Annotated in this window: 57 protein-coding genes (1 of these 57 only partly in view); 34 read left to right on the forward strand and 23 right to left on the reverse strand. The window is 64.6% G+C overall.

Annotation, left to right across the window (positions count from 1 at the left end; genetic code table 11):
* Window positions 1-37: 37 nt before the first annotated feature.
* Window positions 38-634 (forward strand): hypothetical protein, encoded by a 597-nt coding sequence (locus I3J27_RS04820; protein ID WP_270165840.1) that lies wholly within the window; start codon window positions 38-40, stop codon window positions 632-634.
* A 225-nt stretch (window positions 635-859) separates the two neighbouring features.
* Here I3J27_RS04820 and I3J27_RS04825 read toward each other — a convergent pair whose 3' ends face one another.
* From I3J27_RS04825 to I3J27_RS04845, 5 genes are all read right to left on the reverse strand, one after another.
* A complete protein-coding gene (locus I3J27_RS04825) occupies window positions 860-1,948 on the reverse strand; it encodes a TRAP transporter substrate-binding protein (RefSeq protein ID WP_270165842.1) in 1,089 nt (362 codons plus the stop codon).
* Between the two features lie 181 nt (window positions 1,949-2,129).
* Window positions 2,130-3,443, reverse strand: a complete 1,314-nt coding sequence (locus tag I3J27_RS04830) for an NAD(P)H-dependent oxidoreductase (RefSeq protein WP_270165844.1) — start codon at window positions 3,441-3,443, stop codon at window positions 2,130-2,132.
* Window positions 3,444-3,583: 140 nt separating this feature from the next.
* Window positions 3,584-4,384, reverse strand: coding sequence for a phytanoyl-CoA dioxygenase family protein (locus tag I3J27_RS04835; protein WP_270165849.1), 801 nt, complete (start codon window positions 4,382-4,384; stop codon window positions 3,584-3,586).
* A gap of 52 nt (window positions 4,385-4,436) precedes the next feature.
* Entirely contained in the window at window positions 4,437-5,114 is a 678-nt protein-coding gene (locus tag I3J27_RS04840) for a GntR family transcriptional regulator (RefSeq protein ID WP_270165852.1), read from the reverse strand.
* 180 nt (window positions 5,115-5,294) lie between these two features.
* On the reverse strand, window positions 5,295-6,152 hold the full coding sequence (locus tag I3J27_RS04845; protein ID WP_270165854.1) for a sigma-70 family RNA polymerase sigma factor: 858 nt from the start codon (window positions 6,150-6,152) through the stop codon (window positions 5,295-5,297).
* 98 nt (window positions 6,153-6,250) lie between these two features.
* Between I3J27_RS04845 and I3J27_RS04850 the strand changes: the two genes are divergently transcribed.
* A complete protein-coding gene (locus I3J27_RS04850) occupies window positions 6,251-6,706 on the forward strand; it encodes a carboxymuconolactone decarboxylase family protein (protein WP_270165857.1) in 456 nt (151 codons plus the stop codon).
* Between the two features lie 36 nt (window positions 6,707-6,742).
* On the opposite strand, the gene I3J27_RS04855 is transcribed toward I3J27_RS04850, so the two are convergent.
* Window positions 6,743-7,555, reverse strand: a complete 813-nt coding sequence (locus tag I3J27_RS04855) for an alpha/beta fold hydrolase (protein ID WP_270165859.1) — start codon at window positions 7,553-7,555, stop codon at window positions 6,743-6,745.
* 2 nt (window positions 7,556-7,557) lie between these two features.
* Window positions 7,558-8,373 carry an alpha/beta fold hydrolase gene (locus I3J27_RS04860; protein ID WP_270165861.1) on the reverse strand — a complete coding sequence of 272 codons (816 nt, stop codon included), beginning with the start codon at window positions 8,371-8,373 and terminating at the stop codon, window positions 7,558-7,560.
* Window positions 8,374-8,508: 135 nt separating this feature from the next.
* On the opposite strand from I3J27_RS04860, the gene I3J27_RS04865 reads away from it, so the two are divergent.
* Entirely contained in the window at window positions 8,509-9,051 is a 543-nt protein-coding gene (locus I3J27_RS04865) for a methylated-DNA--[protein]-cysteine S-methyltransferase (protein ID WP_270165863.1), read from the forward strand.
* A 116-nt stretch (window positions 9,052-9,167) separates the two neighbouring features.
* Here the strand turns inward: I3J27_RS04865 and I3J27_RS04870 are convergent, their stop codons facing one another.
* Window positions 9,168-10,712, reverse strand: a complete 1,545-nt coding sequence (locus I3J27_RS04870) for an acyl-CoA synthetase (protein ID WP_270165865.1) — start codon at window positions 10,710-10,712, stop codon at window positions 9,168-9,170.
* Window positions 10,713-10,827: 115 nt separating this feature from the next.
* Complete coding sequence (locus tag I3J27_RS04875; RefSeq protein ID WP_270165867.1) at window positions 10,828-12,000, reverse strand: acetyl-CoA C-acetyltransferase; 1,173 nt, start codon at window positions 11,998-12,000, stop codon at window positions 10,828-10,830.
* Between the two features lie 239 nt (window positions 12,001-12,239).
* Between I3J27_RS04875 and I3J27_RS04880 the strand changes: the two genes are divergently transcribed.
* The 8 genes from I3J27_RS04880 to I3J27_RS04915 all read left to right on the forward strand — a co-directional run bounded on the left by I3J27_RS04880 (window position 12,240) and on the right by I3J27_RS04915 (window position 21,251).
* A complete protein-coding gene (locus I3J27_RS04880; RefSeq protein WP_270165869.1) occupies window positions 12,240-12,818 on the forward strand; it encodes a TetR family transcriptional regulator in 579 nt (192 codons plus the stop codon).
* A 55-nt stretch (window positions 12,819-12,873) separates the two neighbouring features.
* Window positions 12,874-13,632, forward strand: coding sequence for an SDR family NAD(P)-dependent oxidoreductase (locus tag I3J27_RS04885; protein WP_094973236.1), 759 nt, complete (start codon window positions 12,874-12,876; stop codon window positions 13,630-13,632).
* A gap of 190 nt (window positions 13,633-13,822) precedes the next feature.
* On the forward strand, window positions 13,823-14,629 hold the full coding sequence (locus I3J27_RS04890; protein WP_270165874.1) for an enoyl-CoA hydratase/isomerase family protein: 807 nt from the start codon (window positions 13,823-13,825) through the stop codon (window positions 14,627-14,629).
* Between the two features lie 43 nt (window positions 14,630-14,672).
* Entirely contained in the window at window positions 14,673-16,544 is a 1,872-nt protein-coding gene (locus tag I3J27_RS04895; protein WP_270165876.1) for an AMP-binding protein, read from the forward strand.
* 111 nt (window positions 16,545-16,655) lie between these two features.
* The gene (locus I3J27_RS04900; protein ID WP_270165879.1) at window positions 16,656-17,783 is read left to right on the forward strand and encodes an acyl-CoA dehydrogenase family protein; all 1,128 of its coding nucleotides are present in this window, start codon (window positions 16,656-16,658) and stop codon (window positions 17,781-17,783) included.
* A 130-nt stretch (window positions 17,784-17,913) separates the two neighbouring features.
* Window positions 17,914-19,158, forward strand: coding sequence for an acyl-CoA dehydrogenase (locus tag I3J27_RS04905; RefSeq protein ID WP_270165881.1), 1,245 nt, complete (start codon window positions 17,914-17,916; stop codon window positions 19,156-19,158).
* A 9-nt stretch (window positions 19,159-19,167) separates the two neighbouring features.
* Window positions 19,168-20,412 (forward strand): acyl-CoA dehydrogenase, encoded by a 1,245-nt coding sequence (locus I3J27_RS04910; protein WP_270165883.1) that lies wholly within the window; start codon window positions 19,168-19,170, stop codon window positions 20,410-20,412.
* Between the two features lie 140 nt (window positions 20,413-20,552).
* Window positions 20,553-21,251 carry a nitroreductase gene (locus I3J27_RS04915; RefSeq protein WP_270165885.1) on the forward strand — a complete coding sequence of 233 codons (699 nt, stop codon included), beginning with the start codon at window positions 20,553-20,555 and terminating at the stop codon, window positions 21,249-21,251.
* A gap of 73 nt (window positions 21,252-21,324) precedes the next feature.
* Here the strand turns inward: I3J27_RS04915 and I3J27_RS04920 are convergent, their stop codons facing one another.
* Both I3J27_RS04920 and I3J27_RS04925 read right to left on the reverse strand, forming a co-directional pair.
* A complete protein-coding gene (locus I3J27_RS04920) occupies window positions 21,325-21,873 on the reverse strand; it encodes a sigma-70 family RNA polymerase sigma factor (RefSeq protein ID WP_014491704.1) in 549 nt (182 codons plus the stop codon).
* Window positions 21,873-22,106 (reverse strand): NepR family anti-sigma factor, encoded by a 234-nt coding sequence (locus I3J27_RS04925; RefSeq protein WP_270165890.1) that lies wholly within the window; start codon window positions 22,104-22,106, stop codon window positions 21,873-21,875. Before I3J27_RS04925 ends, I3J27_RS04920 begins: the two co-directional genes overlap by 1 nt.
* 221 nt (window positions 22,107-22,327) lie before the next feature.
* Between I3J27_RS04925 and I3J27_RS04930 the strand changes: the two genes are divergently transcribed.
* The 5 genes from I3J27_RS04930 (at window position 22,328) to I3J27_RS04950 (ending at window position 27,048) form a co-directional block, all read left to right on the forward strand.
* Window positions 22,328-23,134 carry a response regulator gene (locus I3J27_RS04930; protein WP_270165892.1) on the forward strand — a complete coding sequence of 269 codons (807 nt, stop codon included), beginning with the start codon at window positions 22,328-22,330 and terminating at the stop codon, window positions 23,132-23,134.
* 139 nt (window positions 23,135-23,273) lie between these two features.
* A complete protein-coding gene (locus tag I3J27_RS04935; RefSeq protein ID WP_270165894.1) occupies window positions 23,274-23,888 on the forward strand; it encodes a nuclear transport factor 2 family protein in 615 nt (204 codons plus the stop codon).
* 251 nt (window positions 23,889-24,139) lie between these two features.
* Complete coding sequence (locus tag I3J27_RS04940) at window positions 24,140-24,565, forward strand: hypothetical protein (protein WP_270165896.1); 426 nt, start codon at window positions 24,140-24,142, stop codon at window positions 24,563-24,565.
* Window positions 24,566-24,693: 128 nt separating this feature from the next.
* Entirely contained in the window at window positions 24,694-26,568 is a 1,875-nt protein-coding gene (gene htpG, locus I3J27_RS04945; RefSeq protein WP_270165898.1) for a molecular chaperone HtpG, read from the forward strand.
* 195 nt (window positions 26,569-26,763) lie between these two features.
* Window positions 26,764-27,048, forward strand: a complete 285-nt coding sequence (locus tag I3J27_RS04950; protein ID WP_270165900.1) for a DUF3551 domain-containing protein — start codon at window positions 26,764-26,766, stop codon at window positions 27,046-27,048.
* Window positions 27,049-27,083: 35 nt separating this feature from the next.
* Here the strand turns inward: I3J27_RS04950 and I3J27_RS04955 are convergent, their stop codons facing one another.
* Entirely contained in the window at window positions 27,084-27,788 is a 705-nt protein-coding gene (locus I3J27_RS04955; RefSeq protein ID WP_270165902.1) for an SGNH/GDSL hydrolase family protein, read from the reverse strand.
* A gap of 52 nt (window positions 27,789-27,840) precedes the next feature.
* Window positions 27,841-28,857, reverse strand: coding sequence for a tripartite tricarboxylate transporter substrate binding protein (locus I3J27_RS04960; RefSeq protein WP_270165904.1), 1,017 nt, complete (start codon window positions 28,855-28,857; stop codon window positions 27,841-27,843).
* Window positions 28,858-29,041: 184 nt separating this feature from the next.
* Between I3J27_RS04960 and I3J27_RS04965 the strand changes: the two genes are divergently transcribed.
* The 5 genes from I3J27_RS04965 to I3J27_RS04985 all read left to right on the forward strand — a co-directional run bounded on the left by I3J27_RS04965 (window position 29,042) and on the right by I3J27_RS04985 (window position 33,668).
* Complete coding sequence (locus I3J27_RS04965) at window positions 29,042-30,856, forward strand: long-chain-acyl-CoA synthetase (protein WP_270165906.1); 1,815 nt, start codon at window positions 29,042-29,044, stop codon at window positions 30,854-30,856.
* Between the two features lie 145 nt (window positions 30,857-31,001).
* Window positions 31,002-31,247 carry an acyl carrier protein gene (locus tag I3J27_RS04970; protein WP_014491754.1) on the forward strand — a complete coding sequence of 82 codons (246 nt, stop codon included), beginning with the start codon at window positions 31,002-31,004 and terminating at the stop codon, window positions 31,245-31,247.
* Window positions 31,234-32,616, forward strand: a complete 1,383-nt coding sequence (locus I3J27_RS04975) for a class I adenylate-forming enzyme family protein (RefSeq protein ID WP_270165910.1) — start codon at window positions 31,234-31,236, stop codon at window positions 32,614-32,616. Before I3J27_RS04970 ends, I3J27_RS04975 begins: the two co-directional genes overlap by 14 nt.
* On the forward strand, window positions 32,609-33,331 hold the full coding sequence (locus I3J27_RS04980) for an SDR family NAD(P)-dependent oxidoreductase (RefSeq protein WP_270165912.1): 723 nt from the start codon (window positions 32,609-32,611) through the stop codon (window positions 33,329-33,331). Before I3J27_RS04975 ends, I3J27_RS04980 begins: the two co-directional genes overlap by 8 nt.
* Window positions 33,332-33,458: 127 nt before the next feature.
* The gene (locus I3J27_RS04985) at window positions 33,459-33,668 is read left to right on the forward strand and encodes a hypothetical protein (protein WP_270165915.1); all 210 of its coding nucleotides are present in this window, start codon (window positions 33,459-33,461) and stop codon (window positions 33,666-33,668) included.
* 4 nt (window positions 33,669-33,672) lie between these two features.
* Here the strand turns inward: I3J27_RS04985 and I3J27_RS04990 are convergent, their stop codons facing one another.
* On the reverse strand, window positions 33,673-34,071 hold the full coding sequence (locus I3J27_RS04990) for a hypothetical protein (RefSeq protein WP_270172561.1): 399 nt from the start codon (window positions 34,069-34,071) through the stop codon (window positions 33,673-33,675).
* A gap of 207 nt (window positions 34,072-34,278) precedes the next feature.
* Between I3J27_RS04990 and I3J27_RS04995 the strand changes: the two genes are divergently transcribed.
* On the forward strand, window positions 34,279-35,424 hold the full coding sequence (locus tag I3J27_RS04995; protein WP_270165917.1) for a DUF3095 domain-containing protein: 1,146 nt from the start codon (window positions 34,279-34,281) through the stop codon (window positions 35,422-35,424).
* A 4-nt stretch (window positions 35,425-35,428) separates the two neighbouring features.
* Here I3J27_RS04995 and I3J27_RS05000 read toward each other — a convergent pair whose 3' ends face one another.
* From I3J27_RS05000 to I3J27_RS05010, 3 genes are all read right to left on the reverse strand, one after another.
* Window positions 35,429-35,863: a DUF2147 domain-containing protein gene (locus I3J27_RS05000; protein WP_270165919.1), complete on the reverse strand. Its 435-nt coding sequence runs from the start codon at window positions 35,861-35,863 to the stop codon at window positions 35,429-35,431.
* A gap of 95 nt (window positions 35,864-35,958) precedes the next feature.
* A complete protein-coding gene (locus I3J27_RS05005; RefSeq protein WP_270165921.1) occupies window positions 35,959-37,344 on the reverse strand; it encodes an MATE family efflux transporter in 1,386 nt (461 codons plus the stop codon).
* 82 nt (window positions 37,345-37,426) lie between these two features.
* Window positions 37,427-37,954, reverse strand: a complete 528-nt coding sequence (locus tag I3J27_RS05010) for a GNAT family N-acetyltransferase (protein ID WP_270165923.1) — start codon at window positions 37,952-37,954, stop codon at window positions 37,427-37,429.
* 241 nt (window positions 37,955-38,195) lie between these two features.
* On the opposite strand from I3J27_RS05010, the gene I3J27_RS05015 reads away from it, so the two are divergent.
* From I3J27_RS05015 to I3J27_RS05065, 11 genes are all read left to right on the forward strand, one after another.
* Window positions 38,196-38,792 (forward strand): superoxide dismutase, encoded by a 597-nt coding sequence (locus I3J27_RS05015; protein ID WP_014491764.1) that lies wholly within the window; start codon window positions 38,196-38,198, stop codon window positions 38,790-38,792.
* A gap of 197 nt (window positions 38,793-38,989) precedes the next feature.
* Entirely contained in the window at window positions 38,990-39,601 is a 612-nt protein-coding gene (locus I3J27_RS05020) for a permease (RefSeq protein WP_270165938.1), read from the forward strand.
* Window positions 39,598-40,098, forward strand: coding sequence for a hypothetical protein (locus I3J27_RS05025; protein WP_270165940.1), 501 nt, complete (start codon window positions 39,598-39,600; stop codon window positions 40,096-40,098). The genes I3J27_RS05020 and I3J27_RS05025 overlap by 4 nt, the downstream gene beginning before the upstream one ends.
* Before the next feature lie 44 nt (window positions 40,099-40,142).
* Window positions 40,143-40,391 carry a hypothetical protein gene (locus I3J27_RS05030; protein ID WP_270165942.1) on the forward strand — a complete coding sequence of 83 codons (249 nt, stop codon included), beginning with the start codon at window positions 40,143-40,145 and terminating at the stop codon, window positions 40,389-40,391.
* Window positions 40,392-40,393: 2 nt separating this feature from the next.
* Window positions 40,394-41,149, forward strand: coding sequence for a metal ABC transporter ATP-binding protein (locus tag I3J27_RS05035; protein WP_270165944.1), 756 nt, complete (start codon window positions 40,394-40,396; stop codon window positions 41,147-41,149).
* A 6-nt stretch (window positions 41,150-41,155) separates the two neighbouring features.
* A complete protein-coding gene (locus I3J27_RS05040) occupies window positions 41,156-42,025 on the forward strand; it encodes a metal ABC transporter permease (protein ID WP_270165946.1) in 870 nt (289 codons plus the stop codon).
* A gap of 6 nt (window positions 42,026-42,031) precedes the next feature.
* Window positions 42,032-42,895 carry a metal ABC transporter substrate-binding protein gene (locus I3J27_RS05045; protein ID WP_270165952.1) on the forward strand — a complete coding sequence of 288 codons (864 nt, stop codon included), beginning with the start codon at window positions 42,032-42,034 and terminating at the stop codon, window positions 42,893-42,895.
* 54 nt (window positions 42,896-42,949) lie between these two features.
* Window positions 42,950-43,993, forward strand: a complete 1,044-nt coding sequence (locus I3J27_RS05050) for a CobW family GTP-binding protein (protein ID WP_270165954.1) — start codon at window positions 42,950-42,952, stop codon at window positions 43,991-43,993.
* Window positions 43,993-45,012 (forward strand): WD40 repeat domain-containing protein, encoded by a 1,020-nt coding sequence (locus I3J27_RS05055; RefSeq protein WP_270172564.1) that lies wholly within the window; start codon window positions 43,993-43,995, stop codon window positions 45,010-45,012. Before I3J27_RS05050 ends, I3J27_RS05055 begins: the two co-directional genes overlap by 1 nt.
* Window positions 45,013-45,133: 121 nt before the next feature.
* The gene (locus I3J27_RS05060; RefSeq protein WP_270165957.1) at window positions 45,134-45,850 is read left to right on the forward strand and encodes an MgtC/SapB family protein; all 717 of its coding nucleotides are present in this window, start codon (window positions 45,134-45,136) and stop codon (window positions 45,848-45,850) included.
* 61 nt (window positions 45,851-45,911) lie between these two features.
* A complete protein-coding gene (locus tag I3J27_RS05065) occupies window positions 45,912-46,286 on the forward strand; it encodes a hypothetical protein (RefSeq protein ID WP_370691938.1) in 375 nt (124 codons plus the stop codon).
* 102 nt (window positions 46,287-46,388) lie between these two features.
* Here the strand turns inward: I3J27_RS05065 and I3J27_RS05070 are convergent, their stop codons facing one another.
* The 6 genes from I3J27_RS05070 to I3J27_RS05095 all read right to left on the reverse strand — a co-directional run bounded on the left by I3J27_RS05070 (window position 46,389) and on the right by I3J27_RS05095 (window position 52,687).
* The gene (locus tag I3J27_RS05070) at window positions 46,389-47,756 is read right to left on the reverse strand and encodes an IS30 family transposase (protein WP_270160737.1); all 1,368 of its coding nucleotides are present in this window, start codon (window positions 47,754-47,756) and stop codon (window positions 46,389-46,391) included.
* A 100-nt stretch (window positions 47,757-47,856) separates the two neighbouring features.
* Window positions 47,857-49,299, reverse strand: a complete 1,443-nt coding sequence (locus I3J27_RS05075; RefSeq protein ID WP_270165963.1) for a homospermidine synthase — start codon at window positions 49,297-49,299, stop codon at window positions 47,857-47,859.
* 67 nt (window positions 49,300-49,366) lie between these two features.
* A complete protein-coding gene (locus tag I3J27_RS05080; RefSeq protein ID WP_270165965.1) occupies window positions 49,367-49,756 on the reverse strand; it encodes a RidA family protein in 390 nt (129 codons plus the stop codon).
* Window positions 49,757-49,903: 147 nt separating this feature from the next.
* Window positions 49,904-50,491, reverse strand: a complete 588-nt coding sequence (locus I3J27_RS05085; RefSeq protein ID WP_270165967.1) for a GNAT family N-acetyltransferase — start codon at window positions 50,489-50,491, stop codon at window positions 49,904-49,906.
* Window positions 50,492-50,622: 131 nt separating this feature from the next.
* Complete coding sequence (locus I3J27_RS05090) at window positions 50,623-51,765, reverse strand: type III PLP-dependent enzyme (protein ID WP_270165969.1); 1,143 nt, start codon at window positions 51,763-51,765, stop codon at window positions 50,623-50,625.
* Between the two features lie 667 nt (window positions 51,766-52,432).
* Complete coding sequence (locus I3J27_RS05095; RefSeq protein ID WP_270165971.1) at window positions 52,433-52,687, reverse strand: hypothetical protein; 255 nt, start codon at window positions 52,685-52,687, stop codon at window positions 52,433-52,435.
* A gap of 137 nt (window positions 52,688-52,824) precedes the next feature.
* Here I3J27_RS05095 and I3J27_RS05100 point away from each other — a divergent pair, with 137 nt between their 5' ends.
* Window positions 52,825-54,529, forward strand: the 5' portion of a protein-coding gene (locus I3J27_RS05100) for a M3 family metallopeptidase (protein ID WP_270165973.1). Its footprint extends 377 nt past the window's final position; 1,705 of the gene's 2,082 nt are visible here — the first part of the coding sequence; its start codon is at window positions 52,825-52,827; the stop codon falls past the right edge of the window.

A 54,529-nucleotide genomic window follows, 5' to 3' on the forward strand; every position in this document is an offset into this window, starting at 1 on the left:
TTCGAAACCTGCCCGCCAAAGATCCGAGGAGACCTCCATGCCAGCATCGCTTCGTCCCGCCCTCACCGCGCTCGGCGTCGCGTGCCTTCTGTCCGCAGCATCGATCGGCTCCTCTGATTCAGCGTTCGCGCAAGCCAAGCAGCAGTCGGCCCCGGCCCCGCAGGCCGCGCCGGCGCAGCAGCAAGCTCCGGCGCTCAAGCAGATCGCGCTGACTGACAAGCAGCTCGAGGGCGTGCTTGCCGCACAGAAGGACATTGACGTGGTCACCGAGAAGCTTCCGGAGAACACTGCGCCCGACCAGAAGGTGATTGCCCAGCTCGACGGCGTCGCCAAGAAGAACGGCTTTGCCGGCTATGACGACTACAACAACGTCGTCGACAACATCAGCCTGGTGCTCGGCGGCTTCGATCCCGCGACCAAGAAATATGTCGGCCCCGAAGCCGTTATCAAGGCGCAGATCGCGCAGATCCAGGCCGACAAGAAGATGCCCGCCAAGGACAAGAAGGAAGTGCTCGACGAGCTCAATGAAGCGCTGAAGACGCCGGCGCCGCAGCTCGAGAACAAAGGCAATATCGATCTGGTCGGCAAGTACTACGACAAGCTCGTCGCGGCGCTCGGGGATGACGAGAATTGAGAATGTGTGTGGCGCGGTTGCTCGCGCCACGCATTTGCAGCCGTAGGGTGGGCAAAGGCGCGCCAGGCGCGCCGTGCCCACGTCCTCTCGGCTGGGAAAGACGCGTGGGCACGCTTCGCTTTGCCCACCCTACGGACCTTCATTGACGTAAAAGCGAGAGCTTCATCGACGCAAAAAGCCCCGGAGATATCTCCGGGGCTTTCGTCGTTTTCAGACGCTACGCCGTCACGTTCTCGTCCGCATCCGCATCATGAAGCTGTCGTAGCTGAGTTCGGCGACCTGCATCCAGGCCAGCGACTCATTCCGGAACGCCGACAGGCTCGTGTACATCTTGTTGAAGTGCGGATTGGTCTTGCTGAGATCGGCGTAGATCTCGCCCGCGGCGTTGTAGCAGGCCTCGAGCACCTCCTGCGGGAACGGCTTCAGAATCGCGCCGGCAGCCAGCAGGCGCTTCAGGGCCGGCGGGTTCACCGCATCGTATTTGCCCGTCACCCAGGTGAACGTGTCGAGCGAGGCGGCCGACACGGCTGCCTGATAATGCTTCGGCAGCGCATTCCACTTCTCGAGGTTCATGATGTTGTGGCCCTGGCCGGTGCCCTCCCACCAACCCGGATAGTAATAGTACTTCGCGACCTTCACGAAGCCGAGCTTCTCGTCGTCATACGGACCCACCCACTCGGCCGCGTCGATCGTGCCTTTTTCCAGCGCCGGGTAGATGTCGCCGGCCGCGATCTGCTGCGGCACGCCGCCGAGCTTGCCGATGATGTTGCCGGCAAAACCGCCAACACGGAATTTCAGGCCCTTGAGATCGTCGACGGTCTTGATCTCCTTGCGGAACCAGCCGCCCATCTGGGCACCGGTCGAGCCGGTCGGCACACCGACGGCACCATATTCCTTCAGAAGATCGTTCAGCATGTCCTGACCGCCGCCCCACAACAGCCAGGAGATGTGCTGGCGCGTGTTGAGTCCGAACGGCAGCGCGGTGCCGAAGGTGAAGGCGGGGTTCTTGCCCCAGTAATAGTACAGCGCGGTATTGCCCATCTCGACCGTGCCGTTCGAGACGGCGTCGAGCACTTGCAGGCCCGGCACGATTTCGCCGGCGGCGAAGGACTGGATCTGGAAGCGGTTGTCGGTGATCTCGGCGACGCGCTTGCAGAAATATTCGCAGCCGCCGTAGAGCGTATCGAGCGATTTCGGCCAGCTCGCCGCCAGCCGCCATTTCACCTCGGGCATCGATTGCGCGATAGCCGGCGCAGCGACTGCGCTCGCGGCAAGGCCCAATCCGCCTGCCGTCAGGAATTTACGACGTTCCATGCGTCTCCCCTCTCTGTGATGTCGAGTCCTCGACGAGGGATCGCGATCTTGCGTCGCTTTGGTCTTCGTCGCTGGCCGACGTTTCCTGGTGTCCGAATTCAAGCTTTCCGGATCGTGGTCAGGATGACCAAGGGGGGTGCGCAAATCAAGCGGACTTTGGTTGCGCTACCGGCGGCATCAGTCAATGCTGCACTGCGAATGCGGATTCCATCGCCTTGCGCGTCTTCACCGTCTCGTTGTCCGCGTCGAACTCGACGTCGCTCCAGCGCACGATCTCGCCATGGGCGACGTCGTGCTTCAGCTTGAGACGATGCGCCAGACCAATCGGCAGGGCGCCCGCCTTCAGGCTCGCGGCCGCCGGCACCAGCTTGCCCCACACCGTGTAGCCGCCTTCGCCGTCCAGCATCTCGCCGGCGCGCAAATCGCGCTTGGCCACGGATGCGACGTCGCCGCGGAAGCCGAAGGGCTGTCCGGTCGGCTCACTCCGCAGCGCGGCCGACAGCACCGAGATGTTCAGCTCCAGCCCGATCAGATGATAGGGCTTGTACATCGCGGCAAAACGTCCGCTGGCGTCGGTCTTGAGGCCGTATTGCCTGAAGCAGTCGGCAGCATAGTCGTTCGGCGCCTCCAGCACGACATAGACGCCCCAGCGCAGGTCGCGGAACACCGGCCGTCCGTCGCGCTCGAGCGAGGAGACGACCTCGACCACGCCGGATCGTTCCAGCACGCCGCCTCTGTCGCGCGGCCGCATCACATGCGGCAGGTCGTCGACGCCGCAGGGCGGAAACAGCAAGCCGCCTGCGGGCACATCTAGGCCGCAGGCGTTCGCAATCGCGGCCATCTCGATCGCCGATTTGGTGCCGTCGAGGAAGGAGTTGAACATCTGCGGATTCATCCCGGCCGATTGCGCTTCGCCCGCGGTCAGGCCGTAATGCTGCCAGACGCCCTCGGGCGTCACGTCGTGATAGGCCGGCAGATATTTTGTCCCTTTGCCGGCCGCCACGACGCGAAAGCCGGTGGCGCGCGCCCAATCCACCATCTCCGCCGTCAACGCCGGCTGGTCGCCATAGGCCAGCGAATAAACGACGCCGGCCTTGCGCGCTTCCTCGGCGAGCAGCGGGCCCGCCAGCACGTCGGCCTCGACGTTCACCATCACGATATGCTTGCCCGCAGCGATTGCCGCGCGCGCATGCTTGATGCCGACGGCGGGATTGCCGGTCGCCTCCACCACCACATCCATCGCGCCGCCGGCAATGGCGCGCGCGCCGTCGTCGGTGAAGACGGTGGCGGCGATCCGCTCGGCGCCCCAGCCGACGGTGCGGCAGGCCTCGCGCGCGCGGTCGCGGTCGATGTCGACGATGATGGGCACCTCCAGCCCCGGCGTGTGCGGCACCTGCGCCAGGAACATCGAGCCGAATTTGCCGGCGCCGATCAGCGCGACACGGACGGGCTTGCCGGCGGCCGCGCGGGCCTGGAGGAGGCGGAAGAGGTTCATGGGGGATGTCCTGCGAAACTATCGTGTCCCGGACGCGGTGCGGCGCGAAGTGCCGCTCCGCAGAAACTGACCGTATCGTGGGCCCCGGCTCAGCAGCGCATCACTGACGTGCTGCGCTGCGCCCGGGGCACGAGACCATCCTACTCCGCCGCCTGCCGCGGCGCCCTTGCAAGCCGCACCAGCGCGTCGTCGTCCACCGTCTTGATCGGCGCGAAATCGCGGTGCGCGATATATTCCGGCCTTGTCGGGGTGCGGATGTAATTCGAGACCGCGTTCAGTGTCAGGTACACGATCTTGCGCGGGTAGGGTGTGATGTTGCCGGCCGATCCATGCACGAGATTGCCATGGAACATCAGCATGCCGCCGGGCTTGCCGGTCGGCGCCACGATGCCGCCCTGCTTGACGAGGCGCGTCACGGTCTCCTCGTCCAGCGTCCACAGCGGGTAGGATGTCGTCGCAAGGTCATGCGAGGCCTGGAGGTCGCCGGCATTCTGGCTCTGCGGTACCAGCATCAGGGGGCCGTTGATCGGCATCACCTCGTCCAGGAAGATCGCGATGTTCATCGCGCGCGGTTCCGGCATGCCGTCGTCGCGCTTCCAGGTGCCGTAATCCTGGTGCCACTGCCAGACATCGCCGGTGAAGGCCGATTTCGCGTTGATCTTGAACTGGTGCATGTAGACCGGCTCGCCGAACAATTGCTCGACCGGGTCGATCATGCGCGGATGCGCGCCGAGGATCCGGAACGCCTCGTTGTAGAGATGCGCGGCAAACGCCGTGCGCGGCGCGCCGCTCTTCTCGCGCCAGACTTCCGGCCTGTTGGCGTCGTAAATGCCGACCGCCTCGCGCGCGAGCAGATCGACCTCCTCCTGGCTGAACAATTCGGGCAGGAACAGCCAGCCCTCGCGGTGGAAGAACTCCAATTGCTCCTGGGACAGTTTCATGGGTCGTCCTCCTGTTTTGGTTTTTATTGTCTTTCGTCGTGACAGCGCTTCGCTACGCCGCCGCCTCGTTCGTCGCCCTCAATCTCTCCTCGGTCATCCGTCCCGCCGTCTGCGCATGCGCCAGCGCCGCATGCTCGGCCGCTTTCGCGTCCCCTGCGAGAATGTGTTTGGCGATATCGGCATGCTCGGCCCAGGCGCTGCCGCGATAGTCGAGCTCGGATAGCACCGTCGCCATCGAGCGGCGCATATGCGGCCATTGCGGCGCGATCGTCTCTTCGATCACGGGATTGCCGGCGAGCTGATAGATCGAGCGGTGAAAATCGACATCGAGCACGATCAGCTCGGTGAGCGATGTGTTGCGGTCGATGCGGCGTCCGGCGGCGAGCGCTGCGTCGAGCCGTGCGCGTCCGGCCGCGTCGGAGCCAGCGCGCATCGCGGCGAGCCGCGCGGCCAGCGCATCGATCGCGCCGCGCACCTCGTAGAGCTGGCGGATGCGCGAGGGGTCGAGCTGGGTGACTTCAAAACCGCGCTTGCCGCTCTCGGCGACGAGGCCCTGCCGGTGCAAGAGATGCAGCGCATGCGACACCGGCTGGCGCGACACGCCGAGCTTGTCGGCGAGATCGTTCTGCCGGATCCGCTGGCCTGGCTGCAGCGTGCGGTCGGAGATCGCCTCCAGGATCCGCGCATAGACCTGGTCGATCAGGTTCGGAAGCGGGTCGAGAGGGATCACGCCGGCGGCTCCAAAGATAGATGGAATACGGAATTCCGTATTCGAAGCTACAGCGCGACGGAGGCGACGTCAATGGCCCCGACCTTGCGCCAGCGGTCGTTTATGGAGCCCTCTAAGCTATTGATATGACTGGGGCCGGCTACTGTGCATGGGGTTGTTTCGAGAAAAAGCGTTTCCGCCTCAGCGCTCCAGCACCTCCACCTCGAGTGCGGCGATCGCTTCGGCATCGGCCACGGCCTCGATCCCGGCGATACGGTCGTCCTTGAACGTGACGCGCAATGCGATGCGGAGATCTCCACCGAGGATGACCGCAACGCCGATCTCGCCATCGACCAGCGCCGTCCGGGCAGCCTGCGCACGGCCTTTGTAGAGCTGTGCGACAGCATCCGCGCCGCGGATCTCCGGCAGCGTGCCGAGCCGCACCGCGGCCCGGTCGGCACGGAACACGACGTCGGGATCGAGCACGGCCAACAGGCCTTCGAAATTGCCCTCGCGCGAAGCCGCCAGGAAGGCATCGACGATCTTGCGCTGGCGCGACAGGTCCGTCTCAGGCACCGGTGCGCCCTGCACGCGCCGCCGCGCGCGGCTCGCTAGCTGGCGCGAGGCGTCGACAGAGCGGCCGACGATCGGCGCGATCTCCTCGAAGGGGACGGCGAACATGTCGTGCAGCACGAAGGCGAGCCGCTCCGCCGGTTGCAATGTCTCCAGCACCACCAGCAGCGCCGCGCCGACGGAATCGGCCAAATCCGCCTCGCGCTCCCGCGTCTCGTCGACCGGCTCGGGCACGTGCGGGCCCATCGGGTCTTCCTTGCGCGATTTTCGTGCGCGCAGCATGTCGAGGCAGATGCGCGCGACGACCATCGTCAGCCAGCCCCTCAAATTCGCGACGTCGGACGTATCGCTGCGGCTGAGCCGCAGCCAGGCCTCCTGCACGGCATCGTCGACCTCGCCGCTCGCGCCCAGCATCCGGTAGGCGACGGCGCGCAGATGGTCCCGGTTGGCCTCGAACTGCCGGGAGAGAAAATTTTCGTCGGTCATCGGTCACATTCCCTCATCGCGATCCGTCATGCCCATGACGAAGCCATTCCGGCTGATGTGACCGGAACCTTCGAAATTCGTGAGATGGAGACAGAACGATGCACGCACGTATGAATCACCCGGTCATGGTCCTGCCTGAGGCCATGAATGTCCTTCAGTCCCTGGGCAACCTGACCAAGCAGGGCCTGCCGGAAAAGCTCCTGGAACTGGTGCACCTGCGCGCCAGCCAGATCAATGGCTGCAGCGTCTGTGTCGACATGCATCCCAAGATCGCCCGCAAGCTGGGTGAGACCGACGAGCGCCTGTTCGCCGTCGCCGCTTGGCGCGATGCACCCTATTTCACGGACGCCGAGCGCGCCGCGTTGGCGCTCGCTGAGGCGGTGACGCGCCTTGCCGACCGCGAGGACCCGGTGCCTGATGCGGTCTGGAACGAGGCTGCCAAGCATTTCGACGAGCGCGAGCTTGCGACTCTCATCCTCTCGATCGCGACGATCAACGTCTGGAACCGCCTCAACGCGACGATCAAGATGCCGGTCGGCGTTTGGAAGGTGTGAAGCGAGCGCTCTTCCCCTTTCCCACAAGGGGAAGAGCTACTCCGCCAGAAACCTGCTCACGACCTCGCCGAACTCCAGCGGCGCCTGCTCGAACATCCAGTGTCCGGCATTGGGGATCACCGCCGTCTGCGCGCCCGCAATGTGCTCGGCGAGCACGCGCCACATCACCGACAGGCTGCCGGTGGTGGCGCCGCCGCCGATCAGCAGAGTCGGCGTCCTGATCGCCTGCGCGTCCGCGAGGGTGTACGGCCTGCGCTGCTCGTTGATCTGGCCAAGGAAGGTCAGCGCATTATCGCGCAGCTGCTGCTTCGCCGCCGCCGGCACGCGCCGCCACGAGCCGTCGCCCTCGATGCCCTCGTAGAAATTCTGAAGTGCGCCCTCGATATCGCCCGAGCGGATCATCTCGACCGAGCGCGCCGTGCGCGCGGCCAGCGGCGGGTGCGCGGGCGTGCCTTCCGGCACCGGCAGGTTCGCGTCGAGATCGCCGCCGGGCTCGGCCAGCACCAGCTTGCGCAAAAGGTCAGGCCGCGCCTGCGCGACCCGAAAGGCGATGTGGCCGCCGCGCGAATGGCCCATCAGATCGACCGGGCCGGACTGGACCTGCTCGATGAAGGCGATGGTATCGGCCACATGCTGCGCCATCTTGTAGTCCTTGCCGATGGCGTCCCAATGCTCGGGAAAGAAATGCCGCAGGCTGACCGAAATCACGCGGTGACGCTTCGACAGCGGACCGAGCACCGAATACCAGGTGCGGAAGTCGCCGAGCGTGCCATGCACGCAGACCAGCGGCGGGCCCTCTCCGACTTCGAGATAGGCCATGTCGTAACCGTTGACGTGAAAGCTCTGCATGATCAGCTCGCCAGAAAGTCGAGAACCAGTTCGGAGTATCTCTGCGGCGCCTGCTCGAACATCGGGTGCGTCGCGTTCGGGATGATCGCGGTCTTCGAATAGGGCACATGCGCGGCAAGCGCGTGCAGCACCTTCGGCAGCAGGCCCTTGGTCCGCGCGCCCAGGATGAACAGCGTCGGCATCAAAATCGATTCCGCATCCGCCTTCGAGAAGGGCGGGCGATTGTCGCGTACCTGGCCGATCAGGGTGGTGGCGTTGTCGCGAAGGTTCTGCTTCACCATCGCCGGCAGCCGCGGCCAGGTGCCGGCGCCCTCCAGCGTGTCCACGAATACGGCAAGGCCGCCGTCGACATCGCCCGCCGCGATCTTCTCGGCCGAGGCCGTGAACCGCGCCAAGAGCGGCGAGGGACCGCCGACATAATCCGGATCGAGAGTTGCATCGAGCTCTCCGCCGGGCTCGGCCAGGATCAACCTTCGCAGCAGGTCGGGCCGCCGCTGTGCCACGCGGAAGCAGATGTGGCCGCCGCGCGAATGGCCCATCAGATCGACCGGCCCATGCAGCTGCTCGATGAAGGCGATGACGTCATCGACATGTTGCGCGATCGAATAGGTGTCACTGAGGCCGTCCCAGCGCTCGGGGAAGAAGTGCCGCAAGCTGACGGCGATCACCCGGTGCCGCTGCGACAGCGGCCCGAGCACGCAGCCCCAGACACGGAAGTCGTTAAGCGAGCCGTGCACGCAGACCAGCGGCGGCCGGCCCCTGTCCTCGCCCACGTCGAGATAGGGCATGTCGTATCCGTTGACGTGGAGGCTTTGCATTCGGGACTCGCGAGGCAGGCGGAACTCCTGTGCAAGATTCCCGGAAACCGGGTGGATCGCAACTATTTCCAAGCCTAGATTTAGGCCGAGATGACAATGGGGGCATGCGACAAGGACGCAGCCAGGAACCAAGCCATGACCGACCAGCATTTTGCCCTGTTCGACACCAAGATCGGCCTCTGCGCCATCGCCTGGGGCCCGCGCGGCATCAACGGCACGCAATTGCCGATGGGCGGCGAGCAGAAGATCCGCAGCCGCATCAGCCAGCGCCACGCCGATGCCACCGAGGCCGAGCCGACGGCCGAGGTGCAGCAGGCGATCGACCGCATCGTCAAGCTGCTCGCGGGCGAGCCTGATGACCTCACGGACATCCCGCTCGACCTCGACGGCGTTCCCGATTTCAACCGCGGCGTCTACGAGATCGCCCGCGCCATTCCGCCCGGCAAGACCATCACCTATGGCGACATCGCCAAGCAGCTCGGCGGTGTCGAGTTGTCGCGCGACGTCGGCCAGGCGCTCGGCCGCAACCCGTGCCCGATCGTCGTGCCCTGCCATCGCGTGCTGGCGGCCGGCAACAAGCCCGGCGGCTTCTCGGCGAACGGCGGCGTGGTGACGAAGCTGAAGATGCTCGAGATCGAAGGCGCGCTGGTGAACCACACGCCGAGTTTGTTTGATTGAGACGGCTTGCGACGGCGCCGTAGGGTGGGCAAAGCGAAGCGTCCCCACCATCTCGTCGTAACCTGGAAAAGTGGTGGGCAGGGCGCTTCGCGCTTTTGCCCACCCTACGAGATCCCCTAAATCTTCGCTGCTGACTTCGGCCAATATTTATCGCGAAGGTGCCGCTTCACCAGCTTGCCGGTCGGCGTGCGCGGCAGCTCGGCTTCGAAATCGATCGAACGCGGGCATTTGATGGCGGAGAGACGCGTCTTGCAATAGGCGATCAGGTCGGCTTCGAGCGCCTTGCCGGCACGCTTCATGTCGTGCGGCTGCACCACAGCCTTGACCTCTTCGCCCATCTCCTCGTTCGGCACGCCGAACACCGCGACGTCGGCGATCTCCGGGTGGGTGATCAGCACGTCCTCGGTTTCCTGCGGGTAGATGTTCACCCCGCCCGAGATGATCATGTAGGACTTGCGGTCGGTGAGGAAGAGGAAGCCGTCCTTGTCGAGATAGCCGACGTCGCCAAGTGTCGACCAGCCCTTGGCGTTGTAGGCCTTCTTCGTCTTTTCAGGGTCGTTGTGATAGGTGAACGCCGGCGCATCGGCGAAATAGACCGTGCCGATTTCGCCCACCGGCTGTTCCTCGTCGTTCTCGTCCAGAATCTTGATCTTGCCGACCACGGCGCGGCCGACGCTGCCGCGATGCGCCAGCCATTCTTTCGAGCTGCAGACGGTGACCCCGTTGCCTTCCGAGCCTGCGTAATACTCGATCAGGATCGGTCCCCACCATTCGATCATTTTTGCCTTGACGTCGACCGGGCAGGGCGCCGCGGCGTGGATCGCGCCCTTCAGTGTCGAGACGTCGTATTTGCTGCGCACCTCGTCCGGCAGCTTCAGCATGCGCACGAACATGGTCGGCACGAGCTGTGATTGCGTGACCTTGCATTTCTCGACCAGCTTCAGGAAGTCCTCGGCATCGAAGTGCTCCATGATGATGGAGGTGCCGCCGAGCACGATCGCCATCATGTTGAAGCGCAAGGGAGCTGCGTGATAGAGCGGTGCCGGAGAAAGGTAGATTGTGTCGGCGTTCATGCCGCACATGTTGGCGCAGAGCACGCGCAGGAATGCGTTCGGCTCGTCGATCGGTTTGCCCTCGAACGCTTTCTTGATGCCCTTCGGTCGGCCCGTCGTGCCCGACGAGTACAGCATGTCGTAGCCGGCGACCTCGTCGGCGACCGGCGTGGTCGGCTGCGCTGCGGCTTCCTTGTCATAGGAGCGGAAGCCGGGCAAAGGCTCGTCCATCATGTAGAAGATCGGCTCGCCCGGCGCGCCTTTGACCAGATCCTTGATCTGGTCGGCGCATTTCGGCGTCGTGATCACGATCTTGGCGCCGCAATCGGCGATGATGTAGTCGATCTCGTCCTGCTTCAGATAGCGGCTGATCGCAGTGTAATACAGCCCGCTGCGTTGCGCCGCCCAGCAGATCTCCATGAAGGCGAGGCGGTTTTCCATCAGCAGCGCGATGTGGTCGCCGGCCTTGAGGCCGAGCGAGCGGAACAGGTTTGCGCCCTGGTTGGAGAGCTCGTCGAGCTCGCGGTAGGTGATCGCCTTGCCGGTGGCGGCCATCTGGTAGGCGATCTTGTCGGGCCTGGCGCGGGCGTGGATGGAGGGATGGGTCATGGCGTTTCCTCAAAACGCGAATGGCGAGTAGCAAAGGGCGAATAGGGAAGAAGGGCGGACCGCTCTTCGCCTACTCACCATTCGCTACTCGCCACTCACTATTCGCGTTTGTTTTTTACAGCCGTTCCACGATCGTCACGTTGGCCATGCCGCCGCCTTCGCACATGGTCTGGAGGCCATAGCGCTTGCCGCGCTGGTGCAGCGCGTGGACCAGCGTCGTCATCAGCTTGGTGCCGGAGCCGCCGAGCGGATGGCCGAGCGCGATCGCGCCGCCATTGACGTTGAGCCTGCTGGGATCGGCGCCGGTGGTCTTCAGCCAGCCGGTCGGCACCGAGGCGAAGGCCTCGTTGACCTCGAACAGGTCGATGTCGTCGATCTTCATCCCGGCCTTCTCCAGCGCGCGCTTGGTGGCGTGCAGGGGAGCGTCGAGCATGATCACGGGATCGCCGCCGGTCATGGTCATGTGATGGATGCGCGCGAGCGGCTTGACGCCGAGCTGCTTGAGGCCGCGCTCGTTCACCACCATCACGCCGGAGGCGCCGTCGCAGATCTGGCTGGCGCTGGCTGCGGTGAGCTTGCCGTTCTCGGCGATCAGCTTGACACCCTTGATGCCGTCGAGGGTGGCATCGAAGCGGATGCCTTCGTCGATGTGATGGGTGTCCCTGGAGCCGTCCGCGCGGGTGATCTCGAGCGGCACGATCTCCTTCTTGAAGTGGCCGGCTTGCGTCGCCGCGATCGCGCGCTGATGGCTCTGGTAGGAATATTCGTCGAGATCATCCTTCGACAGGCCGTACTTCTCGGCCATCATCTCGGCGCCGGTGAACTGGCTGAACACGATGTTCGGATACTTCGCCTCGATGCCCGGGCTCTTGTAATTGCCAAAACCGTTCTTGGCCGGAAGCTGCGACGACAGGCCCATCGGCACGCGCGTCATCGATTCCACGCCGGCGGCGATCACCACGTCCATCGCACCGGACATCACGGCCTGCGCCGCGAAGTGCAGCGCCTGCTGCGACGAGCCGCACTGACGGTCGATCGAGGTGCCCGGCACGCTCTCCGGCAGTTTCGAGGCCATGATCGCGTTGCGCGCGACGTTGTTGGACTGCTCGCCGACCTGCATCACGCAGCCCATGATCACGTCCTCGACCAGGGCCGGATCGACCTTGGTGCGATCGACCAGCTCGTCCAGCACCTTGGCGGCGAGATCGGCCGGATGCCAGCCGGCGAGGCGGCCCCCCTTGCGCCCGCCGGCGGTACGCGCAGCGGCGACGATGTAAGCCTCGGCCATTTCGGTCTCTCCCATGATTGTTCTTGATAGGGGTTGGTTTGTCAGGGGCGGATTTAAGGGGCGGGATATCGTTTAGTCAATCGATCAATTAACTCTTGTGATGAGGCGCTGCTTCGGCTTATCTGCGGCCCGTTCATGCGGCAAGAACAGGGATCTCCGTGGCGACCAGCGTACCGAACAGGCTCCCCAGCGGGAAAAATTCCACGGCAGAGAAATTGCTCGTGGCCGCGAGCGAGCTGATGATCGAACGCTCCTCGATCGAGATCTCGCTGTCCGACATCGCCCAGAAGTCGGGCGCCAACGCCGCGCTGGTCAAATATCATTTCGGCAACAAGGACGGCCTGCTGCTGGCGCTGCTCGCGCGGGATGCCGCGACCGAGATGTCCAACCTCGAATATCTGCTGGCGCAGCCGATCACATCGACGGCGAAGCTGAAGCTGCACATTGCGGGCATCATCCGCGCCTATCACCGGTTCCCCTACATGAACCGGCTGATCCATTATCTGCTGCATGAGAGCGTCGCGGGCTCCGCCGACGAAGTCTCAAAGTTCTTCGTCGCGCCGCTGCTGGACTTTCACCGCCGTCTGCTTGCCGAGGGCGTCAGCCGCGGTGAGTTCCGCGCCACCGATCCGGTGCTGTTCTACACCAGCCTGATCGGTGCCTGCGATCACCTGTTCTTCGGCCGGCACGCGATGTCTCGCGCGACCGGCGTCGGTCCGGTCACCGATGACGTCTGCCGGCAATATATCAAGCACATGGAAACGCTGATCTGCGGCGGCATCCTCACGCAAGCCGGGGAAGCTGCCGCGGCCGGATAATCCGGCCCAACACTCTCAAGTCTAGAGAAGAAACGCCCAAGGAAAGGTACTTGTCATGGAATTGAAAGACGTAGCCGTTCTCATCACCGGTGGTGGTTCGGGCCTCGGCGAAGCGACCGCGCGCGCCATGGCGGCCAAGGGCGCCAGGATCGGCGTCATCGACCAGAACAAGGATAACGCCGAGAAGGTCGCCGCCGAGGTGAAGGGCGTTGCGCTCCATGCCGACGTCACCAGCGAAGAGCAGATCAAGGCGGCGATCGCGAAGGCGGAAGCCGCGCATGGCGTTGCCCGCGTGCTGATGAACTGCGCCGGCATCGGCGGCTCGCAGCGCATCGTCGGCCGCGACGGCGTCTACCCGCTCGAAAAGTTCGCGCGCATCATCAACGTCAATCTGATCGGCACGTTCAACTGCCTGCGGCTGTTCGCCGAGCGCCTCGTCACGATCGAGCCCGTCGGCGAGGAGCGCGGCGTCATCATCAATACGGCCTCGGTTGCCGCCTACGAAGGCCAGATCGGTCAGATCGCCTATTCGGCGTCGAAGGGCGGCGTCGTCGGCCTCACGCTTCCGGCCGCGCGCGACCTCGCCAGCCAGAAGATCCGCGTCAACACCATCGCGCCCGGCCTGTTCTTCACGCCGCTGCTGATGGGGCTGAACGAAGAGGCCCGCAAGAGCCTGGGCGCCCAGGTGCCCCATCCCTCGCGTCTCGGCGATGCCAAGGAATACGGTTCGCTCGCGGTGCATATCGTCGAGAACCCGATGCTCAACGGCGAGACCATCCGTCTCGACGGCGCCATCCGCATGGCCCCGCGGTAGGCGGCGTGCGCTTCCCTCCTCCCCCTGTGGGAGAAGGTGGCGCGCTCTTGAGCGCGCCGGATGAGGGATTCTCTCCGCGGAGACAGACCCCTCACCCAAGCGAGTATGTGGCTAGCGACGTACATGCCCTCCCCCACGAGGGGAGAGGGCGCAATAACCGCCAGTCAAAGAGCGGATGCAGGAGCGCCCCATGTCCCAACCGCTGCTGATCGAGCATGACGACGGCGTCGACCGGGTGACGCTCAATCGGCCCGAAAACCTCAACGCACTCGATCCCGCGCTGATCGACGCGCTCAACGTTTACTTCCAGGGCCTCCAGCGTAATCGCGACACACGCGTCGTCGTGCTGAAGGGCGCCGGCAAGAACTTTTGCGCAGGCCTTGATCTCAAGGCGGCGATGTCCCGCCGGGCCGGGCAGCAGGAGCCGCCCGGCGTGACGGAGTCGCTCGACTCGCAACGGCGCATCGCCGACATCGTGATGCTGATGCGGCGCTGTCCGCAGCCGATCCTGGCGCTGGTGCAGGGCGCGGCGGCTGGCGGCGGTTTCGCGCTGGCGCTCGCCTCCGACATCCGCATCGCGACGAAATCGGCGCGGATGAACTGCGCCTTCATCAAGCTTGGCCTCGGCGGCTGCGACATTGGCACCAGCTACTTTCTGCCGCGGCTCGTCGGTGTGTCGGTGGCATCGGAGCTGATCTTGACCGGCCGCTTCATCGGCGCCGAGCGCGCGCTGGCGGTCGGGCTGGTCTCCGAAGTCGTCGACGAGGACACGCTCGATGAAGCGGCCGAGCCTTATGTCGATGCGATGATGACGGCTTCGCCCGTGGGGCTGCGGCTGTCAAAAGAATGCCTCAACATGAGCGTCGATGCCGGATCGCTGGAAGCCGCGATCGCGATGGAGGATCGCAACCAGGTCCTGTGCAGCCGCTCCGAAGAATTTTCGGAAGGCATCAGGGCCTTCCTTGAAAAGCGAAAGCCTGTCTATATCAAGCGCTGAACGAGAATGATCCGTAAAGGACAGTAATTCCGGGAGACGCAAAATGAGTGGAAGCGCGGCGGCGGTGATGTCAAAGCCCGCCTTTCGCAAGGTCGAGTGGCTCGCGCGCGACATCGATGTCGAGCGCCGCGCTGATGGCACGGTGGTGCTGAAGTCGCGCATTCCGCTGCAAGCCTACGAAAAGCACATTCCGGCCTCGCTGGCGAAATGGGCGCGAGAGGCGCCCGAGCGCATCTGGCTCGCGCAGCGCGGCGGCCCCAATCGCGAATGGCGCAAGGTCTCCTACGGCGAAGCCAAGCGCACCGTGGATGCGCTGACGCAAGGTCTGCTCAATCTCGGACTTGATGGCCGTCCCGTTGCGATCCTCTCCGGCAATTCGATCGAGCATGCGCTGATGACGCAGGCCGCGATGCAGGCCCGCTCACCGGCAGCACCGGTGTCGCCGGCCTACTCGTTGATGAGCCACGACCACGTCAAGCTGAAGTATCTGTTCGACCTGATCAAGCCGGCCGTGGTGATGGTGCAGGACGGCCCCACTTTCGAGAAGGCGCTGAAAGCACTCGATCTCACCGGCGTCACCGTCGTTCATGTCATGCGGCCCTGCGAGGGCATCAAGAGCGTCAGCTTCGCGGAGCTTGCGGCGACGCCAGTGACCACCGATGTCGAGGCGTCGATCGCAAAAATCACGCCCGACACCGTCGGCAAGCTGCTGTTCACGTCCGGCTCGACCGGCATGCCCAAGGCCGTCATCAACACGCAAGCGATGATGTGCGCCAATGCTGCCATGATGATGCAGGTGCGCCCGCGCTCGCCTGATGGCCCGATCTCGACCATGCTGGACTGGATGCCGTGGAACCACACCATGGGTGGCAATGCGGCGTTTCATCCTGTGCTGGTCGACGGCGGCACGCTCTATATCGACGACGGCCGGCCGATGCCGGGCCAGTTCGACGAGACGCTGCGCAATCTGCGCGAGATCTCGCCGACCTATTACGCCAACGTGCCCGCCGGCTATGCCGCGCTCGCGGCCGCGATGGAGAAGGACGACGCGCTGTGCCGCTCGTTCTTCAAGAACCTGTCGATCATGGCTTATGGCGGCGCGCGGCTGCCGGATGATCTCTACGACCGTATGCAGGCCCTCGCCGTGAAGACGACCGGCAAGCGCATCGTGTTCTATACCGGCTGGGGCTCGACCGAGACCGCGCCGACCTCGACCGGCACCTATTGGGACACCGAGCGCGTCGGCCTGATCGGCCTGCCGTTCCCCGGCGTCGAATTGAAGATGGTGCCGTGCGGCTCGAAATACGAACTGCGCCTGCGCGGCGTCAACGTCACGCCTGGCTATTTCGGTCAGCCGGATCTGACGAAGAAGATGTTCGATGAGGAAGGTTTTTACTGCATCGGCGATGCCGGAGTCTTCGTCGACGATTCCGATCCGGTGAAGGGCATCATCTTTGCCGGGCGCGTGGTCGAGGATTTCAAGCTCACCACCGGCACCTTCGTGCACGTCGGCTCGCTTCGCACCGACGCGATCGCGGCTGCGACGCCTGTCGTGCATGACGCGCTGGTCGCAGGGCAGGATCGCGCCTTCATCGGCTTGCTGGCCTGGCCCAATTTGCACGCCTGCCGCCAGCTCGTCGGCAATGCCGATCTCAGCTTCGAGGACGCAGTGAAGCATCCCGAGGTGATCGCCTGCTTCAAGCGCGGGCTCGAAGCTCACAACAAGGAATGCGAAGGCGCCAGCAGCCGCATCATCGCGCGCGCGATGCTGATGGCCGAGCCGCCCTCGATCGACGGCAACGAGCTCACCGACAAGGGCTACATCAACCAGCGCGCCGGCCTCGAACGCCGCGCTACGCTGGTGGAGCGGCTGTATGCCGACAAGCCGGATCAAGACGTGATCGTGCTGCGATGAACGCCGTAGGATGGGTAGAGCGCAGCGAAACCCATCGCCTTTCGCCAGATAATTGATGGGTATCGCTTCGCTCCACCCATCCTACAGAACAGCAATAACAGGGTAGCCGCCATGAACTTCGATTTCTCCGACGACCAGAAACAGCTCCGCGATCAGGCGCGCAAGTTCCTCACCGAAAAATGCTCGCCGAAGGCGGTGCGCATCGTGCTGGACGGCAAGGCGTCCTATGACAAGGAGCTGTGGAAGGGCCTCGCCGAGATGGGCTTTCTCGGCGTCGCGATCCCGGAAGAATTCGGCGGTGCCGGCGCCGGCCATCTCGAGCTTTGCGTGATCGCGGAGGAGATGGGCCGGGCCAATGCGCCGGTGCCGTTCTCCTCGACAGTTTATCTCGCCGCCGAAGCGCTGCTGATTGCAGGCAGCGATGCGCAGAAGAAGAAATGGTTGCCGGCGATTGCCTCGGGCGAGGCGATCGGTACGCTGGCGCTGTTCGAGGGCAACGGCAATCCGTCCCCGAAAAACGTCAAGCTCACTGCTGCGAATGGTGTGCTCAACGGCATCAAGAAGCCGGTCGCCGATGGCGTGATTGCCGACTTCGCGGTGGTCGCTGCGCGTACGGGATCGAGCGGCCGCGACGGCGACATCTCGCTGTTCCTGGTTGACCTGAAGGCTGGCGGCGTCCAGGTCAAGAGCCTCACCAATCTCGATCCGACCCGCGGGCAGGCTGAGATCAACTTCAAAGACTGTAAGGCGGAGCCGCTCGGCGCCGCCGGTGACGGCTGGAGCATTCTCACCCAGGTGCTCGACCGCGCCGCGGTGCTGTGTGCGTTCGAGCAGGTTGGCGGCTCCGACCGCGCACTGGAGATGGGCCGCGACTACGCGCTCGACCGCATCGCCTTCGGTCGCCAGATCGGCTCGTTCCAGGCGGTCAAGCACATGCTCGCCGACATGTATGTCTCGGCGACGCTGGCGCGCTCCAACAGCTATTACGGCGCCTGGGCGCTCTCGACCAATGCCGCCGAACTGCCGGAAGCGGCAGCCGCCGCGCGCATCAGCGCGACGCAGGCGTTCCAGCATTGCGCCAAGAACAACATCCAGGTTCACGGCGGCATGGGTTTCACCTGGGAGTTCGACTGCCACATGTATTACCGCCGCGCCAACGCCATGGCGCTCGGGCTCGGCAGCCTCACTTATTGGGAAGACCAGTTGATCGACCGCATGCGGAAGAAGAACGCGGCGTGACGACAGCTGCGTGGTGCGTAGGATGGGTAGAGCGTAGCGAAACCCATCACCACACGAAGATTGAAAGAGATGGGTTTCGCTGCGCTCTACCCATCCTACGAGATGAATGGCGCGGCCAAGGACTGACACCATGAATTTCGACGACACCCCGCAGGAAGCCGAATTCCGCAGCCTGGCCCGCGCCTGGATCGGCGCCAACGCGCCCAAGCAATACGAGGAAGAGCTGCGCAAATCCTCGCTCGGCCGTACCGTGCTCAAGAACGCTGACATTCTCGAGGTCGCAAAGGCCTGGCAGAAGAAGAAGGCCGATGCCGGCTGGGCTTGCCTGCACTGGCCGAAGGAATATGGCGGCCGCGGATCGTCGCCGATCGAGCGCGTGATCTGGCAGCAGGAAGAGGGGCCGTTCGGCCTGCTGTCCCGCATGTTCATCATCGGCCACGGCATGTGCGGGCCGACCATGATGGCGTTCGCGCGCGAGGAGCATAAGCGCAGCTATCTGCCGCCGCTCGCCTCCGGCGAGAAAGTCTGGTGCCAGCTGTTCTCCGAACCGGCCGGCGGCTCGGATGTCGCAGGGCTGCGCACGCGCGCCGAGAAGGACGGGGACGACTGGGTGATCAACGGCCAGAAGATCTGGACCTCGGGCGCGCATTATTCCGACTACGGCATTTTGCTCACGCGAACCGATCCCACCGTGCCCAAGCACAAGGGTCTCACCATGTTCTTCCTGGACATGAAGAGCCCCGGCGTCGAGGTGCGGCCGATCAAGCAGGCGAGCGGCGCCTCCGACTTCAACGAGGTCTATTTCACCAATGTCCGGATTCCCGATCACCAGCGCCTCGGTGAGGTCGGCGACGGCTGGAACGTCTCGCTGACCACGCTGATGAACGAGCGCAGCGCGATCGGCGCGGCCGTCTCGACCGGTTTCCCCGAGCTGTTCGAATATTGCTCCGGCCTGATGCTCGACGACGGTCCGGCGATAGAGGATCGCGCAGTGCGCTCGAAGCTCGCCAACTGGGCGGTGAAGGCGAGCGGGTTGAAATACACTAGCATGCGTGCGATCTCGGCGCTGTCGAAGGGCGAGCGGCCGGGTCCGGAAAACTCCATCGGCAAGTTGGTGGCGGGCTCGATGATCCAGGATGTCGCGACCTACGCGCTGGACTTGCAGGGTGCGAGCGGCGTGGTCAGCGGCGAGGATGCCGAGCTCGCCGGCCGTTTCCAGGCGATGCTGCTGCGTGCGCCGGGTACGCGCGTCGAAGGCGGCACCGACGAGATCATGCGCAACATCATCGCCGAGCGGGTGCTCGGCCTGCCCGGTGATATCCGTGTCGACAAGGACGTGCCGTTCAACAAGATCCCGACCAAGGGAAGAGGGTAGAGGTCCGCCATGAATTTCGACGACACCCCGCAGGAAGCCGCCTTCCGCGAGACCGCGCGCAAATGGGTCGAGGCCAACGCGCCGAAAGAGCTGCACGCCGAGCTGTCGAAATCCTCGCTCGGCCGCATCCGGCTCGCCAATCATGACATCGTCGATGTCGGCAAGGCCTGGCAGAAGAAGAAATTCGAAGCTGGCTGGGCCTGCCTGCATTGGCCGAAGGAATATGGCGGCCGCGACGCGACGCCGATCGAGAAGGTGATCTGGCAGCAGGAAGAGGGCGTCTATGGCAAGTTGACGCAACCGTTCCAGATCGGGGAGGGCATGTGTGGCCCGACCGTGATGGCCTGGGGCAGCGAAGATGCCAAGCGCCGGCATCTGCCAAAACTCGCTGCGGGCGAGGAGATCTGGTGCCAGCTCTTCTCCGAGCCGTCGGCCGGTTCTGACGTCGCGGGCCTGCGCACGCGCGCGGAGAAGAAGGGCGACAATTGGGTCGTCAACGGCCAGAAGATCTGGACCTCGGGCGCGCATTATTCCGACTTCGGCCTGTTGATCGCGCGCACCGATCCCAATGTGCCCAAGCACAAGGGCCTCACCATGTTCTTCCTGGACATGAAGAGTCCTGGCGTCGAAGTCCTCCCGATCAAGCAGGCCAACGGCATGCAGGAGTTCAACGAGGTCTATTTCACCGATGTGGTGATTCCGGACAGCCAGCGTCTCGGCGCCGTTGGCGAAGGCTGGAGCGTCTCGCTGACCACGCTGATGAATGAGCGCATGTCGATCGGCGCGCGGCTTGCGACGGGCGTGCCTGAGATGTTCGAGTTCTGCTCGAACCTGATGCTGGAGGATGGCCTCGCCATCGACGACCCCGCCGTGCGCTCAAAACTGGCGAGCTGGGCGGTGAAATCGAGCGGCTTGAAATACACCAGCTACCGCGCGATCTCGGCGCTGTCGAAAGGCGAACGGCCGGGGCCGGAGAATTCGATCGGCAAGCTGGTCTCCGGCATGATGCTGCAGGACATCGCGACCTGTGCCATGGATCTCCAGGGGGCGGCCGGTGTTCTCACCGGTAGCGACGAGGAGACGGTGCAGGGCCAGTTCCAGCAGATGCTGCTGTCCTCGCCCTCGATGCGCATCGCAGGGGGCACCGACGAGATCCTGCGCAACATCATCGCCGAGCGCGTGCTGGGATTGCCGGGCGATATCCGGGTCGACAAGGATGTGCCGTATAACAAGATCCCGACCAAGGGGCGATGATATTGCCTCTCGCTGCATCTCATAGGGTGGGCAAAGCGAAGCGCGCCCACCTTATGCGGATGCTCGGAGGCAAGTCTGTCGGAGGGCACGGCGCTGTGCGGCTTTGCCCACCCTACGAAGAGAAGAGTGCGAGCTGATCCATGGACGCTAAAGTCAACCAGAACGACCGCATCGGCGTGCTCGAAGAGCTCCTCAACGAGCGCTATTCCGTCCGCGCCTTCCTCCCCAGGGAGGTCGACCGCGCCACCATCGAGCATGTGCTGACCACGGCGCAGCGCACGGCATCATGGTGCAACAGCCAGCCCTGGCAGGTGCTGATCGCCAGCGGCGAGGCCAAGGAACGCTTTCGCAAGGCGATCTACGCGGAGGCGGCATCCGGCGCCGGCGACGATCACGATTTCACCCCGCCGCGCGAATATGTCGGGGTTTATCTGGAACGCCGCCGCGAGAGCGGCTTTCAGCTCTACAACACGCTCGGCATCGCCCGCGGCGACAGAAGCGCCTACGCCAAGCAGGCGCTTGAGAACTACAATTTCTTTGGCGCACCGCATGTCGCGATCATCCACACCAACGAGCCGCTCGGCATCTACGGCGCGATTGATTGCGGCGCCTATGTCAGCAATTTCATGCTGGCTGCGCAGGCGCTCGGGCTCGGCACCATTCCGCAGGCGGCGCTCGCGCGCCACTCCGGCCTGATCCGCCGACACTTCAACCTGCCCGACGACCGCCGCGTCGTGTGCGGCATCTCGTTCGGCTATGCCGACAACGCGCATAAGGTCAACAGCTACCGCACCTCGCGCGCGAGCGTGGCGGACACCGCGACCTTCCTGGACGAGTGATTTTGACACAGTAAAGGCGGCCGCAGAAGCCGCCGCCTTCACACTGTGCCCAGGATCCGATTGACGCCTGCCGCTATCCGCCGCTGCCGCCGATCACGGCGCGCACGGTCTCGTCGGGCCCGAAGTCCTCGGCGCCGTCGACATAGAGCAGCGCGGCCAACTTCGAGCGCGCGCGGTTGACGCGGCTCTTGATCGTGCCGACCGCACAGCCGCAGATCGAGGCCGCATCCTCATAGGAGAAGCCGGAGGCGCCGACCAGGATCAAGGCCTCGCGCTGGTCCTGCGGAAGCTTCTCCAGCGCGCCGCGAAACTCCTCGAACTCGAGATGCGCGTTCTGCGACGGCTGCGTCTTCAGCGTCTTGGCGTAGTTGCCCTCGGCATCCTCCACCTCCCGCCGCCGCTTGCGATAGTCGGAGCGGAACAGGTTGCGCAGGATCGTGAACAGCCACGCTGGCAGGTTGGAGCCGGGCTGGAACGAGTCGATGTTGGCGAGCGCACGCAGAAGCGTTTCCTGCACCAGATCGTCGGCGCGGTCCGCATTGCCGCTGAGCGAGATCGCGAACGCGCGCAGACTGGGCACGGCCGCGAGGATGTCGTCTCGAAGGGAGTCGGTGAGAGGCATTAATCCCTCCCAGTATTGTTGTCGTTGGAGCCCCCGTCCGTTTCCACTTGGGGTGCGCCTCCCGGCGCATCAAGCTTCTTGATCAGTTCCGCGAACCGGTCTGGAACCCCCTGCCGCACCACGTCATCATACATGGCGCGCAGCTGGTGCCCGATCCGGGACTGGATCTCCGGAGTGAGGCCTCCCTTGCCGGGGGTCGTGCTTTTGCTGGCTTGAGACTTGAGATCTTTCATGACCTGTTCCACGTTTCCCCGAGTTAAGTTACTGTAAAATCGAGAAGTTTTCTCAACCGGGAGCCGTTCCCTGGACAGGTTCAATTCCACGTTCGACAAAAAGTTCCGGCATCTGGGGAACTTTTATTGAGCTGAGGCGTCTTCAGCCACAGTAGGGGAACCCGGGCCTCCCCTCGTGTTGCCTGTTCTTCAAGGTCGGCCCGAAGATGAATGGAGTGGGGATGTCCCGTTCACAGCTCGTTGCTGAACACTTGCCGTTGTTGCGCCGGTATGCGCGCGCCCTGACGGGCAGCCAGGCGTCCGGCGACGCCTATGTCGCAGCCATGTTGGAAGCCATGCTGGGGGATCCGTCCGTGCTCGACGAGGCCCATGGGCCCCGCGCCGGCCTCTTCAGGCTTTTCACCCAGATCTGGAATTCGGTCTCCGTCAATGACGATGCCGAGGTGACGACCTTGCCGATGCCGCCGGAGCGGCGGCTGTCGAACATCACGCCGTTGCCGCGGCAGGCGTTCCTGCTGCTCTCGCTCGAAGGCTTCTCGGAGGAGGAAGTCGGCTACATCCTCGGCACCGACGTCGCCGAGACGCGCCGGCTTGCGGATGCGGCCGGACGCGAGATGGCGGCCGAGATTGCCACCGACGTGCTGATCATCGAGGACGAGACCTTCATCGCCATGGACCTCGAGAGCCTGGTGAAGAATCTCGGCCACAACGTCGTCGGTGTCGCGCGCACCCATGCCGATGCGGTGGCGCTGGCCAAGAACAAGCGGCCGGGCCTGATCCTCGCCGACATCCAGCTCGCCGACGGCTCCTCGGGCCTCGACGCCGTCAATGAGCTGCTGCGCACCTTCGAGGTGCCGGTGGTCTTCATCACCGCCTATCCGGAGCGCTTCCTCACCGGCGAGCGCCCCGAGCCGGCGTTCCTGATCTCGAAGCCGTTCCAGCCCGCAATGGTCTCGGCGGTGGCGAGCCAGGCGCTGTTCTTCCAGCGCAACTCCCGCAATCGCACGCCGAAGGCGCCTGCGGCCTGAGAAGGCGCCGTTTGGCGCAGTGAATTAATCCGGCGTGCTGCGAGGCGCGCCGGATTTTTTCGTGCCCGGCTGTCGCGCTTGACGGCCATCGAATTCGCCGCCCATACCTTGTGCATTGATCTCAATCGGAGACGTGCCCATGGATCAGCAACTCCTCGATCGCCTCGCCATTCGCGACCTCGTCGAGAACTGGGCCGTCTGGCGCGACGCCGGTGACTGGGAGCGTTTTGCCACGGTCTGGCACGAGGAGGGCTGGATGTCCGCCACCTGGTTTCAGGGGCCGGCCCGGGACTTCATGCGCGTCAGCCAGGAGGGGTTTGCCAAGGGTGTGCGCATCCTGCATTTCCTCGGCGGCACCAGCATCGATCTTTCGGGCGCGCGGGCTATCGCGCAGACCAAGATGACGATCTCGCAGCGCGCCTTGGTGCACGACGTGCTCTGCGACGTCGTCTGCACCGGCCGCTTCTACGATTTCCTGGAGAAGCGGCATGACCAATCAGGTCTTGGAAAATGGGGCATCGTCCGCCGCCAGCCGATCTACGAGAAGGACCGGATCGATCCGGTCGATCCCGCAGCAGACCTCCGTCTCGACCAGAAAGCGCTCGCCGCGCTGCCCGAAGGCTACCGCCACCTCGCCTATATGCAGGAGCTGATCGGCTACAAGGTCAAGCGCGACATGCCGGGCCTGACCGGGCCCGAGGTCGAGAAGCTCTATCGCGAAGGGCGGGACTGGCTGGCGGGGAAGGCGAAGTGACCCCCAGACAAAAGTAAGGCGCGACTGGCATCACCACAGTCGCGCCCTACGTCGCCGGCTTATGGGGCAGGGGGGAATAGCCGGCTGTTGAGACGACTCCCAAGGGCTGGAGTCGTTCCAGGTGGCTGCGAATTTTTTTGTGGGGCCTGCGGTGATTTGCGGACACGGTTAAGTGATCTTAACCGCTGAGAACTCCTTCTCCTCTCCTCGCGTTGTTCCCGCGATCGCCATGGGGCGAGGGATCGACAGCCATGTCACAGATTCAAAAGGTATTTTTGGGCGCCGTCGCGATTGCCGCGACGATCGGTGCCGTTCAGGTTGGTGCCGTGCAACTGGCCGCCGGCCACGATCTGGCCGACCGCTGGCAGGCGGTTGCCGATGTATCAGGCAAGAATGTGGGTCATAACGTTAACCGCGCCAGCAAGGCCGATCGGTTCGCCGACATCAAGCAAGCCCCGGTTCCCACCCGCACCGTGTCGATGCGGCTGAACGACCTCGCCGATACCTCGGTGCTGCTGCGGGTTCCCGCTGTGATCGAGACCGGCAACGCCAAGCCGCCGGCGCTGCTCCAGAACCAGAAGCAGGGCCGCAACAGGCCGACGATTGCCTGCGAACCGATGGTCAGCTCCCTGACCGAGGTCGCAAAGCTGCTCCAGCCCGGCCGCTGCGTGACCTGATCCGCCTGGCGATCCCCGGACCGATCGCCCTCCTTCCGGGGGGGGCGATGTTTCGTGTCCACTTGATCCCTTATCCCATCGCGTTATATCCCGGCTTTCTTCCCCCTTCTGATTGACCGGGTAAACGCATGACGACGTCAGACACGGCCGCGCATACGCAGCCATTCCAGGCCGAGGTTTCCGAACTGCTGCACCTCATGGTGCACTCGGTCTATTCCGAAACCGACATTTTCCTGCGCGAGCTGGTCTCCAACGCCTCGGATGCCTGCGACAAGCTGCGCTATGAGGCGATCGCCAGTCCCGCCCTGCTGGGCGAGGGCGACGCGCTCAAGATCCGGATCATCCCGAACAAGACGGCGGGCACCCTCACGATCGCCGACAACGGCATCGGCATGGAGCGGCAGGAGCTGATCGACCATCTCGGCACCATCGCCCGCTCCGGCACCAAGGCCTTCGTCTCGAAGTTGAAGGAGGCCAAGGACGGTCTCGGCCTGATCGGCCAGTTCGGCGTCGGCTTCTATTCCGCCTTCATGGTCGCCGACAAGATCGTCGTCGTCAGCCGACGCGCCGGCGAGAGCGATGTCTGGACCTGGACGTCCTCCGGCGGCTCCGGATTCGAGATCGCACGCGCCGGCGACGAGGAAGCGGCGCGTATCCATCGCGGCACCGAGATCGTCCTCCACCTGAAGGACGACGCCAAGAAATATCTCGAAGCCTACGAGATCGAGCGCATCGTCAGCGCCTATTCCGACAACATCCTGTTCCCGATCGAGCTCGTGCCCGAAGAGGGCGAGCCGCGCCAGATCAATTCGGCGAGCGCGCTGTGGCAGCGCTCCAAATCCGAGCTGACGCCGGAGGACTACAAGAAGGCCTATCAGCAGATCGCCTCCGCCTTCGACGATCCCGCGATGACGCTGCATTACCGTGCGGAGGGCCGTTATTCCTACGCCGTACTGCTGTTTGCGCCGTCGACAAAACCGTTCGACCTGTTCGAGCCGAACCGCAAGGGCCGCGTCAAGCTCTACGTCCGCCGCGTCTTCATCACCGACGATGCGGATTTGCTGCCGGGCTATCTCCGGTTCATCCGGGGTGTCGTCGACAGCGAGGATCTCCCGCTCAATATCTCCCGCGAGATGCTCCAGAACAATCCGCAGCTCGCGCAGATCCGCAAGGCCGTGGCGACGCGCGTCGTATCCGAGCTCGAAAGCCTTGCGGAGAAGGATCCGGAGAACTTTGCCAAGATCTGGGACGCCTTCGGCGCGGCGCTGAAGGAGGGCATCTACGAGGATTTCGAGCGGCGCGAAAAGCTGCTCGCGCTGTCGCGCTTCACCACGACGTCGGGCGAGAAGCGGTCGTTGAAGCAGGTCATCGCCGATTTCAAGCCGAACCAGACCGAAATCTATTATCTCGTCGGCGACAGCATCGAGCGGCTGAAGTCCAATCCGCGGCTGGAAGCTGCGACGGCCCGCGGCATCGAGGTGCTGCTGCTGTCCGATCCGGTCGATGCGTTCTGGACCTCGATGCCGACGGAGTTCGACGGCAAGCCGCTGAAGTCGCTGAGCCAGGGCGACCTCAATCTCGACCTGATCCCGCGCGTCGACGAAAACGACGAGGCGAGGAAGGACGAGCCGGAAGCCGACGAGGCCGCCACCATCGCGGTGATCAAGGCCGCGCTCGGCGAACGCGTCAGCGACGTCAAGGTCTCGACGCGCCTCACCAGCTCCGCCTCCTGCCTCGTTGCCGACAGCCAGGGCCCGAGTCGCGAGCTCGAGCGCATCCTGTCGCAGCAGAATCGCGGCATGAAGACCAAGCCGATCCTGGAGATCAACCTGCGCCATCCCATGGTGGGCGCGATCACCAGGGCTCAGGCCGGCTCGAAGGCGGTCGACGATCTCAGCCTGCTCCTGCTCGAGCAGGCGCAAATCCTGGATGGCGAGCTGCCGGAGGATCCGGCTGCGTTTGCGGCGAGGTTGAACCGGCTGGTGTTGCAGGGGCTCGGCTAGGCGCCAGGCCGGGCCATGCCCGGCCCGACGCCTGCGGGCTTGTGTGAGACAAGCGGCGAAACGGTCGCGTCTGTGCCGCGCGCCATCTTCACCTTGCTGTCATATGTCCCCAGGAACAGTCGCCTCCGCCGCGGTGTTATGCCATACGAGGTCGTCGGCATCAGAGTCGCCGGCGCCACCGCTACGAGGTTCTCCATGCGCTTGCCCTTCTTGACCCTCACCGCGATCTTCACGCTACTGGGCGCAGCGGATGCTAGCGCGCAGAGATACGATCCGGCCTATCCCGTTTGCATGCATCGCTACACCGGCGGCGGCCTCGGCGGCGGGGGTGGTGACTATTTCGACTGCTCCTTCACCTCGTTGCCGCAATGCCGCGCCACGGCATCGGGCCTCGCCGCGACCTGCGACCTCAACCCCTATTACGCCTTCAATGAATCGCCGCCGCCGCGCCGGCGTTACAAGAAGGTGCACCAGCACTAAAGCGGGATGACGATTCATCCAAAATTCATCGCGCCTTAGGCGCCGTGAGGCACATTGTTGACCGCGGCGGCGATCGCGTCGGTCAACTCCCAGGTCATTTTGTCCGTTGTCCAGTCGCTGGCATGCAGCCTGGCATCGTTGCCCGGATCGACCATGCGGTCGAACGAGATTTTGGCGACCTCGTGCCATCCCTTCATCAGCGCGAAGCGGCGGAAGACGTTGACGCGCCTCTCGTGCGCGATCTGGCTGATCGCCTCGACCATGGCGATCGCCTTGTCCTTCTTCGCCGGTGTCAGCACCGCAGGCACATACTGAAGGTCCATCAGGATCACGTCGATCCCCTCGGCGCCGAGCAGCCGGTCAACGCCATCACGGATGGCCTTCGTGGTGTCCGCGAACGAGGGGCCGGTGGGTTGCCACACTGAATTGGTGCCGATCTGCCAGATGACGAGATCGGGTTTGAGATCGAAGATGTCGTGGTCGAACCGCTTCAGCTCCAAAGGAGCGTCTTCGCCGCCGACGCCCCGGTTGATCACCTCGATTTCGACATTTGGAAACTTGATCCGCAGGTCCGCCAGCAGCCGCTGCGGATAAGGAGCGATGCCCCCTTCGCCTGCCGTGGTCGACGAGCCGATCGCGACTACCTTGACCTGTCCGCCCTTCAGACGGTTGGCAAAATTCGTCAGTGGTTGCTCGAACGGCGCAGCGTGAACAGCGATCTGTGAGGGGTCGAGAGCCACGGGTTGCCTCCCTTCGTAAACCGGACAACGCAAGGTAGAATGCATAGTCTGTTTACCCGGGGGCGCCTAGCCGCAGCGAGGCTGGATCGTACTCCTTCCGCACGCCCGACAGCTCGACCACGTTGCGCCAGCGATCGGTTTCCGTCGCGAGCATGTGGCCGAACTCGCCGGCATTACCATGCAGCGGGATCGCGCCGAGCTCGGCGATGCGAACCTTGATCGCCGTGTCGGACAGCGCGGTGTCGATCTCGCGATTGAGGAGGTCGACGATCTCGCGCGGCGTGTCGCTTGGGGCGCCGACGCCGTAGAACGACGAGGTCTCGTAGCCGGGCAGCGTCTGCGCGATCGGCGGCACGTCGGGCAGGATCTCCGAGCGCTCGCGCGTGGTGACGCCGAGCGCGCGGAGTTTGCCGGCGCGCACCAGCTCGAATGACGAACTGACGTTGTCGAACATGCCCTGGATCTGCCCGCTCATCACGTCGGTCAAGGCCGGCGCGGAGCCGCGATAAGGCACGTGGGTGAATTGCACGCCGGTCATCGATTTGAAGAGCTCGCCGGAGAGATGCAGCGAGGTGCCGATGCCGGAGGAGGCGATCGACATCTTGCCGGGATTGGCCTTGGCGTAGGCGACGAAGTCGGCGACGCTTCTGACCGGCAAATCGTTGTTGACGACCAGCACCAGCGGAATCCGCGCGACGCCTGCGACCGGCGCGATGCTCTTGGCGAAATCATAGGGCAGCGCCGGATCGAACGAGGCGTTGATTGCGTTCGCGGTCGAGGTCAGCAGCAGCGTGTAGCCGTCAGGGGCCGAGGTGATGACGGCCTGGGTCCCGATGTTGCTACCGGCGCCCGGCTTGTTCTCGACCACGAAAGCCTGGCCGAGCCGGTCGGACAGACGCAGGCAGAGCAGCCGCGACAGCACATCGGTGGCGCCGCCCGGCGCATAGGGCACCACCCATTTCACGCTGCGCGACGGGTAGGACGGATTGCCGATCGCAAAAGCGCGCGGCGCGGCGAGCACGGCCGCGGCACAGGTGGCGGTCTGAAGGAAATGTCGCTTGGTGATCATGATCTGCATCCCCGTTCTCGCTTTGCTATCGCAAGAACTGCGCCGCCGCGCACGCCGATCCATTTGGCTTGGTAAAGGATGACTAGCGTTAATCGCGTACTAACCGGGTTTTACCTTGTCTCTTAACACCTGGGCAGGACGCGCGGACTAAGTTGCCGGCCACCAGCAGACACGTTCCGAAAGAATGAACGACATGACCACGGGCGTCATCGAGCAACCGACAGCGGCGCGCGCACCCTCGGCCTCAAAGATCTGGCTGAAGGCGATCGAGCTCACCGCGCGCATCGAGACGCTGCCGGGCCGGCTGTTCGCCGACGTCGTCGACGATTGGGCCCGGCGTCAGCCCGATCGCACCGCGCTGGTCACGGACGACGCAAGCCTCGACTACCAAAGCCTTGCCAGACGGATCAACCGCTACGCGCGCTGGGCGCGCTCCGCCGGCGTCGCCAAGGGTGACACCGTCGCGCTGATCATGCCGAACGGCATCGATTATGTCGCCGCCTGGCTCGGCATCAGCCGCGTGGGCGGTGTGGCGGCGCTGCTCAACACCAAGCTGGTAGGACAGTCCCTGGCGCATTGCATCGATGTTGCAAAGCCCGCGCACATCATCGTCGCGCATGAGCTGACGGAGATGCTGGAGAGCGCAACGCCGCATTTGAAGACGCAGGCAAAAGTCTGGACCCATGGCGATGCCCGCAGCGAGCGTGCGATCGATGTCGCGCTTGCCGCCCTCGATGATGGCCCGCTCTTGCCGGACGAGCACGGCGGCGTCACGATCGACGACCGTGCCTTGCTGATCTATACATCCGGGACCACCGGCCTGCCGAAGGCCGCCAGCATCAGCCACCGCCGCATCCTCAATTGGGGTTTTTGGTTTGCCGGCCTCACGGGCGCGACGCCGCAGGATCGGCTTTACGACTGCCTGCCGTTGTTCCACTCGGTCGGCGGCATCGTGGCGCCATGCAGCATGCTGGCCGCCGGCGGCTCGGTGGTGATCGCGGAAAAATTCTCGGCCTCGCATTTCTGGCCGGACATCGTGCGCCATGACTGCACGCTGTTCCAATATATCGGCGAGCTCTGCCGTTATCTGCTGAAGGCGCCGCCGTCGGAATACGAGAACCGGCATCGCCTGCGGCTGGTCTGCGGCAACGGCCTGCGCGGCGACATCTGGGAGGACTTTCAGGCCCGTTTCGCCATTCCGCGCATCCTCGAATTCTACGCCGCGACGGAAGGAAATTTCTCGCTGTTCAACGTCGAGGGCCAGCCCGGCGCGATCGGCCGCATTCCGCCGCTGCTCGCGCATCGTTTTCCGGCCAGTCTCGTCAAGCTCGATCCGGATAGCGGCGCGCCGCTGCGCAATGAAGAGGGCTTTTGCCTCGCCTGCGCCCGCGGCGAGGCCGGTGAAGCCATCGGCCGTATCGGCACCGCGGACGAGGGCGGCGGCCGCTTCGAGGGCTATACGGATTCCGGCGAGACCGAGAAGAAGATCCTGCGCGACGTCTTTGCCAAGGGCGATGCCTGGTTCCGCACCGGCGACCTGATGCGGCTCGATGACAAGGGCTTCTTCCATTTCGTCGACCGCATCGGCGACACCTTCCGCTGGAAGGGCGAGAATGTCGCGACCTCGGAGGTCAACGATGCCGTGCGCGATTTCACCGGCGTGATCGATGCCACCACCTACGGCGTCAGCATCCCCGGCACTGACGGCCGCGCCGGCATGAGCGCGCTCGTCGTCAACGAGGGCTTTGACATCGACGCGCTGCCCGCCCATCTGGCGCAGCGCCTGCCGGCCTATGCCCGCCCCGTCTTCATCCGCGTCTCGCGCGAGCTCGATGCGACCGAGACATTCAAGCAGAAGAAGGGCGATCTCGCCCGCGAGGGCTTCGATCCCGCCGCGATTTCCGATCCGCTGTTCATGGCGGACCCGAAAACCGGCGCCTATGTCGCGCTCGATTGTGATATCCATACGCAAATTAACGATGGTGCGATCAGGCTGTAGCGAGCTGAAAATCCGCCAGATAGGTCCAATTTTATCTGAATTGTCCAAGAAGCCATTTACTTCTGTCGGGTAAACAAGCGGCCATGGGGAGGCGGTCATCAACAGCCGCCGTAACACCGAGATCGATAACAAGAGCGAGCCAGCCATGTCGGTAAGGTCCAAAGTCATTGAAGCGATCCAGCAGATCGCCAAAGAACAGCACGTCACGCTCCCCGCACTCTCGGACGACCTGTCCCTGCACGAGACGGGCTTCGACTCGCTCGCCTTCGCCATCCTGGTCGCGCGCCTCGAGGACGAGACCGGCGTCGACCCCTTCACCATCTCCGAGGACGTAGCGTTCCCCGCCACGGTGGGCGATTTCGTGCGGGCCTACGAAAATGTCCCCGCGTGAGATTTTTGCGCTTCGTGACCATCTCGGCGCGGAGCTGACCGGCCGCACGCTGTCGGACGCGCACCACGTCGTGTCGCTGACGGACATCCTGTCGCAGACGGTCTTGGGTGGCCGCCTGCGCGAGCTGTCGGGCCGCAGCGTGCTGCTCAAACTGTCAGACCAGCTTCGGTCCGGCCTTGCCATGATCGAGCTCGACGGCATCGCTCGTCGCATGCTGCTGTGCCCGCCCGATCTCAATCCGGCATATTTGGATGCGCTGATCGCCGATGCCGGGATCGACGCCGTCGTCACCGACGAGCCGGAACGCTGGGCCGATAGCGGTTTCTCGCTCGTCGTCACCGCGCAATTGCCGCTTCAAGCTAGCGCGCCGGCGAAGACCGAGCGTGCCATGGAATGGCTGATGCTCACCTCGGGCACCTCGGGCGTACCGAAGATCGTCGGCCATACGCTGGAAGCGCTGACCGGCGCGATCGTCGCCGAAGGCCCCGCGCGAGGCCCTGCGCCGGTGTGGGCGACGTTCTACGACATTCGCCGCTATGGCGGCCTCCAGATCTTCCTTCGCGCCATCCTCTCCGGCGGCTCCATGGTTCTGTCCGATCCGCACGAGGCACTCGGCGATCACGTCGCGCGACTGAATGCGCGCGGTGTCTCCCACATCTCCGGCACGCCCTCGCACTGGCGCAAGCTTCTGATGAGTGGCTCGGCCGCGCAGTTCAAGCCGGGTTACGTTCGCCTCTCCGGCGAGATCGCCGACCAGGCGGTGCTCGACAGCTTGAAGGCGGCATTCCCCAATTCCTCCGTCGGCCATGCCTATGCCTCGACCGAGGCCGGCGTCGGCTTCGCCGTCAACGACGGGCTGGAAGGCTTTCCGGCCGACTATCTTGGCAACCGCAACGGCGTCGAGATGAAGGTGGTCGACGGCTCGCTGCGCATCCGCTCGACGCGCACGGCGCATGCTTACATCGGCCGCAATGCGGCCGCGCTCACCGATGGCGACGGCTTCGTCGACAGCGGTGATATCGTCGAGTTGCGCGGCGACCGCTATTATTTCGTCGGCCGCCGCGGCGGCATCATCAATATCGGGGGGCTGAAGGTTCACCCCGAGGAGATCGAGGCGGTGATCAACCGCCATCCCGACGTGCGGATGTCGCGGGCGAAATCGCGGAAGAGCCCGATCACCGGCGGCATCGTCGTCGCCGACGTGATCCTCACTGAGGGCACCGATCAGACGCGGGTGAAGGAGATCCGCGACCAGATCCTGGATCAGTGCCGCGCCCAGCTCGCGTCCCACAAGGTGCCGGCGGTGATCCGCTTCGTCGAGGCGCTCGACGTCACCCCGGCCGGCAAACTGGCGCGCACCGATGCATAATGTTCTCGTCACCGGCGGTAGCCGCGGGATTGGGCTCGCAATCGGCAAGCGGCTCGCCGACGCCGGCTACAATGTGATCGCAGCGGCGCGACGCGAGAGCGACGAGCTCAAAGCCGCGGTCGCCGTCTCCGAAGGGCGCCTGCATTTCCGCGCCTGCGACCTCGCCGTGATCGACGCGATCCCGGCTTTCGCAAAACTCATCCGCGACGAGTTCGGCCCGGTCTACGGCCTTATCAACAATGCCGGCCTCGGCACCGAAGGCCTGCTCGCCACCATGCACAATTCGGAGATCGAGGCGCTGGTGCAGCTCAACGTGCTGTCGCCGATCATTCTCACCAAATATGTCGCGCGTCAGATGATGGCGGATGGCGCAGGCCGCATCATCAACATCTCCTCGATCATCGCGACCACCGGTTATAATGGCCTTTCGGTATACGGCGCGACCAAGGCCGCGGCCACCGGTTTCACCCGTTCGCTCGCGCGCGAGGTCGGCAAGCTCGGCATCACCGTGAACGCGATCGCGCCCGGTTTCATCGACACCGAACTCACACACAATCTTTCCGATGCGGCGCGCAAGCGCATCGCCGGCCGCAGCGCGCTGCGCCGCCTGCCGGAGACGGACGATGTCGCGCGGATGGTGGAATATCTGCTCGGCGAGGGCGGCCGCAACGTCACCGGCACTGTGTTCACGGTCGACGCGGGCAACACGGCCTGAAACGGAACTCCACTGCCAAAATTGCGTTGATCCGGCGCAATGACATTCAGCCGGATTTGGTCGTAAGATGCCCCGCAATCGATTGGGTTATGTCAATCGATCTGCCCCAATTGACAGGGAGCAGTCCATGACCATGTCCCACATGACCGCTTCAAATCAGGGCCGGACCGAGCAGCCTTGCGCGAAGCCGGACGAGGCGCGCTGCCCCCCGATGACGCAGCAGAATTCCGGCAGTCACGGCTACGAAATTTATCCGCAGCAATTCGTGCGCCTGATCGGCTGCCATGACGCCTCGCTCGATGCCTTGCGCAAGCGTCAGGACGAGAAGCTGCACTAACCACTCACGTTCGATGCTTCGGCGAGTCCTTCGGTAGGTCAATCCGTTCGTGTGAGAATTCCGGTGGCCCTTCGGTGAGGCGGCGGATGCGGCGTTCGCGTTCGTCTGCCGGCAATGCGGGATCGAGCAGCACCTCGATCTCGTGCACCGCCAGCTCTTCGATCTTGGTAGCGTCCGAGGCGATCGCGTGGGCTGACGTGCCTGCCGGGGGCGCGATCTTCAGGCCCAGTTCGACCAGCTTGCAGATCGCATCCGAGCGGGCCAGGTGATGGGCTTCAGCCCAGGCGTCCACGGCCTCCGTCAGCCGTTCCGGCATCTTCACGGCACTGATCGGGTCGCGTCCGGTACGCCGACGCAAAGGGGAGGTCCCGTCCTCGTTGCCAAAGTCAGACACCTCGATAATCCCGGGCAATCGTTTCTGATCAATCAACCATAGGCGCTAATCAGAGGGCGCGGCTTGATGCCGATCAATGACGGGCTGCGGCAATGCAGCGCGGTGCGGCCTTGTTGTCCGGGTCCGTTTCAGCCAATGATCGGGAATCGAACCCTGATCGATCCTGCCACGTATCTGTCCTCGCAACGCGCGTCCCAACAATCCGGCAATCACCCGATGACCTCAGGCGAATCCTTCTACGGCGGCATTCCGGTCTTCCGCGGCTTCACCAGCCTGATGGACCCCGCGCTCTATGCGCCGCTGCCGGATGACTGGAGCATCGGCGTCGCCGACATCGTCGATTCCACCAAGGCAATCGCCGCGCAACGCTACAAGGCCGTCAACATGGCCGGCGCGGCCGTGATCGCTGCAATGACCAATGCGCTGGAGGGCCACGAATTTCCTTTCGTGTTCGGCGGCGATGGCGCCAGCTTTGCGGTTGCGCCTTCCGATCTCACGCGGGCCCGCGAGGCGCTGGCTGCGACCGCGGCATGGGTGCGGGAAGATCTCGATCTGACGATGCGCGTCGCGCTGGTGCCGGTGAGTGCCATCCGTGCACAGGGGCTCGACGTACGCGTTGCGCGTTTCGGACCGTCGGCCAATTTGTCCTATGCGATGTTTTCCGGCGGCGGGCTGGCCTGGGCCGATGCCGCGATGAAGCGCGGCGAGTTTGCGGTCGCCGAGGCGCCGGCCGGCACGCAGCCCGATCTGTCCGGCCTGTCCTGCCGCTTCGAGGTGATGCCGTCCGCGCGTGGGCTGATCCTGTCGGTGCTGGTGATGCCGGCGCGTGGGGCGGATCCCTCAGCCTTCCGCAAGGTGATCGAGGACATCATCCACCTTGTCGAGCGTAGCCCCGATGGCGGCCGCCCGGTGCCGCCGCAGGGGCCGCCGCTGAAATGGCCGCCGCAGGGGTTGGATTTTGAAGCCCGCGCCAGGCGCGGCGGCCCGCTGATCGCGCGTCGCGCCAGCGCGCTGGCCTACACGCTGTTCGTCTATCTGATCATGCGTTTCGACCTCAAGATCGGCGGCTTCGTGCCCAACGTCTACACGCGCCAGGTGGTCGAGAACTCGGACTTTCGCAAATATGACGATGGCCTGCGCATGATCCTCGACTGCACGCCGCAGCTCGAACGCGCCTTGAGCGATCGCCTCGCGGCGGCCGCGCGCGATGGCGTCGTGCGCTATGGTCTCTACCAGCAGGACGCCGCAATGATGACCTGCTTCACGCCGTCGGCGCTGCGCAGCGACCACGTCCATTTCATCGACGGTGCGCGGGGCGGCTACGCCTCGGCGGCGACGGCATTGAAGGCGATGACGGCTTGACGCGTCAGTGCCCCGCGCGTGTCCAGGTCTCGCCGCCGCAGAGCGCGCCGACGCAGCCCTCGACCCGCAGCGAGTCCGCGCCCGTCACGCTGACGCTGCTCGCGTAGGTGCTGCCGTCGTCGGCATTGTAGATCTGGCCCGACCATTTGTTCGCCCCCGAAGGCTGCATGCCGCTGAACAGCGGCAGGCCGATCATCGGCCGCCTTGCGAGTGCGGGATTGGGATTCTTGCTGTCGGTGGCGGGCTGGCCGGTCGCGGTGTCATGGGGCTCGCGCAGCCAGACGACATTGCCGCAGATGCCGCCGCCGCATTTGCTGATCTTGACGCGGGCATCGCCCGCCTGGGTCAGCCAGATCCCGTCGGCGCTCTGTGCATGAGCGGCAGTCGCGCCAAGCAACGCAGCCAGGAGGACAGAGAGGATGGCGAATCTGCTGAACATGAAGAGTGCCCCAAAAATGGAGCGCCTCCATAGCAGCCCGGCAGGATAGTGCAACGCTGGATGGAATCACATTCTCGCGCTTATTTCGCCTGCGCTCATTTGCCCCAGCGTGCGAAGGCGACCGAGGCCGCGGTCGAAAGCCCGAACACGACCATTGCGCCGCCGACCAGCGCGAACAATGTCCAGGCCGGCGCCTGCGCCGTCATCAGGCCGATGCCACCGATCGCGACGATCAGCAGCCGTGCGGTGGAGGCGAGCACCGGACCGCCAACGCGCGCCGCGCCTTGCGAGGAGAAGTACAACGACACGCCGATGCCGAAGAACATGAAGGCAGGGCCCGCCCAGTGGAAATAGCTGTGCGCGGCCGCAGTGACGCCGGGATCGCTCGTGAACAGCGACACCCACAAAGCCGGGTCGAGCGCGATGACGAGGCCGATCAGGCCGACGGTGATGCCGGAGGCCGCAGCCGCGGTCCAGGCCACACGCCGCGCGCGCTTGATATGGTCGGCGCCGACTGCCATGCCGACCATCGGCACCGAGGCGATGCCGAAGGCGAAAGTGATCGGGATCAGCAAGAATTCCAGCCGCGAGCCGATGCCGTAACCCGCGAGCATCTCGGTGCCGAAGGTCGCCAGGATCTTCGTGAAGATGAGGATGGTGAGCACGGTCTGGAGCGGCGACAGGCAGGCGACCGCGCCGACTTTGAGAATGTCCAGGAACATAGCGCGTTCGAACTGAAACGCGCGGACCGCCAGCGGCAGCCGGCTGCGGCCGGACAGGAGATACCAGAGGAAGAAGATCGCGGCGCAAGTGAACGCGATCAGCTGGCCGGCGGCAACACCCGGCATGCCGAATTGCTTCACGCCGAACAGGCCGAGCCCCAGCGTGCCGCCGAGCACGATCTGGAGCACGCTCGACCCGATCAGAATCATCGAAGGCAGGCGCATGTCGCCGGTGCCACGGATCACCGAGGCCAATGTGTTGACGAGCCAGATCGCGACCGCGCCGGAGAACAGCATCTGCGAATAGCCGCTGGCCTCCTCGAGCACACGCTCGCGTCCACCGAGCAGCATGAAGAACGAGCGGCCGAAAGCGAGCATCATCACCGTGAAGAACAGCCCGCCGCAGAGGCCGATGATGGCGGCATGCATCGCCAGCGTCGCGGCGCGGTCACGATCCCCGGCGCCGAGCGCGCGGCTGATCGCCGACGACACGCCGCCGCCCATCGCGCCCGCGCTCATCATCTGCGTCAGCATCGCGAACGGAAACACCAGCGCGATCGCCGCGAGCGGGACGGTGCCGAGCCGGCCGATATAGGAGGTCTCGGCGATCGCAACCAGCGTGCTGCCGACCATCGCGATCATGTTGGGGATCGCGAGCCGCAGCAGCGTCGGCAGGATCGGCGCCGTCAGAAGGCTGGCGATGGGGGAGGCGACCGGTGCGCGAGGCGGCGCGGCGTCTACAGGGGCGTCGATCGTCATGTCTCACCGGGCGGAATATTAGATGATGATCGACATTCTATATGGTGCGGTCATTCCGCGCAGCCCTCCCGTCACGCAGGGCTCACCACGGCAGGCCGCATAGGTCGATGGTGCCCAAGGTCGGCGCGCGGACGATGTTGAAGACGTAGGGCGCCATGTGGGTGAAGCGGATCCGCCCCTCCGGCTGCTCGCAATAGACCTCGCCCTTGAAGGGCAGCCAGCTCCGGGTCTCGTAGAACGAAAAGTTGTGGGGCTCGCAGAACAGCAGCGCGAAGCGAACGGCCTCGTTGGCGCGCATGGTATGTACCGCCGCGTCGATCGCCACGGTCGCATAGCCGCGGCCGCGCCGGTCCTCCCGCGTGCAGACCCCGCCGATGCCGCCGACATGGACCTTCTGCCCATTCCAGATGACGGTGCGGAAATAGATGCCGACATGGCAGACGAGGCCGTCCTCCGGCGTCTCGATCAGCACGCGCAAATCGGCATTGGCCCATTTGACGTGAGCCCAGGGCTTGTCTGCGATCTGTTCCGGACCCCAGACCGCCTGATGCAACGGCTCCACGATCGGCCACGAAGCGTCGCCATTGAGGATGTCGATCTCGATGCTCATGGGAGCGTCCTTTGCAATTCTGCTCGGTAGCGCATTCGTTCTGTCATAAGCGCCTCAAAGGCAATGATATTTTGCGGCGAACCGTCCGCTTGACCGACCGCCGCTTGCTGAGATGATTTTGTGCAATCAGGCCCCGCCAGCTCATCACGCATTTGCGCAAATTGGCGGTATTTAACGGCGGCGGAACCTTCTATAAGAGTCCCCGTTAAGCCAGTTCCCCATCAGTCGCGGACAACATCCCATGACCTTTACGCTGCCCCCCCTCCCTTACGCCTATGACGCCCTCGGCCAGTTCATGTCGAAGGAGACGCTGGAATTCCACCACGACAAGCATCATCAGGCCTACGTCACCAACGGCAACAACGCGCTCAAGGGCACCGAATGGGAAGGCAAATCCCTTGAGGAGATCGTCAAGGGCTCGTTCGGCAAGAACCCCGCGGTGTTCAACAACGCCGGTCAGCACTACAATCACATCCACTTCTGGAGCTGGATGAAGCCCAATGGCGGCGGCACCAAGCTGCCGGGCAAGCTCGAGAAGAAGATCAACGAGGACCTCGGCGGCTTCGAGAAGTTCAAGACTGACTTCCAGGCGGCCGGCGTCGGCCAGTTCGGCTCGGGCTGGTGCTGGCTCCAGGTCAAGAACGGCAAGCTCGAGATCTCCAAGACCCCGAACGGCGAGAACCCGCTGGTGCACGGCGCCACGCCGATCCTCGGCTGCGACGTCTGGGAGCACTCCTACTACATCGACTATCGCAACCGCCGTCCGGACTATCTGAAGGCGTTCGTCGAGAACCTCGTGAACTGGGAATACGTCGAGTCCCTGTTCGACAAGGCCTGAGGCCTCACACATTTCGGATTCGGCTTTTGCCGCTCCGGGATGACGGAATCGAAAAGGCGGTCGCGCGCGCGGCCGCCTTTTTGCTGTGCGGAATTGCCCTGCGCGGCGCGCGCATGGGTCTGTCATCGTTCCGTTTGCATGGCGTCGTCGGCGCCCTTAATCAGGATGGGCATCACCCTCGAGCCGCCCCACACCCGTTGTCAGAACCTTCCCCGAAAAGTCCTGCGCCTGCCGAGGACGCGGAGTCCGAGCCGCGGCCGGGGCGCGTGCGCAAGCCGATCGGCTGGTCGACCATCATCATCGCAGCCTTGGTGGCGGTGAGCGCGGCGCTGGTCTGGCGGCGTGACGGCACCGGCGGCGTTCTCGACATCCTGACCCACGACCTCTCGCTGTTCGGCGGCATCCTGCCGCGCGTGCTCGCCGGCTGCCTGCTCGGGGCGTTCATCTCCGAAATCCTGCCGCACGAAAAAGTCTCGCGCTCGCTGGGGCCGAAATCGGGTCTGAAGGGGCTTTTGATCGGCACCGCCTTCGGCGCGATCCTGCCCGGCGGCCCCTTCACCGCCTATCCGGTGGCGAGCGCACTGCTCGCGGTCGGTGCCGATTTCGGCGCGACGATCGCGATGGTCGTGAGCTGGACCCTGATCGGTTATGGCCGTGCGGTGGCCTGGGAAATCCCGATCATGGGCACCGATTTCACACTGTGGCGGATCCTGATCTCGCTGCCGCTGCCGGTGCTCGCCGGCGCGCTCGGCCGCTTCGTCTATGTACGGCTCTATCCGACACAAGCCGCGAAGGACGACGAGAGTTGAGCGCGGCGCTTTTCATCGACATCCTGCTGTGGGGCTCGGTGTTCGGCGTCGGCCTGATCGCCTTCCGCCGCGGCCCTCCCGTGTTCAAGGCCTCGCTGCGCGAAGGCTCGATGGACTTCATCAACATCGTGCCGCGGATCGCGCTGGGCGTGATCGGCTCCGGCTACATCGCCGCCATCATCCCGCAGGAGGTGATCACCGGCTGGCTCGGCCCGAACAGCGGCTGGCCCGGTGTTGCGACCGCCGTGGTCGCCGGTGCCGCCACGCCCGGCGGCCCGGTGATCGGCTTCTCCATTGGGACGGTGGCGCTGAAGTCCGGCGGCGGGGTGCCGCAGGTGGTCGCCTATGTCGTCGCCTGGGCGCTGTTCGCCTTCCAGCGGGTGATTTTGTGGGAAATCCCGTTCATGCCGGCCCGCTTCGTCTGGTTCCGTTGCGCCGTCTCGATCCCGTTCCCGTTCGTGGCGGCCGCCATCGCGATGGTGATCGGCAAGCCTTGAGCCGGCCGTGGACAGGCGTAATGTTATAATATAACGTCCTTGGCATGGTTCCCGCCGCGTCCCACGCCCATCATCACGACCATGCGCATGACCACTCCCACGGTCATTCCCACGACCATGAGCATTCGCACGGGCACGACCACACCCACGCCCATGTCCACGATGCTGCCTCGCCGCATCCCGCCCAAGACGCGCCCTGGTCGATCCTGCGCATGACCTTGGCGGCCCGCCTGTCGGCCGCGATGGCCGTCTGCGCCGTGCTCTGGGGCATCGTCTGGCTGGCGATGAGGTGACCATGGCACAGCTGGCATTTCACAACGTCACGCTCGGCTATGATCGCCATCCGGCCGTGCACCACCTCAACGGCGAAGTCGCAGCCGGTGCGCTGGTCGCCGTGATCGGCCCGAACGGCGCCGGCAAGTCGACGCTGCTGCGCGGCATCGTCGGCATTCTCCGCCCGCTTGACGGCAGCATTCATCTCGGCGGGCTCGACAGCAGGGATATCGCCTATCTGCCGCAGAGCGCGGAAATCGACCGCAGCTTCCCGATCTCGGTGTTCGATTTCGTCGGCACCGGGCTGTGGCGCGACGCCGGCCTGTTCGGCGGCATCGGCAAGGCCGCGCGCGAAAAGATTCTTCGCGCGATCGCGTCCGTGGGTCTCAATGGCTTCGAGAACCGGCCGATCGGCACGCTCTCGGGCGGCCAGATGCAGCGCGTGCTGTTCGCACGCGTGCTGCTCCAGGATGCGCGCCTGATCGTGCTCGACGAGCCCTTCAACGCCATCGACAGCAAGACCACGACTGACCTGCTCGCGCTGGTGAAGCACTGGCATGGCGAGGGCCGCACCGTGCTCGCCGCGCTCCACGACATGGAGATGGTGCGCAACCATTTCAGCGAGACGCTGGTGCTGGCGCGCGGTCCCGTGGCGTGGGGGCCGACGGCTGAGGTGCTGACGCCGGAAAATCTGCTGGTCGCGATGCGCATGTGCGAAGCCTTCGACGACAGCGCGGCGGCCTGCGCGGCCGACGATTCCCGCTCGCGGGCGGCGTGATCTCCGATGATCCATGACGCGCTGATCGGTCCGTTCACCGAATTCGAGTTCATGCGGCGGGCGCTTGCCGCCGTGATCGCGCTGTCGCTTGCGGGCGCGCCGATCGGCGTATTTCTGATGCTGCGGCGGATGAGTCTCGTCGGCGATGCCATGGCGCATGCGATCCTGCCCGGCGCGGCGGTCGGCTTCCTGCTGTCAGGCCTCAATTTGTTCGCGATGACGGCCGGCGGCCTGATTGCCGGCTTTGCCGTGGCGATCCTCGCCGGCGTCGTCGCGCGCTCGACCGGGCTGAAGGAGGATGCTTCGCTCGCGACCTTCTATCTGGCCTCGCTGGCGCTGGGCGTCACCATCGTCTCGATCAAGGGCACCAATATCGACCTGTTGCACGTGCTGTTCGGCAACATCCTCGCGATGGACGACCAGACGCTGCTGGTTGTGGCCTTCAATGCCACCGTGACGCTGCTCGTGCTCGCAGTGATCTACCGCCCGTTGGTAATCGAGAGCGTCGATCCCCTGTTCCTGCGCACCGTCAGCCGCGCCGGCGGCCCCGCGCATCTCGCCTTTCTCGCGCTCGTCGTCATCAACCTCGTCAACGGCTTTCAGGCGCTCGGCACATTGCTCGCGGTTGGCCTGATGATCCTGCCGGCGGGCATTGCACGGTTCTGGTCGCGCGATCTCACCGTCATGATCTGTATCGCGGTCGCCGCCGCCGCTCTCTCGGGCTATGCCGGTCTTGTGCTGTCGTTCCAGACCCGCGTGCCGTCGGGCCCGGCGATCATTCTCGTGGCGACCGTGATCTATATCGTCTCCGTTCTGTTCGGCCGCGTCGGCGGGATCGTCCGGCAGCTGTTTCCCGGCCGGCATCTGGAAGCGTGACGGGCGATGCGCTTCCTTCTGCTCTCCGTCCTGCTGATGATCGCCTCGCCGCTGCATGCCGCGGAGCGGCTCAATGTCGTCGCGAGCTTCTCGATCCTGGCCGATTTCGTCCGCAATGTCGGTGGTGACAGGATCAACCTGACCACGCTGGTCGGCGCTGACAGCGACGTCCACGTCTATGCGCCGGCGCCTGGCGATGCGAAGCGGATCGCGGAGGCAAAGCTCGTCATCGTCAACGGCCTTGGCCTCGAGGGCTGGCTGCCGCGCCTCGTGCAGTCCGCAGGCAGCAAGGCGCAGGTGGTGACCGCGAGCGTCGGCATCGCGCCGCTGAAACTCAGCTCCGCCGCCGATCCCCATGCCTGGCAGTCCGTCCCCAATGCCAGGGTCTACGTGACCGACATCGCCAATGCGCTGGCCGCGTCCGCTCCCGATGACGCGGAGTTCTTTCGCGCCCAGGCCAACGCTTATCTGGAAAAGCTCGAAACGCTGGACCGCGAGGTCCGCGACGCCGTGTCTAAAATACCCCTGGAACGGCGCAAGGTGATCTCGACCCACGACGCCTTCGGCTATTTCGCCGCCGAGTACGGCGTCCAGTTCGTGGCCCCCCTGGGCGTCTCGACCGAAACCGAGCCTAGCGCGCGGGACATCGCGGCCATCATCGGCCAGATCAAGGCCCAAAAAATCCCGGCGGTATTTCTGGAAAATATTAGCGACGACCGGCTGATCCGGCGGATCGCGGCCGAGACCGGCGCAAAAGTCGGCGGGACCTTGATTTCGGACGGCTTGACCGGCGAAAAGGGGCCTGCACCCACTTACATTGATATGGTCAGGCACAATATAAAGGCCCTGACCAGCGCGCTTGACCATTAGGGCAGGGGCCACCCCGCCTCGCGTCGCGCGAAAAGCCCGAAGTCCGGAGTTGTTATGTCTGAAGCGACTGCCCAGAAAATTCCCGTGACCGTCCTGACCGGCTATCTCGGTGCCGGCAAGACCACGCTCTTGAACCGCATCCTGTCGGAAAACCACGGCAAGAAATACGCCGTCATCGTCAACGAGTTCGGCGAGATCGGCATCGACAACGACCTCATCATCGGCGCCGATGAGGAAGTGTTCGAGATGAACAACGGTTGCATCTGCTGCACCGTGCGCGGCGACCTCGTCCGCATCATGGACGGCTTGATGAAACGCAAGGGCAAGTTCGACGCCATCATCGTCGAGACCACCGGCCTTGCCGATCCTGCGCCGGTCGCCCAGACCTTCTTCGTCGACGAGGACGTGCAGAAGAACGCGCGCCTCGATGCGGTGGTCACGGTCGCCGACGCCAAATGGCTGTCCGACCGTTTGAAGGATGCGCCCGAGGCCAAGAACCAGATCGCCTTTGCCGATGTCATCGTGCTGAACAAGACCGATCTCGTCACCAAGCCCGAGCTTGCCGAGGTCGAGGCCCGCATCCGCGGCATCAACCCTTATGCGAAACTCCATCGCACCGAGCGCTGCTCGGTGGCGCTCGCCGACGTGCTCGACCGCGGCGCTTTCGATCTCGACCGCATCCTCGACATCGAGCCGGACTTCCTGAATGCCGATGATCATGACCACGACCATGATCATCACGACCACGATCATCACCACCACCATGATCACGGCCACGGCCTGAAGCATTATCACGACGAGGACATGCAGTCGCTCTCGCTCAAGACCGACAAGCCGCTCGATCCGAACGTGTTCATGCCCTGGCTCCAGAACCTGGTGCAGGTTGAAGGCGGCAAGATCCTGCGCTCCAAGGGCATCCTCGCCTTCCACGACGACGACGACCGCTACGTCTTCCAGGGCGTCCACATGATGCTGGAGGGCAACCACCAGCGGAAGTGGAAGGACGGCGAGCCGCGCGAGAGCCGCCTCGTCTTCATCGGCCGCGAATTGCCGGAAAAGGCCATTCGCGAGGGCTTTGAGAGCTGCATCGTCGCGTGATGAAAGAATTTACGCCGGCCCCCGATTCCGCTTCGATCGTCTCCGTCACCGACCGCGTCAAGCCGGTTGCGCTCGGCATGGGCGTGACCTCGGTGCATTTCCTCGGGCCCCGCGCCGCCTTCGTCGGCGGTGAGGAGAACGTCGCGTTCGTCGACGCCAAGGGCGAGATCAGCACGGTCGCCGTGCATAGCGGCGGCATTCTCTCGACCGCCTCCGACGGCAAGCGCCTCATGATGGGCGGCGACGACGGCAAGGTCGTCTCGCTCGACGCCAAGGGTGAGGTGACGCTGCTCGCCACCGATCCGAAGCGGCGCTGGATCGACGCGGTGGCGCTGCACGCCGACGGCGCCTTCGCCTGGTCGGCCGGCAAGACCGCGACCGTCAAGAGCGGCAAGGCCGAGGAGAAATCGCTCGAGGTGCCCTCGACCGTCGGCGGCCTTGCCTTCGCGCCGAAGGGGCTGCGGCTCGCGATCGCGCATTACAATGGCGCCACGCTGTGGTTTCCGAACATGGAGGGATCGGCCGAATTCCTGCCCTGGGCCGGCTCGCATCTCGGCGTCTCCTTTAGTCCGGACAACAAGTTCCTGGTCACCACGATGCACGAGGCGGCGCTGCACGGCTGGCGGCTCGCCGATAACAGGCACATGCGCATGACCGGCTATCCCGGCCGCGTCCGCTCGATGTCCTGGAGCGCGGGCGGCAAGGGGCTGGCGACCTCGGGCGCCGACACCGTCATCATCTGGCCGTTCGGCAGCAAGGACGGCCCGATGGGCAAGGAGCCCGCAATGCTCGCGCCGCTTCAGGCGCGCGTCTCCGTGGTCGCCTGCCATCCGAAAAATGACATTCTCGCCGCCGGCTACAGCGACGGCACCGTGCTGATGGTGCGGCTCGAGGACGGCGCGGAAATTTTGGTCCGCCGCAACGGCACGCCGCCGGTGGCCGCGATCGCCTGGAACGCCAAGGGCACGCTGCTGGCGTTCGCCGACGAAAATGGGGATGGCGGCCTGCTGGAGCTTTAATCTGTCATCCTTCAAGTCGTAGGGTGGGCAAAGGCGCCCTTGCGCCACGCCCACGATCTGTTTGTGTTGACGGAAGTCGTGGGCACGCTTCGCTTTGCCCACCCTACGGCAGCTCACATCCATGCGGTTTCTGACGACCTTCCAGATTGCTGACTTCGCGGACACGCTGGTCAGCCTGACCACGGCCTTCGTGCTGGGCACGCTGATCGGCGCCGAGCGGCAGTATCGCCAGCGCACCGCAGGCCTGCGCACCAATGTGCTGGTCGCTGTCGGCGCCGCCGCGTTCGTCGATCTCGCCATGCACCTGACCGGCGCCGACGGCGCGGTCCGGGTGATTTCCTATGTCGTCTCCGGCATCGGCTTCCTCGGCGCCGGCGTCATCATGAAGCAGGGCATGGATGTGCGCGGGCTCAACACCGCCGCGACATTATGGGCCTCTGCCGCGGTCGGCTCCTGCGCCGGGGCCGACATGGTCGCGCAGGCGGCCGCGCTGACCGTGTTCGTCATTGCCGGCAACACCATGTTGCGCCCGCTGGTCAATGCCATCAACCGCATTCCGCTGAACGAGAAGGCCCTGGAGGCAACCTACTACTTCAAGCTCGCGGTCGCGGCGGATGCCGTGCCCGACATGCGTGACCGGCTCGTCGAGAAACTCGAGGGCGCAAAGTATCCGGTGGCCGATATCGACGTGGTCGAGACCGGGGACGATTTGATCGAGATCGTCGCAAAGCTGGTGGCGACTGCGGTCGATCCGAACGAGCTGAATGTGGTCGCGACCGACCTCCAGCATCTGCCGGGCGTGCGCCACGCCACCTGGGAAGTCAGCACGACGGAGTGAGCGCGGCGTTCTGGCGCACGAACGTGGGGTTCCAGCACCTCCGGCACGGAACCGCAATCGTATGAGTTCGTTGATTCCGCGGACAAATGCGGTGATCGACATGACCGGCAATGACAAGCGCAGACTGAAACTGGATCTGATGATCGCCTGTTCGATGTTCGCCACAGGCGTGGTGGTGACAGGCCTATCGCTCGCGCAAATCCGCGCCGAGAGCCGGACGCAGATGGCGCAGACGACGGCACCGCTCCAGGGCGCGCCGTCCGACGATCAGGGCAAGACCCCCGCGGAATCCAAGCCCGGCGGCGATCGGCCAACCACGCCGGCGCCGGAGCCTGCGCGTCCCGATCCGCAGACGCAAGGCGCGGCGGGCGCGGCAAAACCGGCATTGCCGCCGGCCCCTGCCGAGAAGATCGCGCCGCCGATCAAGGAGAAGTAGGTTCTCTCCACGCACTCCGGTGTCATCACCCGCGAAAGCGGGTGATCCATTATTCCAGAGGCACTCGTGATCGGCCGAGAAGCCGCAGCGTACTGGGCGGATTCAACCGCTCGTCGCAACACCCTGTGTATCGTTCACTTGTAGCAATTGGTCGAGAGTTTCGGCCGGTGTTTTCCAGCCGAGGGTTTTCCTGGGCCTGGTGTTGAGTGCGAGAGCCACGGCCTCGAGATCACCAGAGTTGTGCAGGCTAAGATCGGTCCCTTTTGGAAAGTACTGGCGCAGCAACCCATTTGTGTTCTCGTTGGTGCCGCGCTGCCATGGGCTATGAGGGTCACAGAAGTAGACCTGCAGGCCTGCATCGATCCTCAGGCGTGCATGCTGAGCCAGTTCAGCTCCTTGATCCCAGGTCAGCGATCGACGCAGCTGTTCGGGCATGCTGACGATTGCGCGGGTGATGGCGTCGCGCACTGCCTCAGCGCCATGTCCGGCGAGTGCAGGTCCGTTCTTCACGCGAGCTTCCTGTTCATGGCCTGTGATACGCGGCAGATGCAGCAGAATGGTAAAGCGGGTCGTGCGCTCCACCAAGGTGCCGATCGCGGAACTTCCAAGACCCATAATGAGATCACCTTCCCAGTGGCCCGGCACAGCTCGATCGGCGGCTTCCGCCGGACGTTGACTGATCATGATCTCGGAAGGAATGAAGCTTCTGCCTTTGCGGACGCGCGCCCTCGGCATCCGCAACACCCGCCCGGTGCGCAAGCAGGCCGTCAGTTCGCGGCGCAAAGCTCCTCGACCCTGCACATAAAGTGCCTGATAGATCGCCTCGTGACTGATGCGCATCGTCTCATCCTCGGGAAAGTCCAGCCGAAGTCGCCGAGAAATCTGTTCCGGGCTCCATGCCCTGGCCCAGCGCCGGTTTTGCCGATGCACAGCCCGGCGTCCCTTCCACACGACCTTCGGGCCAGCCAGGAGCTCCCCGTCCGGCTTGGCGATCATACCGGCAAGCCTGTCCTGCACGTAATCCCGCAGGGGCGGATTGATCGCCAACTTCGCCGGCTTGGGCCGTCGGGCGGACCGATCAGCGTGCCATTGTGCCGTGGTTGCTCGGTACTGTGGGGCGCCGTGGCGGCGCGCCACATTACGACGGAGTTCACGAGAGATCGTGCAGGGAGCTCGATCAAGCTGACGAGCGATGGCTCGCACCCCATGACCCTGCACACGCAAGATGGCGATCTCCTCGCGCTCGGCGAACGAGAGATAGCGCTCCGATGGAAGCCTTGACGACGGTGACAAATGTGTTGGCGGCATGCCGCCCGCCCTCCGGAACCAGCGCACTCCAACCGAAGGCGATACCCCGGCCTCAACCGCAGCATCTTCGCTCGATCGCCCCGAGGCAATCGCAGCCCAGAACCGTCTACAATCCTCTCGTCGGGCCTCTTGAGGACGACTTGCTCGCGCACGGCTCTCCATCGCAACCTCCTTGTTCAGGGTGTTGCGACGAGCGGTTGAATCCGCCCTGGATGCCCCGGTCAAGCCGGGGCATGACAGTGGTGTGTGGGACGGCAAACGCTCACCGCACCAGGATATTCCGGAACTGCCAGGGATCGCTGGTGTCGATGTCTTCCGGGAACAGCCCCGGGCGATCCGTCAGCGGCGTCCAGTCGGTATAAAAACCCTTCACCGGGCCGAGATAGGGCAGCTGGATTTCCAGCAGGCGATCGAAATCCATCTCGTCGGCTTCGACGATGCCTTCGTTCGGGTTTTCCAGCGCCCACACCATGCCGCCGAGCACGGCGGAGGTCACTTGCAAGCCGGTGGCGTTCTGATACGGCGCGAGCCTGCGGGTCTCTTCGATCGAGAGCTGCGAGCCGTACCAATAGGCGTTGTTGTCATGGCCGAACAGCAGCACACCGAGTTCGTCGATGCCGTCGACGATCTCGTTCTCGTCGAGGATGTGATGCTTCTCCTGCATCTTGGCGGCGCGGCCGAACATTTCGTGCAGGGACAGCACGGCATCGTCGGCCGGATGATAGGCATAGTGGCAGGTCGGCCGATAGACCGCCTTGCCCGATGCGTCGCGCACGGTGAAGTAATCGGAGATCGAGATCGACTCGTTGTGGGTGACGAGGAAGCCATATTGCGCGCCGCGGGTCGGGCACCAGGTGCGCACGCGCGTGTTGGCGCCGGGCTGCATCAGATAGATGGCAGCGCCGCAGCCGGCTTCGTGGGTGCGCGCATTCTCGGGCATCCATTTCTCATGGGTGCCCCAGCCGAGCTCGGACGGCTGCACGCCTTCTGACAGGAAGCCTTCCACCGACCAGGTGTTGACGAAGACATCAGGCTCTTTCGGCGTCTTGGAGCGCTGGGTGTCGCGTTCGGCGATGTGGATGCCCTTGATGCCGGCCTGCCGCATCAGGTCGGCCCATTCGGCCTTGGTCTTCGGCCTGGGGGCATTGAGCTTCAGATCAGCGGCGACATTGAGCAGCGCCTGCTTGACGAAGAAGGAGACCATGCCGGGATTGGCGCCACAGCAGGAGACGGCCGTCGTCGAGCCCTTAGGCCGCGCCTTCTTGGCGGCCAGCGTCACCTCGCGAAGCGCGTAGTTGGAGCGCGCTTCCGGGCCCTTCGAGGAATCGAAATAGAAGCCGAGCCACGGCTCGTTGACGGTGTCGATATAGAGCGCGCCGAGCTCGTTGCAGAGCTCCATGATGTCGGTGGAGCCGGTGTCGACCGAGAGATTGACGCAAAAGCCCTGGCCGCCGCCTTCGGTGAGAAGCGGAGTCAGCAAGTCGCGATAATTGTCTTTTGTCACGGCCTTCTGGATGAAGCGCACATTCTGCTTCTCGCAATGCGCCTTGCGGCCCTCGTCCTTGGGATCGATCACGGTGACGCGCGACTTGTCGTAATCGAGATGCCGCTCGATCATCGGCAGCGTGCCTTTGCCGATGGAGCCGAAGCCGACCATGACGATGGGACCGGTGATCTTCGCGTAGATCTGCGAGGGAGGGCTCATGGATGGTTTCTCCGGAAAAGTTCTGGCGGACAAAGGGTGAGGGGTGGATCAGGCGCTGCGGCGCTTTTCAGACGCTGCGGCGCTTGGCGGTGACTTCGATCTCGACCTTCATCTCGGGCTTGGCGAGGGCGCTGACGACCAGCAAGGTCGCAGCCGGCCTGATGTCGCCGAGAACCTCGCCGCAGACGGCGAAGTGGGCATCGATGTAGCTGGCGTCGGTGACGTAGTAGGTCGCACGGACGATATCGGCCATCTCAAATCCGCCCTCCTTCAGGGCGGCTGCGATGGTCTTGAAGCAGTTGCGTGACTGGCTCGTGACATCTGAAGGCATCGTCATCGTCGTGTAGTCATAGCCGGTGGTTCCCGCGACAAAGGCGAAGTCGCCGTCGATCACGGCGCGGCTGTAGCCGACGGTCTTCTCGAGGGGAGAGCCGGTGGAGATCAGGCGACGGGACATGTTCGTGGGCCTCGACTGAAGGGGGAATTTCGAGGGGTTAAAGGGCGTTTCTGGGGCTCGCGCAACCCCAAAGCAGCAGGGCTAACGCAGGCGCGGCCGGACGCTGCCGCTTAACGCGGCTCCGGTCGTCACCATCATGGCAATTCCTTAAGCCGCGTGCGCCTGGAGGGCGCGAAGGACCCTCCGTTTGGAAAGCGCCGCGCCGGTCGGGACGATCATCCCCTCGGCGCCGTCGAGCGCGCCGCCGGTGAATTCGACCGCCAGCAGGCGGTCGCGTTCGAACGGGCCAGGCAGCGACAGTGCGCCGGTCTTCTCGCCGGTGAAGCCGAAGCGGGCGTAGTAGGGCGCATCGCCGAGCAGGATCACGGCGTCATGCCCGCGCGCCCGGGCGGCGGCCAGCGCTTGTTGCATCAGCGCGGCGCCGATCCCGAGCTCGCGGAAGGCAGGGTCCACCGCCAGCGGTCCGAGGACCAGAGCGGGCCTGCCTCCGGCGCTGACGTGCCACAGCCGCACGGTTCCCACGAGTGTCCCCTCACGCACGGCCGACAGGGCAAGCCCTGCGGCCGGCAGGCGTCCGTCGCGCAGGCGCTGACAGGTGCGGTCATGGCGGTTCTCGCCAAAGCAGGCATCCAGCAGCGCTTCACGGGCGGCGACGTCGACAGCACGTTCCGCACGGATCGCGAACGGAGCGGCTTTCGAAGTGAGGGAGATCTGTGGCTTCCGAAAAGCAGTCATGGCGCGTCAGTCCCCGCTTGAACCGTCGTGCGGAGAGCACGCCTGTCCAAGACGTCGTCAGAAATCGGAAATGTCAGGGAGGAGCCGGCAAGCCGGCTCCCGGGTTCGTCAGGCCTCAGACAAGAGGCAAATCAGATGTGATACGTCTTCAGCGGCGGGATGCCGTTGAACGCCACCGCCGAGTAGGTCGACGTATAGGCCCCGGTGCCTTCGATCAGCAGCTTGTCGCCGATCTCGAGCGTGACGGGAAGCGGATACGGGCTCTTCTCGTACAGCACGTCGGCGCTGTCGCAGGTCGGGCCTGCGAGCACGCACGGCGTCATGTCCGCGCCGTCATGGGCGGTGCGGATGGCGTAGCGGATCGACTCGTCCATGGTCTCGGCGAGACCGCCGAACTTGCCGATGTCCAGGTACACCCAGCGCACCTCGTCCTCGTCGCTCTTCTTCGAGATGAGCACGACCTCGGATTCGATGATGCCGGCGTTGCCCACCATGCCGCGGCCCGGCTCGATGATGGTCTCCGGAATCTGGTTGCCGAAGTGCTTGCGCAGCGCGCGGAAGATCGAGCGGCCGTAGGTCAGGACCGGCGGCACGTCCTTCAGATACTTGGTCGGGAAGCCACCGCCCATGTTGACCATGGAGAGGTTGATGCCGCGCTCGGCGCAGTCGCGGAACACCTGCGAGGCCATCGCCAGCGCACGGTCCCATGCCTTCACCTTGCGTTGCTGCGAGCCGACATGGAAGGAGATGCCGCACGGCTCCAGGCCCAGGCGCTTGGCGACGTCGAGCACGTCGACGGCCATTTCCGGGTCGCAGCCGAACTTGCGCGACAGCGGCCACTCGGCGCCGGCGCAGTCATAGAGGATGCGGCAGAACACCTTCGCGCCGGGGGCGGCACGGGCGATTTTCTCGACCTCGGGGACGCAGTCCACCGCGAACAGCCGGATGCCGAGTGCGAAGGCGCGCGCGATGTCGCGCTCCTTCTTGATCGTGTTGCCGAAGGAGATGCGGTCGGGCGTCGCACCCGCAGCCAGCGCCATCTCGATCTCGGCGACCGTCGCGGTGTCGAAGCAGGAGCCCATGGACGCGAGCAGCGACAGCACTTCCGGTGCCGGGTTCGCCTTGACGGCGTAGAACACGCGGCTGTCGGGCAGCGCCTTGGCGAAGGTCTGGTAATTGTCGCGCACGACCTCGAGGTCGACGACGAGGCACGGCTCGGTGTCGAGGCCATCCTTGCGGCGGTTGCGCAGGAACTCCTGGATACGTTCGGTCATGGCACTCTCCAACGGTCCCAGCGACGGGATCCGCATCAACGTGACGTCGGATAAGAGCGCTCCGGCCACATCGCGCGATGGAGGCGCGTTGAGGCCAAAAGACTCAAACCAGACTGTGCTGCCGTGGATTGGTTGGGAGAGTTTCCCGCCCGCACACCTGGCAATGAAGGACAAGCCTTTTCAGTAGCCCGCGCCGGCGGTGGAATGCCGGTAGAGACCAAAAAAGCCCGATCCGTCGTTGCTTTAAGTCGCGTCCCCCGTTGAGAGCGGGGTGCGCCGGTTCGCCTCCGGCTGCCAGTCACGGTTGCAAAGAGTGAAGTCACCTTCGACAAGGCACCTCTTGAGAGAGATGCTGGACGCTCCGGGTTTGCTTTCGTCTTCCGGCTATGAGCCTTCCGACTTCCGCACTTCCGAAGAGCCCCTCGGCTTCTTCACCCCTTGGCGGCTGTCCGGCCTCTTGTCCGGATACCTACCGACTGACACACGACCACAGGCACGTGCGAAATTGGGCAAGAGCGCACATAAGGCTTTTGCACCCGCTTCGCAAGAATTTTTTTAGGCTGCGGACAGAATTGCCTAACATCTGCTTGCGCAGTGTTGCGCGAGCGACGCGGAAGATGAACGTGCGTTAAGTTTTCTGTGTCGCGCGCGTGTCGTGCGCGAAGCGTCAGACGCGCTTGGTGAAGGGCTCGACGCGCTGGGCTGCGCGGATGAAGGCGGTCATCACGAGCACGCCGAGTGCGAACAGCACGGCCTGGAGGATGTGCGTGCCCTGGTCGCCGAGCCCGAGCAGGATCGCGAGTGCCCAGCCGCCGGCGAATGCCGCGCCGAACACTTCGGCGCCGATCAGGATGGCGGCGCTGATCACAGTGATGACGCTCGGCCAGACGATCTGACGGGAGGACGAGGAAGGCGCGTTCATGAGCTCAGGGATCCCAAGGCTTCGAGGGCCGCAATCTCCCCGAAAAGGCGGCCGGGAGCAAGGGCAAATGGCCCAAAAAAGCCCCATCGCGTGCTATAGCTGGCCCCAACAAATCAGCTCAAAAATCGGGACTTGCGATGTCAGAACCCCGCCAAACTACGGACTCCGAGATCAACCCGCTGCTGAGGGCCTGGGTGACGCCGTTTGCGACCCCGCCCTTCGACGAGATCAGGCCGGAGCACTTCCTGCCAGCGTTCGAGCAGGCCTTCGCCGATCACTCCGCCGAGATCGCGGCGATCACCAATGATCCGGCCGCAGCCGACTTCGCCAACACCATCACTGCGCTGGAGCGCTCGGGCAAGCTGCTCAGCAAGGTCGCGGCGGTGTTCTACGACCTCGTCTCGGCGCATTCCAACCCGGCCATCCTGGAGATCGACAAGGAGGTCTCCTTGCGGATGGCGCGGCACTGGAATCCGATCATGATGAACGCCGTGCTGTTTGGCCGCATCGCCCATCTGCACGAGAACCGCGCCAACCTCGGTCTCTCGCCCGAGCAGCTTCGTCTGCTGGAGCGCACCTACACCCGCTTCCACCGTTCCGGCGCCGGCCTCTCCGAAGAGGCCAAGACGCGGATGGCGGAGATCAACGAGAAGCTCGCCCAGCTCGGCACCAGCTTCAGCCATCATCTGCTCGGCGACGAGCAGGAATGGTTCATGGAGCTCGGCGAAGCCGATCGCCAGGGCCTGCCGGAGAGCTTCGTCGCCGCCGCCAAGGCTGCGGCAGAAGAGCGCGGCATGGAGGGCAAGGCGATCGTGACGCTGTCGCGCTCCTCGACCGAGCCATTCCTGAAGAGCTCGGCCCGGCGTGACCTGCGCGAGAAGGTCTACAAGGCATTCACCGCGCGTGGCGACAACGGCAATGCCAACGACAACAACGGAACCATCGTCGAGATCCTGAAGCTGCGCGAGGAGAGCGCCAAGCTCCTGGGCTACCCGACCTTCGCCGCCTACCGGCTCGAGGACTCCATGGCCAAGACGCCGGATGCGGTGCGCAGCCTGCTGGAGCGGGTGTGGAAGCCGGCCCGCGCGCGGGCGCTCGCCGATCGCGACGAGATGCAGGCGCTGATCACGGAAGAGGGCGGCAATTTCCAGCTCGCGCCCTGGGACTGGCGCTTCTATGCCGAAAAACTCCGCCTCCAGCGCGCCAATTTCGATGATGCCGCGATCAAGCCGTACCTCACGCTCGACCAGATGATCGCCGCTGCCTTCGACTGCGCCACGCGCCTGTTCGGTATCACGTTCGAGGAGCGCAAGGACGTGCCGGCCTGGCATCCGGACGTCCGGGTCTGGGAGGTGAAGGGTCCTGACGGTAAGCACAAGGCGCTGTTCTATGGCGATTACTATGCCCGGCCGTCGAAGCGCTCCGGCGCCTGGATGACCTCGCTGCGCGACCAGCAGAAGCTCGACGGCGAGATCGCGCCGCTGATCATCAATGTCTGCAACTTCTCGAAGGGGGCAGGGGGCGAGCCCTCGTTGCTGTCGCCCGACGATGCCCGCACCCTGTTCCACGAGTTCGGCCACGGCCTGCACGGCATGCTCTCCAACGTGACCTATCCGTCGCTGTCGGGCACGTCGGTGTTCACCGATTTCGTCGAGCTGCCCTCGCAGCTCTACGAGCACTGGCAGGAGCGGCCCGAGGTGCTGCAGAAGTTCGCCCGCCACTACCAGACCGGCGAGCCGCTGCCGGACGACCTCTTGCAGCGCTTCCTGGCCGCGCGAAAATTCAACCAGGGCTTTGCCACGGTCGAGTTCGTCTCCTCCGCGCTGGTCGATCTCGAATTCC

The sequence above is a fragment of the Bradyrhizobium xenonodulans genome (genome assembly GCF_027594865.1).
Taxonomy (GTDB): domain Bacteria; phylum Pseudomonadota; class Alphaproteobacteria; order Rhizobiales; family Xanthobacteraceae; genus Bradyrhizobium; species Bradyrhizobium xenonodulans.

What these genes read in the sequence shown, in the direction of transcription:
- I3J27_RS05070 (WP_270160737.1), bottom strand. Translation starts at nt 47,756, where the DNA reads ATGGAGAGCCGTGCGCGAGCAAGTCGTCCTCAAGAGGCCCGACGAGAG.
- I3J27_RS04860 (WP_270165861.1), bottom strand. Translation starts at nt 8,373, where the DNA reads ATGCAAAGCCTCCACGTCAACGGATACGACATGCCCTATCTCGACGTG.
- I3J27_RS04970 (WP_014491754.1), top strand. Translation starts at nt 31,002, where the DNA reads ATGTCGGTAAGGTCCAAAGTCATTGAAGCGATCCAGCAGATCGCCAAA.
- I3J27_RS05075 (WP_270165963.1), bottom strand. Translation starts at nt 49,299, where the DNA reads ATGAGCCCTCCCTCGCAGATCTACGCGAAGATCACCGGTCCCATCGTC.
- I3J27_RS05095 (WP_270165971.1), bottom strand. Translation starts at nt 52,687, where the DNA reads ATGAACGCGCCTTCCTCGTCCTCCCGTCAGATCGTCTGGCCGAGCGTC.
- I3J27_RS04880 (WP_270165869.1), top strand. Translation starts at nt 12,240, where the DNA reads ATGATCGAACGCTCCTCGATCGAGATCTCGCTGTCCGACATCGCCCAG.
- I3J27_RS04900 (WP_270165879.1), top strand. Translation starts at nt 16,656, where the DNA reads ATGAACTTCGATTTCTCCGACGACCAGAAACAGCTCCGCGATCAGGCG.
- I3J27_RS05045 (WP_270165952.1), top strand. Translation starts at nt 42,032, where the DNA reads ATGCGCTTCCTTCTGCTCTCCGTCCTGCTGATGATCGCCTCGCCGCTG.
- I3J27_RS04925 (WP_270165890.1), bottom strand. Translation starts at nt 22,106, where the DNA reads ATGAAAGATCTCAAGTCTCAAGCCAGCAAAAGCACGACCCCCGGCAAG.
- I3J27_RS04885 (WP_094973236.1), top strand. Translation starts at nt 12,874, where the DNA reads ATGGAATTGAAAGACGTAGCCGTTCTCATCACCGGTGGTGGTTCGGGC.
- I3J27_RS04830 (WP_270165844.1), bottom strand. Translation starts at nt 3,443, where the DNA reads ATGAACCTCTTCCGCCTCCTCCAGGCCCGCGCGGCCGCCGGCAAGCCC.
- I3J27_RS05065 (WP_370691938.1), top strand. Translation starts at nt 45,912, where the DNA reads ATGAGTTCGTTGATTCCGCGGACAAATGCGGTGATCGACATGACCGGC.
- I3J27_RS04890 (WP_270165874.1), top strand. Translation starts at nt 13,823, where the DNA reads ATGTCCCAACCGCTGCTGATCGAGCATGACGACGGCGTCGACCGGGTG.
- I3J27_RS04910 (WP_270165883.1), top strand. Translation starts at nt 19,168, where the DNA reads ATGAATTTCGACGACACCCCGCAGGAAGCCGCCTTCCGCGAGACCGCG.
- I3J27_RS04875 (WP_270165867.1), bottom strand. Translation starts at nt 12,000, where the DNA reads ATGGCCGAGGCTTACATCGTCGCCGCTGCGCGTACCGCCGGCGGGCGC.
- I3J27_RS05040 (WP_270165946.1), top strand. Translation starts at nt 41,156, where the DNA reads ATGATCCATGACGCGCTGATCGGTCCGTTCACCGAATTCGAGTTCATG.
- I3J27_RS04965 (WP_270165906.1), top strand. Translation starts at nt 29,042, where the DNA reads ATGAACGACATGACCACGGGCGTCATCGAGCAACCGACAGCGGCGCGC.
- I3J27_RS04850 (WP_270165857.1), top strand. Translation starts at nt 6,251, where the DNA reads ATGCACGCACGTATGAATCACCCGGTCATGGTCCTGCCTGAGGCCATG.
- I3J27_RS04930 (WP_270165892.1), top strand. Translation starts at nt 22,328, where the DNA reads ATGTCCCGTTCACAGCTCGTTGCTGAACACTTGCCGTTGTTGCGCCGG.
- I3J27_RS05000 (WP_270165919.1), bottom strand. Translation starts at nt 35,863, where the DNA reads ATGTTCAGCAGATTCGCCATCCTCTCTGTCCTCCTGGCTGCGTTGCTT.
- I3J27_RS05050 (WP_270165954.1), top strand. Translation starts at nt 42,950, where the DNA reads ATGTCTGAAGCGACTGCCCAGAAAATTCCCGTGACCGTCCTGACCGGC.
- I3J27_RS04940 (WP_270165896.1), top strand. Translation starts at nt 24,140, where the DNA reads ATGTCACAGATTCAAAAGGTATTTTTGGGCGCCGTCGCGATTGCCGCG.
- I3J27_RS04975 (WP_270165910.1), top strand. Translation starts at nt 31,234, where the DNA reads ATGTCCCCGCGTGAGATTTTTGCGCTTCGTGACCATCTCGGCGCGGAG.
- I3J27_RS04995 (WP_270165917.1), top strand. Translation starts at nt 34,279, where the DNA reads ATGACCTCAGGCGAATCCTTCTACGGCGGCATTCCGGTCTTCCGCGGC.
- I3J27_RS05005 (WP_270165921.1), bottom strand. Translation starts at nt 37,344, where the DNA reads ATGACGATCGACGCCCCTGTAGACGCCGCGCCGCCTCGCGCACCGGTC.
- I3J27_RS05015 (WP_014491764.1), top strand. Translation starts at nt 38,196, where the DNA reads ATGACCTTTACGCTGCCCCCCCTCCCTTACGCCTATGACGCCCTCGGC.
- I3J27_RS05090 (WP_270165969.1), bottom strand. Translation starts at nt 51,765, where the DNA reads ATGACCGAACGTATCCAGGAGTTCCTGCGCAACCGCCGCAAGGATGGC.
- I3J27_RS05010 (WP_270165923.1), bottom strand. Translation starts at nt 37,954, where the DNA reads ATGAGCATCGAGATCGACATCCTCAATGGCGACGCTTCGTGGCCGATC.
- I3J27_RS04820 (WP_270165840.1), top strand. Translation starts at nt 38, where the DNA reads ATGCCAGCATCGCTTCGTCCCGCCCTCACCGCGCTCGGCGTCGCGTGC.
- I3J27_RS05085 (WP_270165967.1), bottom strand. Translation starts at nt 50,491, where the DNA reads ATGACTGCTTTTCGGAAGCCACAGATCTCCCTCACTTCGAAAGCCGCT.
- I3J27_RS04870 (WP_270165865.1), bottom strand. Translation starts at nt 10,712, where the DNA reads ATGACCCATCCCTCCATCCACGCCCGCGCCAGGCCCGACAAGATCGCC.
- I3J27_RS05035 (WP_270165944.1), top strand. Translation starts at nt 40,394, where the DNA reads ATGGCACAGCTGGCATTTCACAACGTCACGCTCGGCTATGATCGCCAT.
- I3J27_RS04905 (WP_270165881.1), top strand. Translation starts at nt 17,914, where the DNA reads ATGAATTTCGACGACACCCCGCAGGAAGCCGAATTCCGCAGCCTGGCC.
- htpG (WP_270165898.1), top strand. Translation starts at nt 24,694, where the DNA reads ATGACGACGTCAGACACGGCCGCGCATACGCAGCCATTCCAGGCCGAG.
- I3J27_RS04895 (WP_270165876.1), top strand. Translation starts at nt 14,673, where the DNA reads ATGAGTGGAAGCGCGGCGGCGGTGATGTCAAAGCCCGCCTTTCGCAAG.
- I3J27_RS04960 (WP_270165904.1), bottom strand. Translation starts at nt 28,857, where the DNA reads ATGATCACCAAGCGACATTTCCTTCAGACCGCCACCTGTGCCGCGGCC.
- I3J27_RS05060 (WP_270165957.1), top strand. Translation starts at nt 45,134, where the DNA reads ATGCGGTTTCTGACGACCTTCCAGATTGCTGACTTCGCGGACACGCTG.
- I3J27_RS04845 (WP_270165854.1), bottom strand. Translation starts at nt 6,152, where the DNA reads ATGACCGACGAAAATTTTCTCTCCCGGCAGTTCGAGGCCAACCGGGAC.
- I3J27_RS05055 (WP_270172564.1), top strand. Translation starts at nt 43,993, where the DNA reads ATGAAAGAATTTACGCCGGCCCCCGATTCCGCTTCGATCGTCTCCGTC.
- I3J27_RS04985 (WP_270165915.1), top strand. Translation starts at nt 33,459, where the DNA reads ATGACCATGTCCCACATGACCGCTTCAAATCAGGGCCGGACCGAGCAG.
- I3J27_RS04915 (WP_270165885.1), top strand. Translation starts at nt 20,553, where the DNA reads ATGGACGCTAAAGTCAACCAGAACGACCGCATCGGCGTGCTCGAAGAG.
- I3J27_RS04935 (WP_270165894.1), top strand. Translation starts at nt 23,274, where the DNA reads ATGGATCAGCAACTCCTCGATCGCCTCGCCATTCGCGACCTCGTCGAG.
- I3J27_RS04865 (WP_270165863.1), top strand. Translation starts at nt 8,509, where the DNA reads ATGACCGACCAGCATTTTGCCCTGTTCGACACCAAGATCGGCCTCTGC.
- I3J27_RS04920 (WP_014491704.1), bottom strand. Translation starts at nt 21,873, where the DNA reads ATGCCTCTCACCGACTCCCTTCGAGACGACATCCTCGCGGCCGTGCCC.
- I3J27_RS04950 (WP_270165900.1), top strand. Translation starts at nt 26,764, where the DNA reads ATGCGCTTGCCCTTCTTGACCCTCACCGCGATCTTCACGCTACTGGGC.
- I3J27_RS04980 (WP_270165912.1), top strand. Translation starts at nt 32,609, where the DNA reads ATGCATAATGTTCTCGTCACCGGCGGTAGCCGCGGGATTGGGCTCGCA.
- I3J27_RS05080 (WP_270165965.1), bottom strand. Translation starts at nt 49,756, where the DNA reads ATGTCCCGTCGCCTGATCTCCACCGGCTCTCCCCTCGAGAAGACCGTC.
- I3J27_RS04835 (WP_270165849.1), bottom strand. Translation starts at nt 4,384, where the DNA reads ATGAAACTGTCCCAGGAGCAATTGGAGTTCTTCCACCGCGAGGGCTGG.
- I3J27_RS04825 (WP_270165842.1), bottom strand. Translation starts at nt 1,948, where the DNA reads ATGGAACGTCGTAAATTCCTGACGGCAGGCGGATTGGGCCTTGCCGCG.
- I3J27_RS05030 (WP_270165942.1), top strand. Translation starts at nt 40,143, where the DNA reads ATGGTTCCCGCCGCGTCCCACGCCCATCATCACGACCATGCGCATGAC.
- I3J27_RS04855 (WP_270165859.1), bottom strand. Translation starts at nt 7,555, where the DNA reads ATGCAGAGCTTTCACGTCAACGGTTACGACATGGCCTATCTCGAAGTC.